Source organism: Pseudomonas sp. MB-090624 (assembly GCF_003205245.1).
Taxonomy (GTDB): domain Bacteria; phylum Pseudomonadota; class Gammaproteobacteria; order Pseudomonadales; family Pseudomonadaceae; genus Aquipseudomonas; species Aquipseudomonas juntendi.
On record NZ_QJRK01000049.1, the window covers coordinates 1 to 54,728 of the forward strand.

At 63.3% G+C, this 54,728-nt stretch carries 46 protein-coding genes, 1 tRNA gene and 3 pseudogenes; 28 read left to right on the forward strand and 22 right to left on the reverse strand.

From position 1 onward, the window contains the following. Positions 1-345: 345 nt before the first annotated feature. A complete protein-coding gene (tusA, locus tag DMX12_RS23300; protein ID WP_009686255.1) occupies positions 346-588 on the forward strand; it encodes a sulfurtransferase TusA in 243 nt (80 codons plus the stop codon). Positions 589-648: 60 nt separating this feature from the next. Further along, positions 649-1,791, forward strand: coding sequence for a 4-phosphoerythronate dehydrogenase PdxB (gene pdxB / locus DMX12_RS23305; protein WP_110679564.1), 1,143 nt, complete (start codon positions 649-651; stop codon positions 1,789-1,791). Positions 1,792-1,923: 132 nt separating this feature from the next. Here pdxB and DMX12_RS29545 read toward each other — a convergent pair whose 3' ends face one another. After that, positions 1,924-2,097 carry a PA1571 family protein gene (locus DMX12_RS29545; protein ID WP_009686257.1) on the reverse strand — a complete coding sequence of 58 codons (174 nt, stop codon included), beginning with the start codon at positions 2,095-2,097 and terminating at the stop codon, positions 1,924-1,926. Positions 2,098-2,306: 209 nt separating this feature from the next. On the opposite strand from DMX12_RS29545, the gene DMX12_RS23310 reads away from it, so the two are divergent. Further along, on the forward strand, positions 2,307-4,070 hold the full coding sequence (locus tag DMX12_RS23310) for an ABC transporter transmembrane domain-containing protein (RefSeq protein WP_110679565.1): 1,764 nt from the start codon (positions 2,307-2,309) through the stop codon (positions 4,068-4,070). Between the two features lie 108 nt (positions 4,071-4,178). Here the strand turns inward: DMX12_RS23310 and DMX12_RS23315 are convergent. Both DMX12_RS23315 and DMX12_RS23320 read right to left on the reverse strand, forming a co-directional pair. Beyond that, positions 4,179-4,255: transfer RNA gene (locus DMX12_RS23315), tRNA-Pro, on the reverse strand. 80 nt (positions 4,256-4,335) lie between these two features. Further along, positions 4,336-4,557: a YgdI/YgdR family lipoprotein gene (locus tag DMX12_RS23320; RefSeq protein ID WP_009686259.1), complete on the reverse strand. Its 222-nt coding sequence runs from the start codon at positions 4,555-4,557 to the stop codon at positions 4,336-4,338. Positions 4,558-4,743: 186 nt separating this feature from the next. Between DMX12_RS23320 and moaB the strand changes: the two genes are divergently transcribed. Together moaB and glp are read left to right on the forward strand one after the other, a co-directional pair. Next, entirely contained in the window at positions 4,744-5,283 is a 540-nt protein-coding gene (moaB, locus tag DMX12_RS23325) for a molybdenum cofactor biosynthesis protein B (protein ID WP_009686260.1), read from the forward strand. Further along, on the forward strand, positions 5,267-6,493 hold the full coding sequence (gene glp / locus DMX12_RS23330) for a gephyrin-like molybdotransferase Glp (RefSeq protein ID WP_110679566.1): 1,227 nt from the start codon (positions 5,267-5,269) through the stop codon (positions 6,491-6,493). Before moaB ends, glp begins: the two co-directional genes overlap by 17 nt. Here the strand turns inward: glp and DMX12_RS23335 are convergent. Then, complete coding sequence (locus DMX12_RS23335; protein ID WP_110679567.1) at positions 6,482-7,726, reverse strand: glycosyltransferase family 4 protein; 1,245 nt, start codon at positions 7,724-7,726, stop codon at positions 6,482-6,484. The genes glp and DMX12_RS23335 overlap by 12 nt on opposite strands. Positions 7,727-8,090: 364 nt before the next feature. Between DMX12_RS23335 and yegS the strand changes: the two genes are divergently transcribed. Beyond that, positions 8,091-8,978, forward strand: coding sequence for a lipid kinase YegS (yegS, locus tag DMX12_RS23340; protein ID WP_110679568.1), 888 nt, complete (start codon positions 8,091-8,093; stop codon positions 8,976-8,978). Here yegS and DMX12_RS23345 read toward each other — a convergent pair. The 3 genes from DMX12_RS23345 to DMX12_RS23355 all read right to left on the reverse strand — a co-directional run bounded on the left by DMX12_RS23345 (position 8,962) and on the right by DMX12_RS23355 (position 11,382). Continuing rightward, complete coding sequence (locus DMX12_RS23345; RefSeq protein ID WP_029887253.1) at positions 8,962-9,621, reverse strand: response regulator transcription factor; 660 nt, start codon at positions 9,619-9,621, stop codon at positions 8,962-8,964. The two genes, yegS and DMX12_RS23345, sit on opposite strands and share 17 nt — an antisense overlap. Further along, positions 9,611-10,507, reverse strand: coding sequence for a sensor histidine kinase (locus DMX12_RS23350; protein WP_110679569.1), 897 nt, complete (start codon positions 10,505-10,507; stop codon positions 9,611-9,613). The genes DMX12_RS23345 and DMX12_RS23350 overlap by 11 nt, the downstream gene beginning before the upstream one ends. Before the next feature lie 365 nt (positions 10,508-10,872). After that, the gene (locus DMX12_RS23355) at positions 10,873-11,382 is read right to left on the reverse strand and encodes a hypothetical protein (protein ID WP_009686268.1); all 510 of its coding nucleotides are present in this window, start codon (positions 11,380-11,382) and stop codon (positions 10,873-10,875) included. Between the two features lie 326 nt (positions 11,383-11,708). Between DMX12_RS23355 and DMX12_RS23360 the strand changes: the two genes are divergently transcribed. Continuing rightward, positions 11,709-12,644, forward strand: a complete 936-nt coding sequence (locus DMX12_RS23360) for a chemotaxis protein CheV (protein WP_110679570.1) — start codon at positions 11,709-11,711, stop codon at positions 12,642-12,644. Between the two features lie 55 nt (positions 12,645-12,699). After that, positions 12,700-13,503, forward strand: a pseudogene (locus DMX12_RS23365) (MOSC domain-containing protein). A gap of 66 nt (positions 13,504-13,569) precedes the next feature. Here the strand turns inward: DMX12_RS23365 and DMX12_RS23370 are convergent. After that, complete coding sequence (locus tag DMX12_RS23370; protein WP_110679571.1) at positions 13,570-15,495, reverse strand: transglycosylase SLT domain-containing protein; 1,926 nt, start codon at positions 15,493-15,495, stop codon at positions 13,570-13,572. Between the two features lie 222 nt (positions 15,496-15,717). On the opposite strand from DMX12_RS23370, the gene DMX12_RS23375 reads away from it, so the two are divergent. Next, entirely contained in the window at positions 15,718-17,646 is a 1,929-nt protein-coding gene (locus tag DMX12_RS23375; RefSeq protein WP_110679572.1) for an ATP-binding cassette domain-containing protein, read from the forward strand. Between the two features lie 125 nt (positions 17,647-17,771). Here the strand turns inward: DMX12_RS23375 and DMX12_RS23380 are convergent, their stop codons facing one another. After that, positions 17,772-18,212: a universal stress protein gene (locus DMX12_RS23380; RefSeq protein ID WP_009686273.1), complete on the reverse strand. Its 441-nt coding sequence runs from the start codon at positions 18,210-18,212 to the stop codon at positions 17,772-17,774. Between the two features lie 110 nt (positions 18,213-18,322). On the opposite strand from DMX12_RS23380, the gene DMX12_RS23385 reads away from it, so the two are divergent. The 7 genes and pseudogenes from DMX12_RS23385 to DMX12_RS23415 all read left to right on the forward strand — a co-directional run bounded on the left by DMX12_RS23385 (position 18,323) and on the right by DMX12_RS23415 (position 26,819). Then, positions 18,323-18,760, forward strand: coding sequence for a hypothetical protein (locus DMX12_RS23385; protein ID WP_110679573.1), 438 nt, complete (start codon positions 18,323-18,325; stop codon positions 18,758-18,760). A 777-nt stretch (positions 18,761-19,537) separates the two neighbouring features. Further along, positions 19,538-21,685 (forward strand): fatty acid oxidation complex subunit alpha FadB, encoded by a 2,148-nt coding sequence (gene fadB, locus DMX12_RS23390; RefSeq protein WP_029887012.1) that lies wholly within the window; start codon positions 19,538-19,540, stop codon positions 21,683-21,685. A gap of 31 nt (positions 21,686-21,716) precedes the next feature. Beyond that, positions 21,717-22,892: an acetyl-CoA C-acyltransferase FadA gene (fadA, locus tag DMX12_RS23395; RefSeq protein ID WP_009686276.1), complete on the forward strand. Its 1,176-nt coding sequence runs from the start codon at positions 21,717-21,719 to the stop codon at positions 22,890-22,892. 76 nt (positions 22,893-22,968) lie between these two features. Beyond that, positions 22,969-23,219 (forward strand): annotated as a pseudogene (locus DMX12_RS23400) (DUF1653 domain-containing protein). 101 nt (positions 23,220-23,320) lie between these two features. Further along, the gene (gene topA / locus DMX12_RS23405; protein ID WP_009686278.1) at positions 23,321-25,930 is read left to right on the forward strand and encodes a type I DNA topoisomerase; all 2,610 of its coding nucleotides are present in this window, start codon (positions 23,321-23,323) and stop codon (positions 25,928-25,930) included. Positions 25,931-26,019: 89 nt separating this feature from the next. Then, the gene (locus tag DMX12_RS23410) at positions 26,020-26,535 is read left to right on the forward strand and encodes a DUF6586 family protein (RefSeq protein WP_009686279.1); all 516 of its coding nucleotides are present in this window, start codon (positions 26,020-26,022) and stop codon (positions 26,533-26,535) included. Between the two features lie 50 nt (positions 26,536-26,585). Next, positions 26,586-26,819 carry a hypothetical protein gene (locus DMX12_RS23415; protein ID WP_009686280.1) on the forward strand — a complete coding sequence of 78 codons (234 nt, stop codon included), beginning with the start codon at positions 26,586-26,588 and terminating at the stop codon, positions 26,817-26,819. Between the two features lie 56 nt (positions 26,820-26,875). Here DMX12_RS23415 and sulA read toward each other — a convergent pair whose 3' ends face one another. Then, the gene (sulA, locus tag DMX12_RS23420) at positions 26,876-27,352 is read right to left on the reverse strand and encodes an SOS-induced cell division inhibitor SulA (protein ID WP_009686281.1); all 477 of its coding nucleotides are present in this window, start codon (positions 27,350-27,352) and stop codon (positions 26,876-26,878) included. Positions 27,353-27,365: 13 nt separating this feature from the next. Further along, positions 27,366-27,974 (reverse strand): transcriptional repressor LexA, encoded by a 609-nt coding sequence (lexA, locus tag DMX12_RS23425; protein WP_029887015.1) that lies wholly within the window; start codon positions 27,972-27,974, stop codon positions 27,366-27,368. Positions 27,975-28,191: 217 nt separating this feature from the next. On the opposite strand from lexA, the gene DMX12_RS23430 reads away from it, so the two are divergent. Together DMX12_RS23430 and nagZ are read left to right on the forward strand one after the other, a co-directional pair. After that, the gene (locus tag DMX12_RS23430) at positions 28,192-28,899 is read left to right on the forward strand and encodes a TetR/AcrR family transcriptional regulator (RefSeq protein ID WP_009686283.1); all 708 of its coding nucleotides are present in this window, start codon (positions 28,192-28,194) and stop codon (positions 28,897-28,899) included. Between the two features lie 83 nt (positions 28,900-28,982). Beyond that, complete coding sequence (gene nagZ, locus DMX12_RS23435; protein ID WP_174824169.1) at positions 28,983-29,981, forward strand: beta-N-acetylhexosaminidase; 999 nt, start codon at positions 28,983-28,985, stop codon at positions 29,979-29,981. Between the two features lie 100 nt (positions 29,982-30,081). On the opposite strand, the gene DMX12_RS23440 is transcribed toward nagZ, so the two are convergent. Genes DMX12_RS23440 through mfd form a run of 3 tightly spaced genes read right to left on the reverse strand, consistent with a single transcriptional unit; the run spans position 30,082 to position 37,435 of the window. After that, entirely contained in the window at positions 30,082-33,399 is a 3,318-nt protein-coding gene (locus DMX12_RS23440) for a DEAD/DEAH box helicase (protein WP_110679576.1), read from the reverse strand. A 4-nt stretch (positions 33,400-33,403) separates the two neighbouring features. Beyond that, the gene (locus tag DMX12_RS23445; protein WP_110679577.1) at positions 33,404-33,976 is read right to left on the reverse strand and encodes a CsiV family protein; all 573 of its coding nucleotides are present in this window, start codon (positions 33,974-33,976) and stop codon (positions 33,404-33,406) included. A gap of 9 nt (positions 33,977-33,985) precedes the next feature. Next, positions 33,986-37,435: a transcription-repair coupling factor gene (mfd, locus tag DMX12_RS23450; protein ID WP_009686288.1), complete on the reverse strand. Its 3,450-nt coding sequence runs from the start codon at positions 37,433-37,435 to the stop codon at positions 33,986-33,988. A gap of 167 nt (positions 37,436-37,602) precedes the next feature. Here mfd and DMX12_RS23455 point away from each other — a divergent pair, with 167 nt between their 5' ends. Then, positions 37,603-39,066: a glyceraldehyde-3-phosphate dehydrogenase gene (locus DMX12_RS23455; protein WP_009686289.1), complete on the forward strand. Its 1,464-nt coding sequence runs from the start codon at positions 37,603-37,605 to the stop codon at positions 39,064-39,066. Positions 39,067-39,559: 493 nt separating this feature from the next. Continuing rightward, the gene (gene sthA, locus DMX12_RS23465; RefSeq protein ID WP_009686290.1) at positions 39,560-40,954 is read left to right on the forward strand and encodes a Si-specific NAD(P)(+) transhydrogenase; all 1,395 of its coding nucleotides are present in this window, start codon (positions 39,560-39,562) and stop codon (positions 40,952-40,954) included. A 42-nt stretch (positions 40,955-40,996) separates the two neighbouring features. Here sthA and DMX12_RS23470 read toward each other — a convergent pair whose 3' ends face one another. Continuing rightward, a complete protein-coding gene (locus DMX12_RS23470) occupies positions 40,997-41,719 on the reverse strand; it encodes a glycerophosphodiester phosphodiesterase (protein ID WP_009686291.1) in 723 nt (240 codons plus the stop codon). Positions 41,720-41,749: 30 nt separating this feature from the next. Further along, the gene (locus DMX12_RS23475; RefSeq protein WP_029887019.1) at positions 41,750-42,334 is read right to left on the reverse strand and encodes a PilZ domain-containing protein; all 585 of its coding nucleotides are present in this window, start codon (positions 42,332-42,334) and stop codon (positions 41,750-41,752) included. 93 nt (positions 42,335-42,427) lie between these two features. On the opposite strand from DMX12_RS23475, the gene DMX12_RS23480 reads away from it, so the two are divergent. The 3 genes from DMX12_RS23480 to DMX12_RS23490 all read left to right on the forward strand — a co-directional run bounded on the left by DMX12_RS23480 (position 42,428) and on the right by DMX12_RS23490 (position 45,672). Continuing rightward, complete coding sequence (locus DMX12_RS23480) at positions 42,428-43,678, forward strand: lipoprotein-releasing ABC transporter permease subunit (RefSeq protein WP_110679578.1); 1,251 nt, start codon at positions 42,428-42,430, stop codon at positions 43,676-43,678. Between the two features lie 7 nt (positions 43,679-43,685). Next, positions 43,686-44,369, forward strand: coding sequence for a lipoprotein-releasing ABC transporter ATP-binding protein LolD (gene lolD, locus DMX12_RS23485; protein WP_172828393.1), 684 nt, complete (start codon positions 43,686-43,688; stop codon positions 44,367-44,369). Between the two features lie 61 nt (positions 44,370-44,430). Continuing rightward, positions 44,431-45,672, forward strand: coding sequence for a lipoprotein-releasing ABC transporter permease subunit (locus DMX12_RS23490; protein ID WP_009686295.1), 1,242 nt, complete (start codon positions 44,431-44,433; stop codon positions 45,670-45,672). Between the two features lie 53 nt (positions 45,673-45,725). On the opposite strand, the gene DMX12_RS23495 is transcribed toward DMX12_RS23490, so the two are convergent. Together DMX12_RS23495 and cinR are read right to left on the reverse strand one after the other, a co-directional pair. Next, entirely contained in the window at positions 45,726-47,069 is a 1,344-nt protein-coding gene (locus tag DMX12_RS23495; protein ID WP_110679579.1) for a heavy metal sensor histidine kinase, read from the reverse strand. After that, positions 47,066-47,746, reverse strand: a complete 681-nt coding sequence (gene cinR, locus DMX12_RS23500; RefSeq protein WP_009686297.1) for a two-component system response regulator CinR — start codon at positions 47,744-47,746, stop codon at positions 47,066-47,068. The genes DMX12_RS23495 and cinR overlap by 4 nt, the downstream gene beginning before the upstream one ends. A 199-nt stretch (positions 47,747-47,945) precedes the next feature. Here cinR and DMX12_RS23505 point away from each other — a divergent pair, with 199 nt between their 5' ends. Together DMX12_RS23505 and queF are read left to right on the forward strand one after the other, a co-directional pair. Beyond that, entirely contained in the window at positions 47,946-48,491 is a 546-nt protein-coding gene (locus tag DMX12_RS23505) for a plastocyanin/azurin family copper-binding protein (protein ID WP_110679580.1), read from the forward strand. A 68-nt stretch (positions 48,492-48,559) separates the two neighbouring features. Continuing rightward, complete coding sequence (gene queF, locus DMX12_RS23510; RefSeq protein WP_110679581.1) at positions 48,560-49,390, forward strand: NADPH-dependent 7-cyano-7-deazaguanine reductase QueF; 831 nt, start codon at positions 48,560-48,562, stop codon at positions 49,388-49,390. Positions 49,391-49,433: 43 nt separating this feature from the next. On the opposite strand, the gene DMX12_RS23515 is transcribed toward queF, so the two are convergent. Beyond that, positions 49,434-49,697 carry a DUF4404 family protein gene (locus tag DMX12_RS23515; RefSeq protein WP_009686300.1) on the reverse strand — a complete coding sequence of 88 codons (264 nt, stop codon included), beginning with the start codon at positions 49,695-49,697 and terminating at the stop codon, positions 49,434-49,436. 122 nt (positions 49,698-49,819) lie between these two features. Further along, positions 49,820-50,383 carry a phosphonoacetaldehyde phosphonohydrolase-related protein gene (locus DMX12_RS23520; protein WP_110679582.1) on the reverse strand — a complete coding sequence of 188 codons (564 nt, stop codon included), beginning with the start codon at positions 50,381-50,383 and terminating at the stop codon, positions 49,820-49,822. A 199-nt stretch (positions 50,384-50,582) separates the two neighbouring features. Between DMX12_RS23520 and DMX12_RS23525 the strand changes: the two genes are divergently transcribed. Next, positions 50,583-51,290, forward strand: coding sequence for a VacJ family lipoprotein (locus tag DMX12_RS23525; protein ID WP_054904171.1), 708 nt, complete (start codon positions 50,583-50,585; stop codon positions 51,288-51,290). Between the two features lie 60 nt (positions 51,291-51,350). On the opposite strand, the gene DMX12_RS23530 is transcribed toward DMX12_RS23525, so the two are convergent. After that, positions 51,351-51,650, reverse strand: coding sequence for a PilZ domain-containing protein (locus DMX12_RS23530; RefSeq protein ID WP_009686303.1), 300 nt, complete (start codon positions 51,648-51,650; stop codon positions 51,351-51,353). Positions 51,651-51,930: 280 nt separating this feature from the next. On the opposite strand from DMX12_RS23530, the gene rssB reads away from it, so the two are divergent. Then, positions 51,931-53,112: a two-component system response regulator RssB gene (rssB, locus tag DMX12_RS23535; protein ID WP_054911660.1), complete on the forward strand. Its 1,182-nt coding sequence runs from the start codon at positions 51,931-51,933 to the stop codon at positions 53,110-53,112. Further along, positions 53,109-53,591: an anti-sigma factor antagonist RssC gene (gene rssC, locus DMX12_RS23540; RefSeq protein ID WP_110679583.1), complete on the forward strand. Its 483-nt coding sequence runs from the start codon at positions 53,109-53,111 to the stop codon at positions 53,589-53,591. The genes rssB and rssC overlap by 4 nt, the downstream gene beginning before the upstream one ends. Before the next feature lie 82 nt (positions 53,592-53,673). Here the strand turns inward: rssC and DMX12_RS23545 are convergent. Further along, positions 53,674-54,600, reverse strand: a pseudogene (locus tag DMX12_RS23545) (alkaline phosphatase family protein); the annotation flags it as partial. Between the last annotated feature and the right edge of the window lie 128 nt (positions 54,601-54,728).

Genomic DNA, 54,728 nt, shown 5'->3' on the forward strand with positions numbered 1-54,728 from the left:
CCCCTGCGCTGCGCTCCGGGGTTCCCTCGCTACGGGCATGCTCCCGGGAGTACGCGCTGCAGGCCCCATCCCTGGGGCCTCAGCGCTTGACGGGCATCCATGCCCGTCACCTCCCTCCGCATGCCCTTCGCTCGGCCTCCTGAAGTCGCGAAGATCAAGATCAAGATCAAGATCAACAGCCAGATCAGAAGCCGTGCGGGGGGGTGGTAGGCGGCGCGAAGCCTCTGACCCGCCGTAGGGGCGCAAAGGGCCTTGGCAACGCCCGTCCGGACGTATGGCCTGCAAAGCCGCGCTTGGACCCCGCCGCGTGATGCGCGACAATAGCGATCATTTTCGGAGCCCCCCATGACCGATTTCACCCCCGACGCCATCCTCGATGCCACCGGCCTGAACTGCCCGGAGCCGGTGATGATGCTGCACCAGCACGTACGCAACCTGGCCGCCGGCGGCCTGCTCAAGGTCATCGCCACCGACCCGTCCACCCGCCGCGACATTCCCAAGTTCTGCAACTTCCTCGGCCACGAACTCGTGCAACAGCAGGAAGACGCCGGCACCTTCCTTTACTGGATTCGCAAAAAAGCCGACTGAAACCCTGTGCAACCCACCCGGCGATGCGCCTACACTGCGCTCCCCAGACAGGAGAGCGCCATGCTGATAGTTGCCGACGAAAACATCCCGCTGCTCGATGCCTTCTTCCAAGGCTTCGGGGAAATTCGCCGCTACCCCGGCCGAAGCCTCGATGCCGCCAGCGTCAAGGACGCCGATATCCTGCTGGTACGCTCGGTGACCAAGGTTGACCGCACATTGCTCGAAGGCAGCCGGGTACGCTTCGTCGGTACCTGCACCATCGGTACCGATCACCTCGACCTGGACTATTTCGCCGAAGCCGGCATTCGCTGGAGCAGCGCGCCAGGCTGCAATGCCCGCGGCGTGGTCGATTACGTGCTGGGCAGCCTGCTGACCCTGGCCGAACTGGATGGCGTTGCGCTGCCCGAACGGGTCTACGGCGTGGTCGGTGCAGGTGAGGTCGGGGGGCGGCTGGTACGTGTGCTGCGCGGCCTGGGCTGGAAGGTGCTGGTGTGCGACCCGCTGCGCGAGGCCGCTGAAGGCGGTGACTACGTCAGCCTGGAAACCATTGTCCAGCAGTGTGATGTGATCAGCCTGCATACCCCGTTGCAGCGTAGCGGCGGCTACCCCACCTGGCACTTGCTGGGCCAGGCGCAATTGGCACAATTGCGCCCGGGTGCCTGGCTGGTCAACGCCAGCCGTGGGCCGGTGGTGGACAACGCCGCCCTGCGCGAGCTGCTGCTGCAGCGCGACGACATCCATGCCGTGCTGGATGTATGGGAAGGCGAGCCGCAAGTCGACCTGCAACTGGCCGACCTGTGTACCCTGGCGTCACCGCATATTGCCGGTTACAGCCTCGACGGCCGCCAGCGTGGCACCGCGCAGATCTACCAGGCCCTGTGCCGCTTCCTCGGGGTGGATGAGCAGGTTCAACTGGCCGACCTGCTGCCGCGCCCGCCGCTGGCGCAAATCGAGCTGGATGCCAGCGCCGACCCGGCCTGGGCCCTGGCCACCCTGTGCCGCGCCGTGTACGACCCGCGCCGTGACGATGCCGACTTCCGCCGCAGCCTGAGCGCCGACCCACAACAACAGCGTGCCGCGTTCGACCAGTTGCGCAAGCAGTACCCAGCGCGACGCGAAATCGAGGGGCTGGCGGTGCGCCTGCGGGGCGAGGCGCCGCAGTTGGCGCAACTGGTCAGTGCGCTGGGTGGCGTATTGGTCTGACGGCGTGCCGGCCGCTGCACGGGCATTCGCCCGGATGAGAGCGCCCAGCCGGGCCTGGCCGCATGAGGCCAGTGCAGAACTCAGGGCAAATAAAAACCCGGCGCAGGCGCCGGGTTGCAAAAAATTCGCCGCTCAACCTTTGCGCACGCGCTCGACCCGGCTCTGTTCCAGGGCCTTGCAAGCCTGCTGGATCATCTGCTCGGTGATGGGTACTTCGCGCCCCTGGGCATCAATGATCGAACCGCATACCTGGGGTTGCTGGTTCGGCCGGGGCTGCTGGTTGTCGCTGGTAGGCTGCAAGCTCATGCATGGTCTCCTCATCAGGTGAACACTCAGGGTAGTCCTGCACCGTGACTGGCCTGTGACGACAGGCTCGTCACGGCAATACCAGTCCAACAGAAACGCTGGCAAAGCTCCATACCCTGGTTAGATCGATAGGCTATAGCCACCTGCCCGCGTTCCCCAGCCCTGATGAGTGGTAGTCTGGGCCTTCGCCACACATAGTGATCGTCGCCATGTCCGAATCGGTTTCCCCGCAACCACGCCGGGCATTGCGCCTGGCCTGGCAGTTCGTTCGCCCCTATCGCCGGCAGGTTCTGCTGGCCTTGCTGGCACTGGTGGTCACTGCGGGCATCACCTTGTCGATGGGCCAAGGCATCCGGCTGCTGGTCGACCAGGGTTTCATGACCCGTTCCGCGCACCAGCTCAACCAGACCATCGGGCTGTTCCTGCTGCTGGTATTGGCCCTGGCGGTGGGTACGTTCAGCCGTTTCTACCTGGTGTCCTGGATTGGCGAGCGCTGCGTGGCCGACATGCGGCGGGCCGTGTTCAACCACCTGATCGGCCTGCACCCCGGCTTTTTCGAGGATAACCGCAGCGCCGAGATCCAGTCGCGGCTGACAGCAGACACCACGCTGCTGCAATCGGTCATCGGTTCGTCGCTGTCGATGTTCCTGCGCAATGCATTGATGGTGCTGGGCGGTGTGGTGCTGCTGTTCATTACCAACCCCAAGCTCACCAGCATCGTGGTGGTGACCCTGCCGCTGGTGTTGGCGCCCATCCTGCTGTTTGGTCGCCGCGTACGCAGGCTGTCGCGGCAGAGCCAGGACCGGGTCGCCGATGTAGGCAGCTACGTGGCCGAGACGCTGGGGCAGATCAAGACTGTGCAGGCCTACAACCATCAGGCACATGACCGCGCACTTTTTGCCGACACGGTCGAGGCGGCATTCACCGTGGCGCGCAAGCGCATTGCCCAGCGGGCCTGGCTGATCACTCTGGTGATCGTCTTGGTGCTGGGGGCGGTTGGGGTGATGCTGTGGGTGGGCGGCATGGATGTGATCGCCGGGCGCATATCCGCCGGCGAACTGGCCGCCTTCGTGTTCTACAGCCTGATCGTCGGCAGCGCCTTCGGCACCCTCAGTGAAGTGATCGGCGAACTGCAGCGCGCTGCCGGTGCTGGCGAGCGCATCGCCGAACTGCTGGCCGCACGCAGCGCAATCCTGCCGGGCTGTGCCGCCTCGGGCCTGCCGGGGCAGAGGGCCCGCGGGCACATCGAGTTGCAGGAACTGGTGTTCGCCTACCCGTCACGGCCCACCGTGGCAGCGGTAGCTGGCCTGAGCCTGGTCATCGAGCCTGGCCAGACCGTGGCCCTGGTCGGCCCATCAGGGGCCGGCAAGTCGACCTTGTTCGATCTGTTGCTACGGTTTTACGACCCCCAGCAAGGGCGCATCCTGCTCGACGGCCAGCCGCTGACAGAATTCGACCCTGACCAGCTGCGACGGCAGTTTGCCCTGGTTGCACAGAACCCTTCGCTGTTCCGTGGCACGGTGGAAGCCAATATCCGCTATGGCCGCCCCGAGGCGAGCCAGGCCGAGGTCGAAGCCGCAGCCCGCGGCGCCCATGCCGATGAATTCATTCGGCAGTTACCTCAGGGCTACCAGACACCGCTGGGGGAGGGTGGCATCGGGCTTTCCGGCGGCCAGCGCCAGCGCCTGGCGATTGCCCGGGCGCTACTGGTGGACGCGCCGATCCTGTTGCTGGACGAAGCCACCAGCGCCCTCGACGCGCAAAGCGAACACCTGATCCAGCAAGCACTGCCCCGCCTGATGGCCGGGCGTACCACGCTGGTCATCGCCCATCGGCTGGCCACGGTCCAGCACGCCGAGCGCATCGCGGTCATCGACCAGGGGCGCTTGGTGGCGGTGGGCACTCATCGCCAATTGATCGAGCAAAGCCCGCTGTATGCCCGGCTGGCGGCCTTGCAGTTCACCAGTGCCTGACACAGGGGTGACGGGGGCAGTGCAGGGGTGGCTATCGGCTTTCAACGCCACCGTTGGTGGCAGTTTCCAGGCACAAAAAAGCCCGCATCAGCGGGCTTCTGGAGGATCTGGTCGGAGAGACAGGATTCGAACCTGCGGCCTTCTCGTCCCGAACGAGACGCGCTACCTGGCTGCGCTACACTCCGATGAACAAAATCCTACTGCATCGTGTTTTTGCTCGCAAGCCCCTGTTGTGCAAAGGGGGTTTGCTGAAAACGCGGCGCGGTTACAGCTCTTTCACGGTGCGGATCTGGTCTTTGTTCAGGCGGGTGCGCTTGCCGTCCAGCTGCTCGAATTCGTAGAAGCCGGAGTCTTCGTCGTAGGACGGTTTATCCGTCGCCTGGATTTCTCGGCCATCGTTCAGGGTGATAACGGTTGGGGTGGAGCAGCCGGCAAGGGTGCCCAGGCCCAAAGCGAGCAGGAAGGCGGGTAGGGTCCGTTTGATCATCGTGGTTCTCCAAGTGCGATGGTGCTAGATGACATTTATGACGCAGGACTTTAGTGCAAGTTCACTGCAAGTGCATCATAGCGATAAATCTGCGCGGTTGATCCAGGGCAAGTTTGTTGGGCGCAACCCGGTAAAAGTGCGCTGTGATATAACTGCGGCCAACCTATCCTGTTGTGACGGACCCCCATGAAAGCCAAGGCAGATACCCCCTTTGTGCCGCTGAATATCGCGGTGCTCACCGTTAGCGACACCCGCACGCCCGACACCGATACCTCTGGCCAGATGTTCGTCGACCGGTTGAGCGAGGCCGGCCATCACCTGGCAGAGCGGGTATTGCTCAAGGACGACCTGTACAAGATCCGCGCACAGGTTGCCACCTGGATCGCCGACGAACGCGTGCAGGTGGTGCTGATTACCGGCGGCACTGGCTTTACCGGCCGCGACAGCACGCCGGAGGCGGTGGCCTGTCTGCTGGACAAGCAGGTCGATGGCTTTGGCGAGTTGTTCCGGCAGATCTCCGTGCCGGATATCGGTACGTCCACGGTGCAGTCGCGGGCCTTGGCCGGCCTGGCCAATGGCACCCTGGTGTGCTGCCTGCCGGGCTCGACCAATGCCGTGCGCACCGGTTGGGACGGCATTCTTGCCGAGCAACTCGACGCCCGCCATCGGCCATGCAACTTTGTCCCGCACCTGAAGCAGGCAATGGCCTGTGACAGCCGTGGCTGAGGTCAGTCAGCCACGGCCGCTGATGCCGGTAGAGCAAGCCCTGGAACAATTGCTGGCATTGGCCGAGGCGGCACCGATTCAGGAGACTGAAAACCTGCCCCTGGCCGAGGCGGAGGGCAGGGTACTGGCGACCGACCTGGTGGCCTCGCTCGACCTGCCGCCCTGGCCGAACAGTGCCATGGACGGCTACGCCCTGCGCCTGGCCGACTGGCAGGGCCAGCCGTTGCCCGTCAGCCAGCGCATCTTCGCCGGCCATGCGCCACAGCCTCTGCAGCCGGGCACCTGTGCCCGGATCTTTACCGGCGCCCCGGTGCCGGCAGGTGCCGATTGCGTCGAGATGCAGGAAAACACCCAGGTGCTGGAGGATGGCCAGGTACGTTTCGTCGAGGCGCTGCACGCCGGGCAGAACATTCGCCCGCAGGGCCAGGAAACCCGCAAGGGCGAGCAGGTGATGAACGCCGGCACGCGCCTGGGGCCGATCGAACTGGGTCTGGCGGCGACCCTGGGCCACGCCCGGCTCGAGGTGGTACGCAAGGTCAAAGTGGCGGTGCTGTCCACCGGCGACGAACTGGTCGAGCCCGGGCTGCCGTTGGGGCCCGGGCAAATCTACAACAGCAATCGTCGGCTACTGGTCAGTTGGTTGCAGCGCCTGGGGTGCGAGGTGGTCGATGCCGGCATCCTGCCGGATGACCTGGCGCAGACCCGCGCCTGCCTGGCCGGGCTGGGCCACGTCGACCTGATCCTGTCCACTGGCGGCGTGTCGGTGGGCGAGGCCGATTACCTGGGGGCCGCACTGCGCGAAGCGGGCGAGTTGGCGCTGTGGAAGCTGGCGATCAAGCCGGGCAAACCGCTGACCTTCGGCCATTACCAGGGCGTGCCGGTGATCGGCCTGCCGGGTAATCCGGCCTCGACCCTGGTCACCTTTGGCCTGCTGACCCGGCCCTACCTGCTGCGGCGCCAAGGGGTGGGCAATGTCATGCCGCTGCGCTTCGACATGCCGGCGGGGTTTGACTGGCCCAAACCCGGTAGCCGCCGCGAATACTTGCGTGCGCGCATCGAGGACGGCCAGGTGCGCATCTACAAGAACCAGAGTTCGGGTGTGCTGCGCAGCGCAGCCTGGGCCGACGGGCTGGTGGAGGTGCGCGAAGGCAGCACGCCGAAAACGGGTGACAGCGTGCCATTCATTCCCTTCAGCGAACTACTTGGCTGAACGCCCCAGCCAGGCATCGGCCAGCGGCCCTGGCACCGGTGCTGCCTGGGTCAGGCGCATGTGCACGGTTTCCAGTTGATGAGCCGCCACGCTCCAGTCGTGGCGCTGGCGGGCGAACTGGCGCCCGGCCGCGCTCAACTGGCTCATGCGCCAGGGCTGGTTGAGCAACTGGGTGATCAGCAGGGCCAGTTGATCACTGTCATCGCTGCCCAGGTAATGCTCGCCGTTGTTCACCGCCAGCCCGGAAACGCCCTTGCCGGTACTGATGACCGGCAAGCCGGCAGCCATTGCTTCAAGGATTTTCACCTTCGAGCCACCGGTATAGCGCAGCGGCGCAAAAAACAGGGCTGAGCGGCTTTGCAGCTCACGCAGATCGGGGCGATAGCCGAGCCATTCGATCCGCGGGTCATTCCAGTGCAGCTTCCAGCTGGCCGGCATTGCATGCCCGGCAATCGCCAGGCGCACGGCCGGGTTGCTCAGCCACACCTGCGGCATGATGTCTTCCAGCGCCCACTCGATGGCTTCCAGGTTGGCGCCGTATTCAAAATTGCCGACAAACAGCAGGCGCTGGCTGTGCAGCGCCGGCTGCACCTGCTGGTAGAAATCACATTCCACGCCATTGACCACCACATTCACCGGGCGCCTACTGATCTGCCCGATCAGCTCGGCGTCGTGAGCGCTGACGGCTACCAGCTCGGTGGGCTGGCCCAGCACGCGCTGTTCCCAGCGCCGGTAGCGCCAGCGGTCGAAGGCATTGAGCGGGCGTAGCCATAACGGCAGGCGGTCATGGCAGGCGCTGCCGGTAACCGACTCCAGGTTGTGTTCGCTGAGCATGAAGGGCAGGCCGCGGGCCTGCAGGGCCTTCTCGAACGGCTGGAAGCTATAGCTGTGCTCGATCTGGATCACGTCCCAAGGTTCCTCCAGCAACTGCTCGAAGCGGTGCCGCAACGCTGCGCAAAGGCCGTTGATGATCGCCCGCATGGGGTAGTCGATGATCGGCGATGCCAGCAGGTTCAGCGGGCTATGCAGCGGCCTGCGCGGCAGGACTATCAGCCGTTCGAGGTACGGTTCCAGTGCCTCGCGTGCGGCGTCGCTGAGGGGTATCTTCGATTGCACCAACAAGGTGATGCGGTGGCCGCGCTGGGCCAGTGCCCGGATCAGGTGGTATTGGCGAGTCTTGCAGCCACTGGTGGTCGGCCAAGGCAGGTAAGGCAGTGTCCAGAGAATACGCATGACCGTGGTCCTCGCTGACGGCTGCAGAGGGCAAGACGCACCTGTCGGCCGGTTGCAGGAGAGGGCCGGGAGGTGCGTCCGTGGCGGGCAAGTCAGGGCATTTCACAGTCAAAATGCTGACTCGCCTGTGCTCATTCGCTTGTAGGGTCAAAAACCTGTCAAAAGTGTCTCGACTCAGCATAGCCGGGCATTGTCGGCTGTGGAAAAAATGCCATTATCTTCACTACTAGCCGAGCCGGCGCTGCTGCAGGGAACACCGCCTGCCACGCGCGACACGCCGCTGGCTGTTTTTGAACGCGGCATGCAACGATCCACGCGTGCCCGTGGTCGAGATAGGGTTGGTCAACCTCAGGGAGATGCGCCTATGCAAGCGCGCAAGGCAATGCTGGTCCTGCACGGCAAGCAGGCGATGAACGACGAACTGCGCGATGCCGTGCACGACATGCGCGACAGTGGCTGGGTGCTGGATGTGCGGGTCACCTGGGAGGCGGGCGATGCCCAGCGCCTGGTGACCGAGGCGCTGGCGGCAGGTTACAGCCACATTGTCGCCGGTGGCGGCGACGGGACCCTGCGCGATGTGGCCGAGGCCATGGGGCAGGCCGGGACCGATGCCAGCCTGGTATTGCTGCCGTTGGGCACCGCCAACGATTTTGCCAAGGCTGCCGGCATTCCGCTGGAGCCTGCCGCTGCGCTGGCCTTGTTGAACGTGGCGGCACAGCCCATAGACCTGGGCCAGGCCGGCGACCAGCTGTTCCTCAACATGGCCACCGGCGGGTTCGGTAGCCAGGTCACGGCCAATACGTCCGAAGACCTGAAGAAGGTCCTGGGCGCCGCGGCCTATCTGTTCACCGGCCTCACACGCTTCAGCGAACTGCAGGCGGCTTCGGTCGAGCTGCAAGGGCCGGATTTCCACTGGCAAGGGGACCTGCTGGCACTGGGCATCGGCAATGGCCGCCAGGCGGGAGGCGGGCAGGAGCTGTGCCCGGATGCGGTAGTCGATGATGGCTTGCTCGATATCGCCGTGTTGCCTGCCCCACAGGAAATGCTGGGCACGTTGCGTGACCTGCTGGCCGGTGATGGCCTGTTCGTCCGTGCCAGGTTGCCCTGGGTCGAGATCAAGAGCGCCCAGGGCCTGGACCTCAACCTCGATGGCGAGCCCTTGCAGACTACCAATTTGCGTTTCGAAGCCCGGCCCGCAGCGTTGCGCCTGCACCTGCCTGCCGGGTCGCCGCTGCTCAGTCGTCTAGGCTGATGATCTTTTCGCGCACGGCAAACAGTACCAGGCCAGCCACGTCATGAATTTGCAGGCGCTTCATGATTTGCGAGCGGTGGGTTTCCACGGTCTTGATCGACAGGCCAAGGCCAGTGGCAATTTCCCGGGTCGACTTGCCTCGCACGATCAGGCGCAGGATCTCCAGTTGGCGCGCCGTGAGGTTGTGCCGGTCGCTGCCGCCCTGTGCGCCCGGCCTGTTGCGCTGCAGCGCCTGGTTGATGACGGTGTGGGCAATGGCCGGGCTCAGGTAACGCTCGCCGTGGCGTACTGCCTCCAGGGCCTGCTCCAGCTCGGTGGCACTGGTGTCCTTGAGCAAGTAACCGTGGGCACCGCTTTCCAGGGCACGCATGATCAGGTCCGGATCGGTGTGCATCGACAGGATCAGCACCTTGCAGGTGCTGCCGCAGGCCCGCAATTGGGTCAGGGCGTCCAGGCCGCTGGTCGAGCGCATGGAAATGTCCAGCAGGACGATGTCCGGCGCCAGTGCGCGCACCTGCTCAAGCAACTGGCTGCCATCGTCGGCCTCACCGACCACGCTGTAGCCGGGAATGTCGCAAACCAGCGCACGTACGCCGGCGCGGATCAGCGAGTGGTCGTCGACCAGCAGCAATCTACAGGTCATGGGCAACAGTACTCCTGGCGCGTTGCTGGGTGCGCGGTGGCCACGGGAACATCGCTTCTATCCGTGTACCCTGGCCAGGCTGGCTGGTGATCTGCAGGCTGCCCTGCAAGGGCGTTACCCGCTCCTGCATGCCGGCCAGGCCGCGCTGGCCGGCCTCGGCCGGGTGCCGGGCGGGGACGAAGCCGCGGCCATCGTCGTGAATCGACAACGCCAGCCCGGCAGGGGTGCGTTGCAGGCGCACAACCAGGTTGCGTGCCTGGGCATGGCGCAGCATGTTGGTGACTGCTTCCTGGGTGATGCGGAACACTGCCATGGCCACTGCATCGTCAATGCCGCCCAGACGTTGGTTGCACGCCAGGCTCCAGTGTACGCTGCTGCTGCCCAGCGTGCGGACCAAGTGCGCGCGCAAGCTGGCTTCCAACCCAAGACTCGCCAATTGCCTGGGATTGAGCAGGCTCGACACGTTGCGTACCGTGCCCAGGGTGTCATCCAGGGTGCTGTGCAGCGCATCGCAGTGGCCCTGCAACTCGGCCGGCATGCGCCGTTTCAGCCACTGCAGTTGCAGTTTGGCGGCAGTCAGCAATTGGCCAATGTCGTCGTGCAACTCCCGGCTCAGGTGTTGCCGCTCGTCTTCCTGCACCTTCAGCATGCGCTCGGCCAGTTCAGCCGGCCGCAGGCTGATCGACCTCGCCCCCAACCCCAACTGCAGGGTGGCGGCCAGCGTTGCGGCCAACTGCAAAAGCAGCAGGCCAGCCGGGATAGCCAGGTTGGCCAGGTACAGCATCAGGTTGGTGACCAGCGAGGCCACACACAGCCCGACCGTCAGCCAGCGCAGCAGGGCAACGCGGCAGCAGCTACGCATGTAGAATTTCAAGCGTGGGAGCATAAATAGGGAAGCCACTGAAGTATTGCTGATAGAGGCCTTGCACAATGCGGGTCAGAGGCTTTGGCGCAGTACTTCCGCTGTTTGGTCGAGCACCTGATGTGCAAACTTTTTTGTGATTGCAAGTGTTTGTGGGGGCGCATATTACCACTTCGTACGGTGTCGGTCGCGGCTGGGTGACGCTCCGAAACGCTTGTTGGCAGGGCGGTGCCGGGTAGCAAAGTGCCACCCGCGGATCCCGCTGCTCGCACCCGCGCTGCAACTAAGGCGGTAATGATTCAACTTGGCCTTCCTGAAACTTTGCGAACTTTGCAAGTTCGACCAGCGCAGGGCTTGAGTGCATGTAGTTAGTTGCACTTCTGGTCAGGTTAATGCGCGCGGTACGACCGGCTGCCATGGCTGCCGGAGCGCATGACATCATGCGGGTGATCGCACGTTTTGCCTGCTTCATCGCAAGACGCGCAAGCAGGGGCAAGGGGTTGCTGCACGACCTTGGCCAGCTCGCCCAGCAGCACCAGTTGCTCGCCGATATCCAGGTTCAACCGCCCGGTTCGGCTGTCGAGCAACTCCAGTTGCCAGGCCAGCAGGGTCAGGCACGCCTCGATCGCAGGCAATGCCTCTGGCTGCAGGCAGCCGCTGTAGCAGGCCGGGGCCAGCAACTGATGAAGCGCGGTGGCGTAATGGGCAACTTCGCGCGCGCCCAGGCGGGTGGCCTGCCCGGCGAGGCTGGCCAAGGTGCTGTCCAGGCAGCGGCAGGCGTCTGGATCGTTGTCGATCAATTCCAGATGCTGCAGGCATTCCTGGGCCTGGGTCAGCAGTACCTGGGCATCCAGCAGGAAGCCCTGCAGTGCGTTATCGAACGCTAAGGCAGTGTCCATGATCAGGTCCCCGCGCGTGGGGTAGGCGCAGGTGACGGGCACGCCGCAACGATAGCTAGCAAAAGCCTGACTCCATTCATGCAATGAGAATGGCGTCACATTAATGGCTAAAGGATATCGCGAATATCAGGTTTCACCTGACTGCCCCTAGGGGTTTCCCTGATGCGGGCTGCCGAATTCGAGCGGGGTGCCGGCAGTAAAGCATGATGGTAAAGTGATATCAATTGCCGGGTCGGCATTTTCCCGCAAGGGTCAAGGTGTGCGGGAAGCCGCCGATACAGGGTAGATCAATTCACCTTTTTCGACTCAAGCCTGGGGGCTTTCCAATGGCTGGCATTCTCGACACGGTAGACCAACGCACGCAACTGGTAGGTGAGAACCGCCTGGAAATCCTGATGTTCCGCCTGGCGGGCCGCCAATTGTTCGCGATCAACGTGTTCAAGGTCCAGGAAGTGCTGCAACTGCCCAAGCTCACCCTGATGCCCCAGCGTCATGCGTTCGTCTGCGGTGTGGTCAACCTGCGTGGGCAGACGTTGCCGGTGATCGACCTGTCCCAGGCCATTGGCATGCGCCCGCTGCAACCCACGCCCGACAGCACCATCATCGTCACCGAATACAACCGCTCGGTGCAGGCTTTCCTGGTAGGAGGGGTCGACCGCATCGTCAACATGAACTGGGAGTCGATCATGCCGCCGCCGTCCAGCGCCGGGCGCCAGCATTACCTGACTGCCATCACCAAGGTCGATGAGCAACTGGTCGAGGTCATCGACGTGGAAAAGGTGCTGGCTGAAATCGTGCCTTACAACGCCCGGGTTTCCGGCGACAAACTGGCCGACCCCGTGCTGGCACGGGCGCGAGGCCGCGAGGTGCTGCTGGTGGACGACTCCAGTGTGGCCCTGGCGCAGTTGCGCGACACCTTGTCCCAGTTGGGCATGAAACTGCATGTGGCCAGTGATGGCCTGAAGGCACTGCGCATGCTCAAGGGTTGGGCCGATGCCGGCGAGGACGTGTGTGAAAAGCTGCTGATGGTGTTCACCGACGCCGAAATGCCGGAAATGGACGGTTACCGCCTGACCACCGAGATTCGTGGCGATGCGCGGCTGCGCCAACTCTATGTGGTGCTGCACACATCGCTGTCGGGCAGTTTCAATGAATCCATGGTCAAGAAAGTGGGTTGCGACAACTTCCTTTCCAAGTTCCAGCCCGATCGCCTGGTCGACGTGGTCAAGCAGCGCCTGCTGCTGGATACGGCCACCGCGTGATCGCCACGCCTGCCCGGTATAAGCTTGGCATTTGCCAAGACGCGAGGCGGCAGGGATGTTTCTGAGTGAGTTGTACCGATACCCGGTGAAGTCGTGCCAGGCGCAGAGCCTGCGCGCTTCGCCGGTGGGGCTGCTGGGCCTGCAGGGTGACCGGCGCTGGATGGTGGTCGAGGCAGAAAACGGACGCTTCCTGACCCAACGTGCCTGGCCACGCCTTGGCCAGATCGCGGCGCACGATGACGGCTGCGGCCAGCTGCTGTTGCAGGCGCCTGGGCGCGCCTCGCTGAGGGTGGCAGTGCCACCTGCCGATGAGGGCCTGCGTGGCGTGACGATCTGGCGCGATACCTTGCGCGTGCCAGACGCCGGCGATGGCGCGGCGGCCTGGCTGAGCGAGTGGCTGGGCAAGGCTGTGCGCCTGGTGCATTGCCCGGAGCAGCGTGCCCGTTATTTGCCCAACGGTTATGGCTTCAACAGCGATCGCGCGGCTTTTCCGGATGGTTTCCCCTTGTTGCTGATCGGCCAGGGCTCGCTGGACGAGCTTGACCGCCGCGTGGGGCGGCCCATGGAGATGCTGCGTTTTCGGCCGAACCTGGTAGTGCAGGGCGCCGAGCCTTTCGCCGAGGATGGCTGGTAGCGGATCCGCATTGGCACCCTCGAATTCCGGGTGCTCAAACCGAGTGTGAGGTGCATCTTTACCACTATCGACCCCGCCACCGGCGAGCGCAGTGAAGACCGTGAACCGATGGCCACGCTCAGGACCTTCCGCGAAAAGGAAGGCGATATCCTGTTCGGGCAGAACCTGGCGGTGGATGGCAGCGGGTGGCTTGAGGTCGGGATGGGCGTGGAAATCCTGGAATAGCTGTGTGCTGGCACCGGCCTGTTCACAGGTTTGCCCGTGAACAGGCCGGCAAGGGCTCAGCGAACCTTACATGTCATCGAAATACCGCTCATGCCAATCCACCAGCGGCTGCGGTGCATTCAGTTTCTGCCCGTAGATCACCGAATACGACAGCACGTTCTGCACGTATTGGCGGGTTTCGTCGAACGGGATCGACTCCACCCACACATCGAAACTCAGGTGCTTGGCGCCCCTCAGCCACTGGCGCACGCGCCCGGGCCCGGCATTGTAGGCTGCCGAGGCCAGGACCCGGTTGCCGTTGAACTGGCTGTGCACCTGGCTCAGGTAGGCGGCGCCCAGCTGGATGTTCTTGTCCGGGTTGAGCACTTGTGCCGGTGAGGCAAGCGGAATGCTGAACTTGCGGGCCGTTTCCTTGGCGGTAGCCGGCATCAGTTGCATCAGGCCGCTGGCGCCGACCGGGGAGCGTGCGTCTTCCATGAACGCGCTTTCCTGGCGGGTAATGGCGAATACCCAGCTCGAATGCAGGCCGCGCACATTGGCTTCGCGCACCAGGGTGTCGCGGTGGGCCATCGGGAAGCGGATGTCCAGGTCGTCCCAGTACTGGGCCTGGCTGATGGTGCGGATGGCCGGGAAGTACCAGCGTAATTCATAACCCAGGCGCGCCTGCGCCACCATTTCATCGCGGTTGAAGTGCCGGCTGACGTGGTACCACTCGCGGCGGCCTTCGACGATCTGGCCGCGGGCATGGAATTCCAGCGCCCGCTGGATGCCGGGTGTATTGCGTACTTTCTTCACCAGTTGCGGGCTCAGCAACAGGGGTTTGTTGTTCAGCTGGTACGGTGTCTTGGCCCGGTCGGCGGCGAGGAAACCATAGAAGTCACGCTCGCGCGCCACGGTCTTGTACAGTAGAGGGATCTGTGGGTTGTTCGGCTGTGCCAGCTCCAGGCTGCGCGCTTGCCAGTACTTCCAGCGGCTGCTGCTGGCCAGGTCCTGAGGCAGGCGCCGGGTCAGCTCGTAGGCGTCTTCCCAGCGGCCCAGGCGCAGCAGCAGGCGCAGGCGCCATTCACTGACGGTGTTGTCGCGCAGCTCAGGGTCGTAGCGGGTCATCAGGTCGAGCGCACGCGGGTCGTAGCGGCGGGCCAGGGTCAGGCCGATTTCGCGGGCGATGGCCACCTTTTCGTCGCGGGAAAAATGCATGCGCTGGGCGTAGTCGTCCAGCAGCGCCATGGCCCGCTCCGGGTCCTGGCGCGCCAGGCGGCGCAGGCCCAGGCTGACCACATCGGCCATCGCCTCGTTGGCCGGGGCAAAGCGTGATGGCTGGTTTAGCAGCTCAGGCTTCTGTGCCACGTCGACCAGCAGCCGGCCTTGTGCGCCGAGGGTGGTCAGGCCGTTGACCAGGCTGTTGGCCAGGCTGTAATTGCGCGCCTGGGCTGCCAGCTTGGTGCGCTGCCAGCGCTTGCTCTCGGTGAGCTGGCCTTCAGCGGCCCACATGCCGAACAGTGTGTCGCACGCGGCAGGTTGCGACTTGCCCACGTTCCACAGCTTTTCGGCGGTGGCGTTGCCTTCGGCGCGCAGGCCATGGCTGAGCTGGTACTGGCCGTTGAGGCAATCGAGCTCGGTGAAGTTGAGCTTGGGGTCGTAGTACTTGACGAAGGTGTCCCACTCACCGCGTTCGGCCAGCCAGCGCAACCAGCGCAGCTTCATCCAGTTGGCCTGGGGCAGGTCGCCATGCTTGGCGAGGAACGCCTCGATTTCCTGGTTGCTGGCGCTTTTCAGGCGGGCGGTGAGCTCGTCGTAGGCCAGGTAAGGGGTCAGCGGGTAGTCGCTCAGGGCCTGGGCATAGCGCAGGTAGGGGCCTTTGTCGCCTTTGGCCAGCGCGCGTTTGGCCTCGTCGTAGTACTGGCGCTGGAGGGTGAGGTCGGTGGCCTGTGCCGCGCTGGTGGCAGCGGTTAGCAGCAGGCAGGAAGCAATTTGTAACAGGCGGCTGCGCATGATACGTCCGGGCAGTTGAACCATGGGGAAGTGACGGCGGAGCCAGCACTGTTGGTAGCTATTGCCTTAGCTTAGCCGTTTGCCGGCAGCAGGTGAAAGCACTGTGCTTGTATCGGCATATTAACGTCGACCGGATGTCGCCACGGGTGCATCGATTGGCCTGGCAGCTGCCGTCGGGGGCCCAACTCAGGTAGAATGCGCGCCCGATTTATGGAGACCAACATGACCCTGCTCAAATTCAGCGATGTGTCCCTCGCATTCGGCGCCATGCCGCTGCTGGACAAAGTGTCCTGGCAGATCGCTCGTGGCGAGCGGGTGTGCATCATCGGCCGCAACGGCACCGGCAAGTCGAGCATGCTGCGCCTGGTCAAGGGCGAGCAAAAGGGCGACGACGGGGAAATCTGGCGTGCGCCGGGCCTGAAGATCGGCGAACTGCCGCAGGAACTGCCGGTGGCCGATGAGCGCACGGTGTTCGACGTGGTCGCGGCCGGCCTCGACGGCGTGGGTGAACTGCTGGCGCAGTTCCACCACCTGAGCATGAACATCCAGGGCGACGATGACCTGGAAAAGCTCATGCATGTTCAGCACGAACTGGAAGCCCGCGACGGCTGGCGCCTGCAGCAGGTGGTGGAAAGCACCCTCAGCCGCCTGCAACTGCCTGCCGACAAGACCCTGGCCGAGCTGTCCGGTGGCTGGCGCCGCCGTGTGCTGCTGGCCCAGGCGCTGGTGTCGGAGCCCGACCTGCTGCTGCTCGACGAGCCGACCAACCACCTGGACATCGGCGCCATTGCCTGGCTCGAAGAGGCCCTGCGCGGCTTCAACGGCGCGGTGCTGTTCATTACCCACGACCGGTCGTTCCTGCAGAACCTGGCCACCCGCATCCTTGAACTGGACCGTGGCGGCCTGATCGACTGGAACGGCGACTACGCCAGCTTCCTGGTGCACAAGGAGGCCGCACTGGCCGCCGAAGAAACCGCCAACGCGCTGTTCGACAAGCGCCTGGCCCAGGAAGAAGTGTGGATTCGCCAGGGCATCAAGGCCCGCCGTACCCGCAACGAAGGTCGCGTGCGTGCCTTGAAGGCCCTGCGGGTAGAGCGTGGCGAGCGCCGCGAACGCCAGGGCAAGGCCAATATCCAGATCGAGGCGGCGGAAAAGTCCGGCAAGCAGGTCATGGTGCTGGAAAACGTGAGTTTCCATCATCCCGAAGGGCCGATGCTGGTCAAGGACTTCTCCATGGTCCTGCAGCGCGAAGACCGTATCGGCCTGCTGGGTGCCAACGGTACCGGCAAGACCACCTTGCTGAAGTTGATGCTCGGTGACCTGGAGCCCACTTCAGGCAAGGTCGAGCGCGGCACCAAGCTGGAAGTGGCCTATTTCGACCAGATGCGCCACCAGCTCGAGCTGGAAAAGACGGTGATCGACAACCTCGCCGAAGGCCGTGACTTCATCGAGATCGATGGGCAGAACCGCCATGTGCTCAGTTACCTGGGCGACTTCCTGTTCAGCCCCCAGCGTGCGCGCACGCCGGTCAAGGCGCTGTCGGGGGGTGAGCGTGCCCGGCTGCTGCTGGCCAAGCTGTTCAGCAAGCCGGCCAACCTGCTGGTGCTCGACGAACCGACCAACGACCTGGACGTGGAAACCCTCGAACTGCTCGAAGAGGTGCTGTCCAACTACAAGGGCACCGTGCTGATCGTCAGCCACGACCGGGCCTTCCTCGACAACGTCGTCACCAGCACCCTGGTGTTCGAAGGCGAGGGCAAGGTGCGCGAGTATGTAGGGGGTTATGAGGACTGGATTCGCCAGGGCGGCTCGCCGAAGCTGCTGGGCGTGACCGAGAGCAAGGGCGGCAAGTCGGCCCTCAACAGCGCGGTGGTGGAGAAGGTCGAGGCCAAGCCTGCGCCTGTTGCTGCGCCGGTGGTGGAGGAGGCATCGAAGAAAAAGCTCAGCTACAAGCTGCAGCGTGAGCTGGAGATGCTGCCGGGGCAGATCGACGCGCTGGAGCAGCGCATGGCTGAAGCCCAGGAAGAAGTGAATGCGGTGGGCTTCTATCAGCGGCCGATTGCGGAAACTTCGGCGGTGCTGGCCAGGATCGAGAAGCTGCAGGGTGAGCTGGATGTACTGGTAGAGCGCTGGGCTGAGCTGGAAGGCTGATAGTTGTTAGCCTGGTCCGGCCCTATCGCCGGCAAGCCAGCTCCCACAGGGACACCATAAGGCTTGAAATCCATGGTGCCTCTGTGGGAGCTGGCTTGCCGGCGATAGGGCCGGACCAGGTCGGATCAGTCTTTCTTCTGCAAGCGTACCGCCAGCACGTCACATGGCGCACCGTGCAGCACGTCATTGGCCGTGGAACCCAACAGCAACGCCAGGCCGTGGCGGCCATGGCTGCCGACCACGATCAGGTCGCAGTGTTGTTCCTTGGCAAGCTGGTGAATTTCCTGGCGAGGTTGGCCGTAGGTCAGGTGCGAGTCGCCCCGATTAATGTCCGGGTACTTGTTGAACAACCGGTCCATGCGCTCTTTGGCCTGGTCGAACTGCTGTTGTTGCAGTTGCGACAGGTCCATCGGCACATCGCCGCCAAATGCCATGGCCATTGGCTCGACGATATGCACCAGCGATACCTTGGCGTTCGATGGGGCAGCCAAGGCCATGGCGCGCTTGATTACCGGGTCGCATTCTTCGGTCAGGTCGACCGCGACCAACAAATGTTCGTAGGGCATGAGCAGTACTCCTGACAATCGCGATAAAGGAAGTATGGTCGCTTTCGGGCGGGTCTTCCGTGAAAAATGGCTAACCAGCTCATTTGCAACGCTTTATGGAATCTACTGATATGACGGTATTGCTGGTGGTGTCAATCCTTGCGCTGATTCTCAGCCCGTTTTCCTGGTTGCGCAGTTCGCGCAAGCAGAGCGAGCAGATGAAGCTGCGCTTGGAGGCCCGACGTATGGGGTTGGCCATGCAGCTGGCGCCGCAGCAGTGGCCGCACTGGCTGGAGAAGGAGCCGCCAAGTCCTTGCCCGCAGTACCACCGGGCGCGCCGCCGTGGGCACCAGAACAGCTTCAGCTACTGGCAGGTCAGCCCGGGGGTGTGGTGGAACCAGTACCGCGAACCCTGCGAAGACCCGCGTCACGTGGAGGCGCTGGCGCGCTTGCCGGCGAGCGTTTACAAGGTAGAGGCCGATGCCCGGATGATCGCGTTGTACTGGACTGAACGGGGCGATATGGCTGTATTGCGGGATGTTGCCTACGTCCTCGAAACCCTCGCCTGAGTTCAGCTAAACACGATCCCTTTAGGGGCAACTCTCTTTCTCAAAATTTGAAAAGCCTGCGCGATTCATTGTGGGAGCGGGCAAGCCCGCGAAGCAGGCGACGCGGTGTCTGGCACCGGCTTTGCCGGTGTTCGCGGGCATGCCCGCTCCCACAGGGGGGCTGCGCTGGCTTGGAGTTGCCGCCGTACTAGCAGGAGCAACTGTCTTTCTCAAATTTTGAAAAGCCTGCGCGATTCACCTGTAGGAGCGGTGAATGACCAGGTCTAATCCCCTCTCAAGACACAATGCCGCTCCTACAACGACAAAGCGGCGGCTTGGCATACCCCTGAAGGGGTGGGGTGCCAAGTCGCCGCTTTGCGTTCTGCTTTCGCAGAAAAGGCCAGGCAGGCCGGGTATTCATTCACGCAAGTGGCAGTGTAGCCATACCCGCTCGGCGCGCAAGCGAAAATGTGCAGCGCCTGTGCAATCGCGGGGGTCGATCGCTGGCATGAATGACCGGTGATCACTGTCATCATGGTTTGCTGCGCGCACGCTACAAAATGACCGGAAAGTCGCGTTTTCTTCGTGCTCGTGAGCATTTGACAACGCAGATCTTTTCGGAGAATGTGTGCACACCCAAATCAAACGGGCGTATGAATTGAGCGTTTGTATGTCACCACGCCAAGCCATACTTCCGACTAGCGCGCTGACGGGTGTGCCTGGGCGGGGCAGCTAGGCCTGCTTCCGCTGCAGCGATCGGCGTGTACAGTTCAGCTTCCATATCGTGGAGATCAGTTGATGATTTACGAAGGTAAAGCCATCACGGTTAAGGCTCTTGAAAGTGGCATCGTCGAGCTCAAGTTCGACCTCAAGGGTGAGTCCGTCAACAAGTTCAACCGCCTGACCCTGAACGAGCTGCGCGAGGCCGTAGGCGCCATCCAGGCCGACGCCTCGGTCAAGGGCGTCATCGTCAGCAGTGGCAAGGACGTGTTCATCGTCGGCGCCGACATCACCGAGTTCGTCGACAACTTCAAGCTGCCCGAAGCCGAACTGGTCGCCGGCAACCTGGAAGCCAACCGCATCTTCAACGCCTTCGAAGACCTCGAAGTGCCGACCGTCGCGGCCATCAATGGCATCGCCCTGGGTGGCGGCCTGGAAATGTGCCTTGCCGCCGATTACCGTGTCATGTCCAGCAGCGCCAAGATCGGCCTGCCGGAAGTCAAGCTGGGCATCTACCCGGGCTTTGGCGGCACCGTGCGCCTGCCGCGCCTGATCGGTTCGGACAACGCCATCGAGTGGATCGCTGCCGGCAAGGAAAACCGCGCCGAAGACGCCCTCAAAGTCGGCGCCGTCGATGCCGTGGTTGCGCCCGAGCTGCTGCAGGCTGGCGCCATCGACCTGATCAAGCGCGCCATCAGCGGCGAGCTCGACTACAAGGCCAAACGCCAACCCAAGCTGGAAAAACTCAAGCTCAACGCCATCGAACAGATGATGGCGTTCGAAACTGCCAAGGGCTTCGTTGCCGGGCAGGCCGGGCCGAACTACCCGGCCCCGGTCGAAGCCATCAAGAGCATCCAGAAGGCCGCCAACTTCGGCCGCGACAAGGCGCTGGAAGTCGAAGCGGCCGGGTTTGCCAAACTGGCCAAGACCTCGGTTGCCGAGAGCCTGATCGGCCTGTTCCTGAACGACCAGGAGCTCAAGCGTAAGGCCAAGGCGCACGACGAAATTGCCCACGACGTGAAGCAGGCTGCCGTGCTTGGCGCCGGTATCATGGGTGGCGGCATCGCCTACCAGTCCGCGGTCAAGGGCACCCCGATCCTGATGAAGGACATCCGCGAGGAAGCCATCCAGCTGGGCTTGAACGAGGCCTCCAAGCTGCTTGGCAACCGCGTTGAAAAGGGCCGCCTGACCCCGGCCAAGATGGCCGAGGCGCTCAATGCCATCCGCCCGACCCTGTCCTATGGCGACTTTGCCAATGTCGACATCGTGGTCGAGGCCGTGGTCGAGAACCCGAAAGTCAAACAGGCGGTGCTGGCGGAAGTGGAAGGGCAGGTCAAGGACGATGCGATCCTTGCCTCCAACACTTCGACCATCTCCATCAACCTGCTGGCCAAGGCGCTCAAGCGCCCGGAAAACTTCGTCGGCATGCACTTCTTCAACCCGGTGCACATGATGCCACTGGTGGAAGTGATCCGTGGCGAGAAGTCCAGTGAAGTGGCTGTGGCCACCACCGTGGCCTATGCCAAGAAAATGGGCAAGAACCCGATCGTGGTCAACGACTGCCCGGGCTTCCTGGTCAACCGCGTGCTGTTCCCGTACTTCGGCGGCTTTGCCAAGCTGGTCAGCGCCGGTGTCGACTTCGTGCGCATCGACAAGGTCATGGAAAAGTTCGGCTGGCCAATGGGCCCGGCCTACCTGATGGACGTGGTAGGCATCGACACCGGCCACCACGGCCGTGACGTGATGGCCGAAGGTTTCCCTGACCGCATGAAGGACGAGCGCCGCTCGGCGGTGGATGCCCTGTACGAGGCCAACCGCCTGGGGCAGAAGAATGGCAAGGGTTTCTACGCCTACGAAACCGACAAGCGTGGCAAGCCGAAGAAAGTGTTCGACGCTACCGTGCTCGACGTGCTCAAGCCGATCGTGTTCGAGCAGCGTGAAGTCACCGATGAAGACATCGTCAACTGGATGATGGTGCCGCTGTGCCTGGAGACCGTGCGCTGCCTGGAAGACGGCATCGTCGAGACCGCTGCCGAAGCCGACATGGGGCTGGTCTACGGCATTGGTTTCCCTCCCTTCCGCGGTGGTGCGCTGCGCTACATCGACTCGATCGGTGTCGCCGAATTCGTTGCCCTGGCCGATCGCTATGCCGACCTGGGGCCGCTGTACCACCCGACCGCCAAGCTGCGCGAAATGGCCAAGAATGGCCAGCGCTTCTTCAACTGAGCGGTCAACGAGCTAGAGCGAGAGATTTGATATGAGCCTGAATCCAAGAGACGTGGTGATTGTCGACTTCGGTCGCACGCCGATGGGCCGCTCCAAGGGTGGCATGCACCGCAACACCCGCGCCGAAGACATGTCGGCGCACCTGATCAGCAAGCTGCTGGAGCGCAACGGCAAGGTCGACCCCAAAGAGGTCGAGGACGTGATCTGGGGCTGCGTCAACCAGACCCTGGAGCAGGGCTGGAACATCGCCCGCATGGCTTCGCTGATGACGCAGATCCCGCACACTTCCGCTGCGCAAACCGTCAGCCGCCTGTGCGGCTCGTCGATGAGCGCGCTGCACACCGCCGCCCAGGCCATCATGACCGGCAACGGCGATGTGTTCGTGGTCGGCGGCGTGGAGCACATGGGCCATGTCAGCATGATGCACGGCGTGGACCCTAACCCGCACCTGTCCTTGCATGCCGCCAAGGCTTCCGGGATGATGGGCCTCACTGCAGAAATGCTCGGCAAGATGCATGGCATCACCCGTGAGCAGCAGGACCTGTTTGGCTTGCGTTCGCACCAGTTGGCCCACAAGGCTACGGTCGAAGGCAAGTTCAAGGATGAAATCATCCCGATGCAGGGCTACGACGAGAACGGCTTCCTGAAGGTGTTCGATTACGACGAAACCATTCGCCCGGAAACCACCCTCGAAGGCCTGGCGTCGCTCAAGCCGGCATTCAACCCTAAAGGGGGCACGGTCACGGCCGGTACTTCGTCGCAGATCACCGACGGCGCGTCGTGCATGATCGTCATGTCTGGCCAGCGCGCCATGGACCTGGGTATCCAGCCGTTGGCGGTAATCCGCTCGATGGCGGTGGCAGGTGTGGACCCGGCGATCATGGGCTACGGCCCGGTGCCATCGACCCAGAAAGCCCTCAAGCGTGCCGGGCTGACCATGGCAGACATCGACTTCATCGAGCTCAACGAAGCCTTCGCTGCACAGGCCTTGCCAGTGCTGAAAGATTTGAAAGTGCTCGACAAGATGGATGAGAAGGTTAACCTGCACGGCGGCGCCATCGCTTTGGGGCACCCGTTCGGTTGCTCTGGGGCACGTATTTCCGGCACCCTGCTCAATGTCATGAAGCAAAATGGCGGTACCCTCGGGGTGGCGACCATGTGCGTCGGCCTCGGCCAAGGTATCACCACTGTCTTCGAACGCGTCTGATCGCGCCGCTGGACAGCAACCGGGGCCTTGTGCCCCGGTTTTGTTTTTTCAGGTTTTATTCAGGAGGGTGTGCAACATGCAGATACAGCCAGGCGTCTACCGGCATTACAAAGGGCCTGAGTACCGTGTCTTCAGCGTTGCGCGGCACTCCGAGAGCGAAGAGTGGATGGTTTTCTACCAGTGCCTGTATGGTGACTACAGCTTCTGGGTGAGGCCACTTTCGATGTTCCAGGAGTCCGTCGAGGTTGACGGCGAGCAGGTGCCACGCTTTGCTTTGGTCAAGGCCGAAGAGGGGTGCCCGGGTTGCTGGGCAAGTCGCACGCATGATCGTTCGAACTTGACCTCACACTTTTGCCACTATATATAGCGGTGCCGCGTGTCGGCACCTGACGCGTTTTTCATCTTCAGATTCAGGAATACTCCGATCCATGGGCAAATCGCTGGTCATTGTGGAATCCCCGGCCAAGGCCAAGACCATCAACAAGTACCTGGGCAACCAGTACGTGGTGAAGTCGAGTATCGGCCATATCCGAGACCTCCCCACCAGCGGTTCGGCCAGCGCAAGCAAAGAGCCGGCCGCCAAGCGTGGTAAGGCTGCGGGTGAGGCCCCGGCGCTTTCACCCAAGGAAAAGGCCCGTCGCCAGCTGGTGTCGCGCATGGGTGTCGACCCCGACCACGGCTGGAAAGCCAAGTACGAGATCCTGCCTGGCAAGGAAAAGGTGATCGAAGAGCTGCGCCGCCTGGCCAAGGATGCCGACACCATCTATCTCGCAACCGACTTGGACCGCGAAGGGGAAGCCATTGCCTGGCACCTGCGCGAGGCCATCGGTGGTGACGACGCCCGCTACAAGCGCGTGGTGTTCAACGAAATTACCAAGAAGGCGATTCAGGAAGCCTTCTCGCAACCGGGCGAGCTGGACATCGACCGGGTCAACGCCCAGCAGGCTCGGCGTTTCCTTGACCGTGTGGTGGGCTACATGGTGTCGCCGCTGTTGTGGGCCAAGATTGCCCGTGGCCTGTCCGCCGGTCGCGTGCAGTCGGTAGCGGTCAAGCTGGTGGTAGAGCGCGAGCGTGAAATTCGCGCGTTCATCCCGGAAGAATACTGGGAAATCCACGCCGACCTCGGCACCGCGAAAAACGCCAAGGTGCGTTTCGAAGTGGCGCGCGAAAATGGCGAGGCGTTCAAGCCGCTGAACGAAGCCCAGGCCATGGCCGCGCTGGAGAAGCTCAAGGCTTCCAGCTACAGCGTGGTCAAGCGCGAAGACCGCCCGACCAGCAGCAAGCCGTCGGCGCCGTTCATTACCTCCACCCTGCAGCAGGCCGCCAGCAACCGCCTGGGCTTCGGCGTGAAGAAGACCATGATGATGGCCCAGCGCTTGTACGAAGCTGGCTACATCACGTACATGCGTACCGACTCGACCAACCTGTCGGCCGATGCCCTGGACATGGCCCGCAGCTACATCGAGCGTGAGTTCGGCAAGCAGTACCTGCCGGATGCGCCGCTGGTCTACGGCAGCAAAGAAGGCGCCCAGGAAGCGCACGAAGCGATTCGCCCGTCGGACGTGAATACACACCCGACCAAGCTCAGTGGCATGGAGCGCGACGCCGAGCGCCTGTACGAGTTGATCTGGCGCCAGTTCCTGGCTTGCCAGATGCCGCCGGCGCAGTACCTGTCTACCAGTGTTACCGTGGCTGCCGGCGATTTCGAGCTGCGCGCCAAGGGCCGTATCCTGAAGTTCGACGGTTATACCCGCGTGCTGCCACAGCAGAGCAAGCCGGGTGAAGACGACGTACTGCCGGAAATGGTCCAGGGCGAAGCACTGAAGTTGCTGCAGATCGACCCGAGCCAGCACTTCACCAAGCCGCCGGCACGCTTCACCGAAGCCAGCCTGGTCAAGGAAATGGAAAAGCGCGGCATCGGTCGCCCGTCGACCTACGCGGCGATCATTTCCACCATCCAGGATCGTGGTTATGTGACCCTGCACAACCGCCGCTTCTATTCCGAGAAAATGGGCGACATCGTCACCGAGCGCCTGTCGGAAAGCTTCTCCAACCTGATGGACTACGGCTTTACCGCCGACATGGAGGAGAACCTCGACGACGTGGCCCAGGGCGAGCGTGACTGGAAGAACGTGCTCGACGAGTTCTATGGCGACTTCAGCAAGAAGCTGCAGACGGCCGAGTCGAGCGAAGACGGCATGCGCGCCAACCAGCCGACCATGACCAACATTCCGTGCAAGGAATGTGGCCGGCCAATGATGATTCGTACTGCTTCCACTGGGGTATTCCTTGGCTGCTCTGGCTACAGCCTGCCGCCGAAAGAACGCTGCAAGGCGACCGTCAACCTGGTGCCCGGCGATGAGATCGCTGCGGACGACGAGGGCGAGTCCGAGTCGCGGGTGCTGTTGGGCAAGCACCGTTGCCCGATCTGCGCCACGGCGATGGATGCCTACTTGCTGGATGAGAAGCACAAGCTGCACATCTGCGGTAACAACCCGGACTGCCCTGGCTACGAAATCGAAGAAGGCAACTACCGCATCAAGGGTTACGAAGGGCCAAGCCTGGAATGCGACAAGTGCGGTAGCGAGATGCAACTGAAGACCGGCCGGTTCGGCAAGTTCTTCGGCTGCACCAACCCGGCTTGCAAGAACACCCGCAAACTGCTGAAAAGCGGTGAGGCAGCGCCACCGAAGATGGACAAGGTGGACATGCCTGAGCTCAAGTGCGAGAAGGTGGACGACACCTACGTACTGCGCGATGGCGCCTCGGGGTTGTTCCTGGCGGCCAGCCAGTTCCCCAAGAACCGCGAAACCCGGGCACCACTGGTCATGGAAATCGTGCCGCACAAGCACGAGATCGACCCGAAGTACCACTTCCTGTGCGATGCGCCGCAGAAGGACCCGGACGGCCGCCCTGCAGTGATCCGCTACAGCCGCAAGACCAAGGAGCAGTACGTGCAGTCCGAGGTCGATGGCAAGCCTACCGGCTGGAAGGCGTTCTACGACGGTGGCGCGTGGAAGGTAGAAGACAAGCGCTGAGCCTTCAGTGCTGTAATTGGGGCCGCTTAGCGGCCCCAATCATTTATGATGCAGAAACTTGCCTTGCAGCCTGAAGGGAGGGCACAGAAATGGCCCAGGAAACCTACACCCGCACCAACCAGAAACTGTTCTTTGCCGGCCTCGCCCTCGAGGCCATGGCCAAGGCCGAGCAAAGCCAGGCCATGAATGCCCAGGGCCTGGTACAGGCCGAGCGCGAGTCGGCGCTGTTTCACCTGTACGGCGCGCTACTGGGCATGTGCCATGAAATTGGTGCTTTCTACCGCCTGCCGGTGGTGGCAACTGTGGAGCAGGCGCTGGCCGACGACAGCCTGAACGGTATTGCCATCCCCGAGGTGGCCGAGCTGCTGGAGCTGGCGCGCCAGCGTGAAACCTGGCTGGCGCAAATGCTCAGTGCTTATGCCGATTTGTTCCGACCACCTGTCGCCAGGAAAGCGCCAAAAACCGATGTTACTCAGCCGCTGATCCAAGCCGTGAACCTTGACGAGCCCGAGCAACCAGCGTTGTCCCGCGCCGAGCTGGAAAGCTGGCGCAATAACCTCAAAGGCCTGGTCAGGCGTTTTCGCGACGCGTTGAGTGAGTGCTGATCGCGGCAACGGCTGATACAATACTGGCCTTTCGCGGAGAACTGCCATTTATGTCTACGTCTTTTCTGGAAATTGTCGAGTTGCCTGATGGCCGCATCGAACTGCGTCGCGCCGAGGATGAAGGCTCACTGGTAACCTTGGATTTCTCGGAAGACGCCAAGGTATTCCTGCAGGGTCAGCATGTTGAAGTGGCCAAGGCCATGCTCAGCGTGGGTGTGCAGATGGCCGGTCGCCTGATGGAAGGTGAGGCTGAGCGTGATGAAGGGCCGCGGGTGCTGCACTGAACCCTGAGGGTGCAGCAGGTGGCTGGCGTTTTGAAGTAACAGGCAAAGCCTGAATATCAGCCGAGGCGGATGTTCAGGCTTTGTGCATTTCCGGTAGTGGCTGCCCGTAGCAGTTGCTGGCGGGCAGTGGCATTCACGCTACCCAGCCAGCTGACCACTGTGTGGCTAAGGCCCAGGCGCAGGGCTTCGCAGGCCAGCTGCAATGGGCTCTGATTGCTACGGGGTTGCAGCAGCAGGATCCGTTCACGGTTGAGGCCTGCGTCGCGCAGCCAGGCCTGGGTCAGGCTCGACGGCGGCGCGATCAGGGTCAGCCAGCGGGTTTCGTCTTCTTCGCTCAGCTCACGCAGTACGGGTGCCAGCAGGTTTTGGCAGTGCCCTTGGGCGCCACGCAGCGACAGTTCGCTGAAAAGCTCGGGGTCGCTGTGCTTGCGTGCCAGTTCGCTGGCCTTTAAGCCAGGAAGTACGGGTTGGGCAAGGAATGCTTCGAACAACGGCAACTGGGCTTGCTCGGGTACGTGAATGAACTGCTGCATGACGCCTCCTGGATCAGCGGCGAATGACGCCGACGCTCAAGCCCTCGATCACCAGTTCCTGTTCTTTCAGGTCGACTTCGATGGGGGCGAATTCGGGGTTTTCGGCCAGCAGCCAGACTTTGCTGCCTTCGCGCTTGAAGCGCTTGACGGTCACTTCGTCGCCGATGCGGGCCACCACGATCTGGCCGTTGCGTGCTTCACGGCAGGTGTGTACTGCCAGCAGGTCACCGTCCAGGATACCGACGTCCTTCATGCTCATGCCGTGCACGCGCAGTAAATAGTCGGCCTGGGGGTGGAAGAACGCGGGGTTGATGTTGCACGATTGCTCGATGTGCTGCTCGGCAAGGATCGGTGCACCGGCAGCCACACGGCCGATGATGGGCAGGCCGCTTTCTTCGGCCTTGGCTTCGAAGCCCGGGATGCGGATGCCGCGGGATGCACCTGGGGTCATTTCGATGGCACCCTTGCGGGCGAGGGCCTTGAGGTGTTCTTCGGCAGCGTTGGGCGATTTGAAGCCCAGTTCCTGAGCGATCTCGGCACGTGTGGGCGGGAAACCGTTGTCTTCCAGGCAACGCTTGATGAACGCGAGAATTTCGGCTTGGCGTGGCGTCAGTTTCAGCATGTTGGGCGCTCTGGCTTTTTGTACAGTGACTGGGATTATATACAGTACTGGATAAGCTTCAAGCCACACGTTGCAAGAAAAGTCGAACGCCCCCTCCCGGAGGCACGACGCGCGCTGTTTTCCAACGGCGACCGCCCGGTCACCGAGCCTTGACAGATGCAGGGCTGAAACGTATGTTTCAAACAACTGTTTGTCTGGCGGAGTAGTCGGAGTAGTCATGGCCCAATCGGAAACCGTTGAACGCATTCTCGATGCTGCCGAGCAGCTGTTCGCGGAAAGGGGGTTCGCTGAAACCTCGCTGCGGCTGATTACCAGCAAGGCTGGGGTCAACCTGGCGGCGGTCAACTATCACTTCGGTTCCAAAAAAGCGCTTATCCAGGCTGTGTTCTCGCGCTTCCTGGGCCCGTTCTGCGCCAGCCTCGAGCGTGAACTGGAACGCCGCCAGGCCAAGCCCGAGCACAAGCCAAGCCTGGAAGAGCTGCTGGAAATGCTGGTGGAGCAGGCATTGGCCGTGCAGCCGCGCAGCAACAACGACCTGTCGATCTTCATGCGGCTGCTGGGCCTTGCCTTCAGCCAGAGCCAAGGGCACTTGCGGCGCTACCTGGAAGACATGTACGGCAAGGTGTTCCGCCGCTACATGCTGTTGGTCAACGAGGCGGCTCCCCGTATTCCGCCGCTGGAGCTGTTCTGGCGCGTGCACTTCATGCTGGGGGCGGCCGCGTTCAGCATGTCCGGCATCAAGGCCCTGCGGGCCATCGCCGAAACCGACTTCGGTATCAATACGTCCATCGAACAGGTCATGCGCCTGATGGTGCCGTTCCTGGCGGCCGGCATGCGGGCGGACAGTGGCGTCACCGACCCGGCCATGGCCACTGCACAGCTGCGCCCACGCACCAAGAGCAGCGCCGCCACGGCCAAGGCCTGAAGGCTGGGCGCGGCGGGGCGCTTGGGCTAAGCTAGCGCCGCTTCTGTTCAGTCTTCAATTAAGGAATACCCATGACCGTCAGTCTGCAAGGCTCCCTGATGGTGGACATCGCCGGTAAATGGCTGACCGCCGAAGACCGTCACCTGCTGCGCCAGCCTGAAGTGGCCGGCCTGATCATCTTCGCCCGCAATATCGACAGCCCGCGCCAGGTGCGTGAGCTATGCGCATCCATCCGCGCCATACGCCCCGATCTGATTCTGGCGGTGGACCAGGAGGGCGGCCGTGTGCAGCGCCTGCGCCAGGGCTTTGTGCGCCTGCCCGCCATGCGCGCGCTGGCCGACAACGACAACGCTGAATACCTGGCCGAGCAGTGTGGCTGGCTGATGGCGACCGAAGTGCTGGCAGTGGGCCTGGACCTGAGCTTCGCTCCGGTGCTTGACCTTGATCACCAGCGCAGTGCCGTGGTGGGCAGCCGCGCCTTCGAGGGCGACCCGCTGCGTGCGACACAGTTGGCCGGGGCGTTCATCCGCGGCATGAATGCCGCCGGCATGGCGGCCTGCGGCAAGCACTTCCCGGGGCATGGCTGGGCCGAGGCCGATTCGCACGTGGCCATTCCCACCGATGAGCGCAGCCTTGCGCAACTGCGCCAGGCCGACCTTGTACCGTTCAGCCGCCTGAGCGGGCAATTGGCGGCGGTGATGCCGGCGCATGTCATCTACCCGCAGGTGGACAACCAGCCGGCCGGCTTCTCGCGCCGCTGGCTGCAGGACATTCTGCGTGGCGAGCTGGGCTTTGACGGGGTGATCTTCAGTGATGACCTGTCGATGGCCGGTGCCCATGTGGTGGGCGATGCGGCCAGCCGTATCGAGGCGGCATTGTCTGCCGGCTGCGACATGGGCCTGGTTTGCAATGACCGCGCGGCGGCAGAGCTGGCACTGAGCGCAGCGCAGCGCATGCAGGTCAGGCCCTCGCCGCGTATCGCCCGGATGCGCGGGCAGGGCTTTGCACGTACCGACTATCGCCAGCAGCCACGCTGGCTGGCGGCGTTGGGCGCGTTGAAAGAGGCGCAGCTGGTCGACTGACCTGTCGCCGCTGTAGCGGGTTTCTGGTTGCCAGTGAGATCGCCGCCGGCGCGGCGCTCGGCCTCACTGCCAGCCAACCCTCACGGCCGACCCGAGGGCATCAGCGCCCACGCTTGCCCGGCAACGGTGCAAACAGGGCATCGATCTCTTCATCCCCCAGCCGCCACTGCCCAGCCTGGCCGCCATCGAGCAGGCTCGCCGCCAGCGCGGCCTTCTCCTGCTGCAGTGCCTGTATTTTCTCTTCCACCGTGCCGCGGGTAATCAGCTTGAACACGAACACCGGTTTGTCCTGGCCTATACGGTAGGCGCGGTCGGTGGCCTGGTTTTCGCTGGCCGGGTTCCACCAGGGGTCGAAGTGGATCACCGTGTCTGCCGCCGTCAGGTTCAGGCCCACGCCGCCGGCCTTCAGGCTGATCAGGAACACCTCGCTGTCACCCTGCTGGAACTGCTGCACCGGCGTACGCCGGTCGCGGGTATCGCCGGTGAGCAGGCTGTAGCGGATCTGGCGCTTTTGCAGTTCCTGCTCGATCAGTGCAAGCATCGACGTGAACTGCGAAAACAGCAGTACCCGGCGGCCTTCGCTGAGCAGCTCATCGAGCATTTGCAGCAGTGCCCCCAGCTTGCCCTTGTCGGCCTGGTTACCCTTGCTCTCCACGCCTTTTACCAGGCGCAGGTCGCAGCACACCTGGCGCAGCTTGAGCAGCGCGTCGAGGATCACGATCTGGCTGCGCGCGGCACCGTTGCGGGCAATTTCATCGCGGACTTTCTTGTCCATGGCCACGCGTACCGCTTCGTAGGTGTCGCGCTGGGCGTCGCTGAGCTCGACCCAGTGCACCATCTCGGTTTTGGCCGGCAGCTCGGTGGCCACCTGCTCCTTGGTGCGGCGCAACAGGAAGGGCCGGACGCGGTTGGCCAGGTGGGCCATGCGCTCGCTGTCACCGTGGCGCTCGATCGGCGTGCGGTAGTCCTGGTTGAAGCGCTTCAGTTCACCCAGCCAGCCGGGCATCAGGAAGTGGAAGATCGACCACAGTTCGCCCAGGTTGTTTTCCATCGGCGTGCCGGTCAGGCACAGACGCTGGGTGGCCTGCAGTTCGCAGGCGGCCAGGGCCGCCTTGCTGGTACTGCTTTTGATGTTCTGTGCCTCGTCCAGCACCAGCACGTGCCACGCGTGCGCGCGCAGGTGCTGCAGGTCGCGCGGCAGCAGCGCATAGGTGGTGAGGACCAGGTCGTAGTCGCCCAGCTTGGCAAAATGCTTGCTGCGCCCTGGCCCGTGCAGGGGCAGTACACGCAGGTCGGGGGCGAAGCGTGCGGCTTCGTCCAGCCAGTTGGGGATCAGGCTGGTCGGCATCACGACCAAGGCTGGGCTGACGAGGCGCCCGCTTTCCTTTTCCAGCAGCAGGTGAGCCAAGGCCTGCAGGGTCTTGCCCAAGCCCATGTCGTCGCCCAGAATGCCGCCGGTACCCATTTCGCGCAGGGCCTGCAGCCAGTTCAGGCCTTGCTGCTGGTAGGCGCGCAAGCTGGCCCGCAGCGCGACTGGCGGTGCGACCTGCAGGTCACGCGCGTCACGCAGGCGGCGCCCCAGGTCGCGCACATGCTCGCCACCTTCCCAATGCAGCGGCATGCCTTCGATCTGGTTCAGGCGCGCGGCGTCGGCGCGGTCCAGGCGCAGGGCCGGGCCTACGCTGCCTTCGTGCAGGTACAGCTCGCCCAGGGTGCCCATCACCGCCTTGATACGGCCATAGGGCAGGGCGACGCGCAGGGCCGGGGCATCCAGGCGGCCGCGGTTCAGGTCAATCAGCAGGTGCTCGTCGTCACTGCGCCGGGCCAGTTCGCTGGGGCGTAACAGCTCTGGGCTGCTGCGCAGCAATTGCAGCACGATCGGCAACAGGCTGTGGCGCTGGCCATCGACCACAATGCCCAGTTCCAGGTCGAACCATTCATGCCCCGGCGCTTCGTCGATGGTCGCGTACCAGTCTTCCACCTCTTGCAGGTTGAAGGCGAAATCGCGGTGGGTGTCGATGGCCCAGCCGGCTTCGCGCAGGCGTGGCAGGCCTTCGCGGGCAAAGTGCAGCCAGGCTTCGTCGTCGGGCAGTTGATACATTTCCCCGGCACTGTCGGGCAATGCCTTGCTCTGCCGGGTTGCAGGCCTGAAGCCGAAGTCCCGCAGCACTTTGCGCAGGGCTTGTTCAGCCTGGGGCTGGCGGCGGATGCGCTGGCTGGTGTTACCTGCAAGGCGGGTCAGCGGCTTGTCGTCGCTACCGCTGGCTTGCAGGCCGTCATAGTCGAACGCCAATGCGGCGCGATGTTGCATCTGCCGTTGCATGCGCCCGGTTTTCGGCATGTAGGCGGTGTACTCGAGGCTGCCGAGGGCCAGAAGGGCCTGTGGCTGGATGTCCTCGATCACTTGCTCTCGCACGGGGGCAGGGGTCGGCACCTTGTGGCTCAGGGCATTGAGTTTGTGGCTCAGGGGCACGACCAGGTGTTCCGGCACATCGGGGGCGATGGTCAGCTGCACGGCCACATGCGGGTCAAGGGTGTGTTCGACCTTGCCCACCTCTTGCGCCTGCACATCGAAGTAGTACAGCGGCAGCAGCGGGATGACGCAGCGCAGCGGTTCCTCACCGCTGTACCACAGCCCGCGGTAGTTGCCATTGCCCTGGCGTACCCAGCGGAACTCGGCTGGGCGCGTCGGGCCTTCGTGCAGCAGGGGCATGTTGACGTCGAACAGCATGCGCCCGGTTTCCAGTGCGCGCTGGAACAGTTCGCCGCCTTCCTGGCCTTTGAGTTGGTAGCCGCGATCCTGGCCGGCCCCCTGGTTCAATGCCGCAAGCAGGCGCAGGATACGCGTGTCCTGGTCGGTGACGAAGCGCGGCGGCTCGTAGAGAAAATCGTAAAGCGACTGCACCCGGCTGAAGCGGATGCCGTCCTCGCTGCGTGTGCCTTTGCGCACCAGCAGCGAGCAGCCGGCAGCATCGGTCAGTTGCAGCTGGTAGCAGACCATGCGCCCGCGTTTGTCATCCGCTGCGCCGGTCTGGGCCGGCGGCTGCTCCAGGCCACTGAGCCAGTGCTGAAGTTCGGCCGACAGCGTACCCGGCGGGCTTTGCACAGGCTCGGTACTGATGGTGGGGCCGCTGAGGGTGAACAGTACCGCAGCGCAATGCTTGCAGTTTTGCCGTACCGGGCAGTCACACTCACCCTCGACGTGGCAGCGGCCGCCTGCAATGTGCAGTTCGATGGTTTGCTGGTAGACATTGTCGCCGCTGCCTTCGCACCGGGCGGTGATGGTCTGGCGATAGATAGCGTCCAGTTCTACCCGGCCTTCATCGGCATAGCGTTCTGCGCGCTGCAGGGTGGCCTTGCTGAACGACTGGGTCCAGTTCGGGTATTGATTCACCAACTCGGCGGCATCTGGCTTCATGCGCTTACTGCTCCATCATCTCCGGGTCCATGGCCGGCATTCTCGGCGTGCCCGGTGGCGTGATCTTCAGCAGCACCGCCAGGTGCCCACCGTCGAGGAAGGTCAGCTGCCCACCTTTGACGTTACTGTTGCTTTGCTTGAACTGCTCGCTTTGCAGCACGCTGCCGTTGCCATCCAGCTGGTTGACCCAGAAGTTGGCCTCCACCGCGATAAAGCGCCCTTGGGCAATGCTCAGGTTGCCTTCGATAGGGAAATGGCCGAATTGCTCGGTGCCTTCGCCCAAGGCGATGCGGCTGGGTTGGTCGCCCACCTGTTGCCGCCAGGCCTTGTGCATCAGCACGGTGTAGTCTGCGGTCGCTTCCAGGCGGGTGGCTTCGTCTTCCAGCGCCGGGCGTTGCTCGGCGTCTTTGTGCAGGCGCGCAGCACCGCCGCTCCAGTCTTCCGGTGCGAACGGGCTGGTAAAGGCGGGCACGCTGTTCTGCCGCACCAGAATCATTTCTACCTGATACAGGCCTTCGGCGAAGGCGGCTGGCGCGAACAGCGCCAGCAGCAGGGTCAGGCAACGGATGGCACGCATGGATCTTCCTTAGGCAGGCTGTGGGGTCAGGCGCTCGAACAGCGCCTCCAAGGTGTTGAAGCGTTCGTCCGGGCGCTCCATTGGCACCAGGAAGCGGAACTGGGTCGCGCCTTCGAACTTGTAGCGTTTGGGCTGGCCCTGAATCAATTTGATCAAGGTCAGCGGGTCTACCGGGGTTTCGGCCTCGAACTCGAGCTTGCCGCCATTGGGGCCGGCATCGACTTTCTTGATGCCGAGCTTTTCCGCCTGCAGCTTGAGCGACGTCAGGCGCATGAGGTTCTTGGTGGGTTCCGGTAGCAGGCCGAAGCGGTCGATCATTTCGACCTGCAGGTCCTTGAGGCCCTCTTCGTCGGCCGCCGAGGCAATGCGTTTGTACAGGATCAGCCTGGCATGCACATCGGGCAGGTAGTCTTCGGGGATCAGCGCCGGCAGGCGCAGGTTGATCTCCGGGCCGCCGCCCAGTGGCTGTTCCAGGTTGGGCTGGGTGCCTTTGCGAATGGCCTTGACTGCGCGCTCGAGCATTTCCATGTACAGGGTGAAGCCAACGGCCTGGATCTGCCCACTCTGGCCTTCGCCCAGCAGCTCGCCGGCACCGCGGATTTCCAGGTCGTTGGTCGCCAGCACGAAGCCGGCGCCAAGGTCCTGGGTGTTGGCGATCGCTTCCAGGCGCTTTTCGGCGTCGGCGCTGACCTTCTGCCGGGTGGGCGTGAGCAGGTAGGCGTAAGCCTGGTGGTGGCTGCGGCCAACCCGGCCGCGCAACTGGTGCAGCTGGGCCAGGCCGAACTTGTCGGCGCGTTCGATGACGATGGTGTTGGCGCTGGGCACGTCGATACCGGTTTCGATGATGGTCGACGCCACCAGCACGTTGAAGCGCTTGTGGTAGAAATCGCTCATCACCTGTTCCAGTTCACGCTCGCGCATTTGCCCATGGCCGATGCCGATGCGTGCCTCGGGTACCAGTTCGGCGAGGTCGGCTGCGCATTTCTCGATGGTTTTCACATCGTTGTGCAGGTAATACACCTGGCCGCCGCGCAGCAGTTCGCGCAGCAGCGCCTCTTTGACGGTGCTCTTGTTCTGCTCCATCACGAAGGTGCGCACTGACAGGCGGCGCGCCGGCGGCGTGGCGATGATGGACAGGTCGCGCATGCCCGCCACCGCCATGTTGAGCGTGCGCGGGATGGGGGTGGCGGTGAGGGTGAGGATGTCGACTTCGCTGCGCAGGGCCTTGAGCTGCTCCTTCTGGCGTACGCCAAAACGGTGCTCTTCGTCGATGATTGCCAGGCCCAGGTCCTTGAAGCGTACGTCGTCCTGCAGCAGCTTGTGGGTGCCGATCAGGATGTCGATCTTGCCCTCGGCCAGGTCTGCGGCGGCGGCGGCGACTTCCTTGGCGGACTTGAAACGGCTCATCACTTCCACGGTCACCGGCCAGTCGGCGAAGCGGTCGCGGAAGCTGTTGTAGTGCTGTTGGGCGAGCAGGGTGGTCGGCACCAGTACCGCCACCTGGCGGCCGCTGTGCACGGCAATGAACGCCGCGCGCATGGCCACTTCGGTCTTGCCGAAGCCCACGTCGCCACAGACCAGGCGGTCCATCGGCTTGGGCGCGAGCATGTCGGCGCGCACGGCTTCGATGGCGGCCTGCTGGTCGGGGGTTTCCTCGAACGGGAAGCCGGCGCTGAACGTGGCGTAGTCGGCGGACGGGTCGGCGAAGGCGTAGCCTTTGCGTGCGGCACGCCGGGCGTAGATGTCGAGCAGTTCGGCGGCCACGTCGCGGACTTGTTCGGCAGCCTTGCGCTTGGCCTTTTGCCAGGCTTCCGAACCCAGCCGGTGCAGCGGTGCCAGGGCGTCGTCGCTGCCGGTGTAGCGGGCGATCAGGTGCAGGTTGGCGACCGGCACATAAAGCTTGGCGTTTTCGGCATATTCCAGGGTCAGGAACTCTGCAGCCTGGCCGTCGATTTCCAGCGTGGCCAGGCCCAGGTAGCGGCCTACGCCGTGGTCAATGTGCACCACCGGTGCGCCTTCGCGCAGTTCGGTAAGGTTCTTGATTACCGCGTCATTGGCGGTTTCGCCACGTTTGTCACGGCGCCGGCGCTGCATGACGCGCTGGCCGAACAGCGGGCTTTCGGCGACCAGGGCAATGGCCGGGTCGTCCAGTAGCAGGCCTTCGTCCAGTGGGGCGATGGTGATGGCCAGGCGCTCGGCACCGGTGATGAAATCGTGCCAGCCATCAACGGTGTGCGGGCGCAGCTTCAGCCGTTCGAGCAGCTCCAGCAATACCTCGCGACGGCCCGCCGACTCAGCGGTGAACAGCACGCGGCCTGGGAACTGGTCGAGGAAGCTGGCCAGCTCGGCCAGTGGCTGGTTGGCCTTGGCCTCGATCGCCAGGTTGGGCAGGGCGCGCGCCGGGAAGCGCTCGCGCCCTGCGCCGGCTTCCAGGTCGTCGCTGCTGACCACCACCCGCGGCCACTGCTTGAGCCGGGCGAAGCAGTCTTCCACCGGCAGGAACAGCTCGGCCGGTGGCAGCAGTGGTCGGCTGAGGTCGCCACGGCGGTCTTCATAGCGCCCGCGCACGTCGTTCCAGAAGTGTTCGGCGGCCTGTTCCACCCCCGGCAGCGAAAACACCTGGGTGTCCGCCGGCAGGTAGTCGAACAGGGTGGAGGTTTCTTCGAAGAACAGGGGCAGGTAGTACTCGATACCGGCGGGGATGATGCCGCTGGCCAGGTCCTGGAAGATCGCGCTGCGGCGGAAGTCGACGTCGAAGCGTTCGCGAAAGCGTGCCTTGAAGCGGGTCACTTCGTCCTTTTGCATGGGGAATTCGCGCGCAGGCAGCAGGCGCACGGAATCCACCTTGTCTATCGAGCGCTGGGTCTCGGGGTCGAAGGTACGCAGGGTCTCGATCTCGTCATCGAACAGGTCGATGCGGTAGGGCAGCTTGCTGCCCATGGGGAACAGGTCGATCAGTGCACCGCGCACGGCGAACTCGCCATGCTCATAGACCGTGTCGACGCAGCGGTAGCCGGTGGCTTCCAGCCGCGTGCGCATCTGCTCCACGTCGAGGGTCTGGCCCACGTCCAGCACCAGGCTGCTGCCCAGCAGAAAGCGCGTGGGTGCCAGGCGGTGCAGGGCAGTGGTCACCGGCACCACGAGGATGCCGTGGCTCAGCTCAGGCAAGCGGTAAAGGCTGGCGATGCGCTGGGAGATGATGTCCTGGTGCGGCGAGAACAGGTCGTAGGGCAGGGTTTCCCAATCGGGAAACGGCAGCACCGGCAGGTCGGGTGCGAAGAAACGCAGCTCCTGTTCCAGGCGGTCGGCGGCCTGGCTGTCGGCCGTCAATAACAGGGTGAAGCGGCCAGCGCTGCTGGCGGCCTCGGCGATGGCAAGGCTGAGGGCGGCACCGGGCAGGTTGCCCCAGGTTTGTTTGCCGGCCGTGGCCGACATTTGCGGTAGGCGCAGAACTGACACGGGAGATTGCACTCCAAGCGTTGCGGCAAAGAGACCGATTGTACCGGTGACGGTGCCGGCTGTCAGGCTCCAAAGGGCATGAATGCTGGCTTGGCTCACTGCGACAGGCGCTCATTGCCGGTTCTGTGTTGGGGCGTCATAATGTAGCCCCTTTTTTCTGTCCCTACATGTGGAAGGTTCCCGTGACTCAGAAGCCCGACCAGTGTCTTGGTGAGTGGATCGATCGTGAAGCCCTGGCTGAAGCGATGATCCCGCTTATCGGTCAGCTCTACCGCAACAACAATGTGGTGAGCTCGATTTATGGCCGCAGCCTGATCAACCGTTCGGTTATCTCGATCCTCAAGGCGCACCGCTTTGCGCGTCATCGCCAAACCGACGAAACCGAACTGTCCGTCCACGAGACATTCCCCCTGCTCAAAGCCATGAGCGAGCTGAAACTGGGCGCCGCTTCGGTCGACCTGGGCAAGCTGGCCAACAAGTTCAAGCAGGAAGGCAATGGCCGCACTGCCGAGCAGTTCGTCCGTGAAGAGCTGGCCGACGTGGTTGGCCAGCAGAACGCTTCGGCGCGCAAAGGCACTGACGTGGTGCTGTACGGCTTCGGCCGCATCGGCCGCCTGCTGGCGCGCATCCTGATCGAGAAGACCGGTGGTGGCGACGGCCTGCGCCTGCGCGCCATCGTTGTGCGCAAGGGCGCCGAAAACGACCTGGTCAAGCGTGCCAGCCTGCTGCGCCGTGACTCGGTACATGGCCCGTTCGATGGCACCATCACCATCGATGAAGCCAACAACACCATCACTGCCAACGGCAACCTGATCCAGGTTATCTACGCCAAGAACCCAAGCGAAGTCGACTATACCCAGTACGGTATCGAAAACGCGCTGATCGTCGACAACACCGGTGTATGGCGTGATGCCGACGGCCTGGGCCAGCACCTGGCCTGCCCGGGCGCTGCCCGCGTGATCCTCACCGCACCTGGCAAGGGCGCGCTGAAGAACATCGTGCATGGCATCAACCACGGCGATATCACGGCCGATGACAAGATCATCTCGGCAGCTTCCTGCACCACCAACGCCATCGTGCCGGTGCTCAAGGCCATCAACGACCAGTACGGCATCGTCAACGGCCACGTCGAAACCGTTCACTCGTTCACCAACGACCAGAACCTGATCGACAACTTCCACAAGGGCAGCCGCCGTGGCCGCGCCGCGCCGCTGAACATGGTCATCACCGAAACCGGTGCCGCCACCGCTGCTGCCAAGGCACTGCCAGTGCTCAAGGGCAAGCTGACCGGCAACGCCATCCGCGTGCCTACGCCGAACGTTTCGATGGCCATCCTCAACCTGAACCTGGAAAAGGCCACTACTCGCGACGAAATCAACGAGTACCTGCGCCAGACCGCAATGCACTCGGAGCTGCACAAGCAGATCGACTACGTTGCCTCGCAGGAAGTGGTTTCGACCGACTTCGTTGGCTCGCGCCACGCCGGTGTGGTGGACGCTGAAGCGACCATCGCCAATGACAACCGTGTTGTTCTGTACGTGTGGTACGACAACGAATTCGGTTACAGCTGCCAGGTGGTTCGCGTGATGGAAGACATGGCCGGTGTGAACCCGCCTGCATTCCCACGCTGATTCGCGGGTAAGGCAATGAAGAAACGGGAACCTTCGGGTTCCCGTTTTTTTTGCCTGCTTTTCATGTTGCTGCGGCCTTTGCAGGTGCGTACGCCCGGTAAATCACTTGGGCTCGGATGACGAGCGGCACTATTTCGAGGACAATGGCCGGCGCTATTGGCACCCCCTTTCGATGCCCGTGTCCGGCGCCCGGTGCGCATGCCCGTGCCGCCGTTCGGGTGACTCGGGCCGGGGGTGGCTGCGTCTCCCGAGCTACGCCCGCGTTTGCGCAGGCGGTGAAAGGCGAGTGAAAGCGCAAGCAGGGATGATTGCCGCCAGGGATCGGTAAAGCATATGTAGTGCGGGCGAAATTGGCCTACGACGCGACCAAGGGTTAATGTGCGCGGCGTTCACGCTTGATTAGACTGCACCCGAATTTTCTCATGGCGCCCCGGCGGCATGATCGCGTCCCGCGAGCGACCGTGGCTTGCGGGCCAGTTCTGAAGGAGTACGCATGGCTGTCTACAACTACGACGTAGTGGTGCTGGGTTCCGGCCCGGCCGGTGAAGGCGCGGCAATGAATGCCGCCAAAGCAGGGCGCAAGGTTGCGATGGTCGATGACCGTCGCCAGGTCGGTGGTAACTGCACCCACCTGGGCACCATCCCGTCCAAGGCACTGCGTCACTCGGTGCGGCAGATCATGCAGTTCAACACCAACCCCATGTTCCGTGCCATTGGCGAGCCGCGTTGGTTTTCGTTCCCGGACGTGCTGAAAAGCGCCGAGAAGGTCATCGCCAAGCAGGTGGCTTCGCGCACGGGCTACTACGCCCGCAACCGGGTTGACGTGTTCGTCGGTACTGGCAGTTTTGCCGACGAGCAGACCGTGGAAGTGGTGTGCTCGAACGGCGTGGTGGAAAAGCTCAATGCCAAGCACATCATCATCGCGACCGGTTCACGCCCCTACCGCCCGGCCGACATCGACTTCCACCACCCGCGCGTCTACGACAGCGATACTATCCTCAGCCTCAGCCACACCCCTCGCAAGCTGATCGTTTACGGCGCCGGCGTTATCGGTTGCGAATATGCTTCGATCTTCAGTGGCCTGGGTGTGCTGGTAGAGCTGGTGGACAACCGCGGCCAGTTGCTGAGCTTCCTCGACTCGGAAATTTCCCAGGCGCTGAGCTACCACTTCAGCAACAACAACATCACCGTGCGCCACAACGAAGATTATGAGCGCGTCGAAGGCCTGGACAACGGTGTGATCCTGCACCTGAAGTCGGGCAAGAAGATCAAGGCCGACGCCTTGCTGTGGTGCAACGGCCGTACCGGCAACACCGACAAGCTGGGCCTGGAGAACATTGGCATCAAGGTCAACAGCCGGGGCCAGATCGAGGTCGACGAGGCGTATCGTACCAGCGTGCCGAACATCTACGGCGCCGGTGACGTGATCGGCTGGCCAAGCTTGGCCAGTGCCGCCCATGACCAGGGCCGCTCGGCCGCTGGCAGCATCGTGGACAACGGCAGCTGGCGTTTCGTCAATGACGTGCCGACCGGCATCTACACCATTCCGGAAATCAGCTCGATCGGCAAGAACGAGCAGGAGCTGACCCAGGCCAAGGTGCCGTACGAAGTGGGCAAGGCGTTCTTCAAGAGCATGGCGCGGGCGCAGATTGCCGGCGAGCCGCAAGGCATGCTGAAGATCCTGTTCCACCGCGAAACCCTGGAAATCCTGGGTGTTCACTGCTTCGGCTACCAGGCCTCGGAGATTGTCCACATCGGCCAGGCGATCATGAACCAGCCAGGTGAGCAGAACAACCTGAAGTATTTCGTCAACACCACGTTCAACTACCCGACCATGGCCGAAGCCTACCGGGTAGCTGCCTACGACGGCCTGAACCGGCTTTTTTGAGCGGCTCCGACCGGTGGCCTGAGCCGGTCGGAGAGACCGATTTCAACCCTGCCCGAGGGTGGTCTTGGCCAAACCGGGAAAGTCTGTAATCAGGCTGTCCACGCCAAAGTCAGCCAGCCGGCGCATCAGTGCCGGCTCGTTGACCGTCCACACCGACACGTGCAAACCCTGGGCCTGTGCTTTGAGCAGGCGTTCAGGGGTGCATAGCGTCCAGTTCAGGGCCAGCAAGTCGCAGCCGTAGTTCTGGGCGACCTTCAACGGGTCGAGCCACGCGTACTCCGCCACCAGCCCACGTTTCACATCTGGCACCAGCTCCTGGGCTGCACCCAGTACTTCGCGCGAGCTGGAGGTGATGGTGACCTTGTCCAGCAAGTTGTACTGCTGGGCCAGCTCGCGGATGGCCAGAACGGTGGTGGCAGCGCGCGTGCGCGAGGCGCTTTTCACTTCCAGTTGCCAGTGCTCGAACGGGCATTTCTGGAACAGCTCTTCCAGCGTGGGGATCGGGCAGGGCTGCACGTGGCCTGGTCCACCCTTGCGGGCATCGACCTTGACCAGGTCGGCGGCCGGGTGTTCGACCACCTTGCCGCGCCGGCCGGTGGTGCGCTTGAGGGTGGCGTCGTGGATCACCATCAGCTGGTTGTCGGCTGACAGGTGCAGGTCCAGTTCGCAGCGGGTCACGCCATGAGCCAGGCACTGCTGGAAGCTGGTCAGGGTATTTTCGGGTGCTTCGCCCTTGGCGCCGCGATGGCCGTAGATCAGGGTCACGTTCGTTCCTTCAGATCAGAGAAAACAGGTTCAGGATGCAGGGCTGTTCTGTTCCAGTTGCTGGCGCCGTTGCTGCTGTTGGCGCTGCAGGATGTAACGGGCCAGCAGTTGCCGTTGGGCGTCGGTCATGTCGATGAACTCGGTGCCGACGTCGTAACCGCCCCCGGTGCGCTGGTCGCAGTGGGTGACTTTACCGCGCAGCAGCAAGCCGTGGGCACGAGGCATCAGCACCATTTTCACCTTGACCCGGGTGCCGGGGGCAAGCGGGTTGTGCTGGGTGAATTCGATACCGCCTTCGGAAATGACCACTGGCTGGGGTTGCCCCACTTCGCCGAGCAGGGTCTGGGCGACCACTGCACTGAGCAGGTCGAGGCGTTTGTTCTGCGCGCGCAGGAAGGCGGCCAGGGTGCGGTCCTTGTCGCTCAGCTGGCGCAGCAGGTGCTGCGCCTCGAAGTCTGACAGGTGCAGCTCGCTGAGCAGGTTGAACAGTGGGGAATCATCTTGCAATACATCTGGGTCAAGGGCTTCGGCCGCGCTTAGGGGGCTTATTTGAAGTGCGATCCGATCGTCGATGCGGTAGTATTCGCGGCGATCTTCTTCGTCTAATGTCGTCATGGCGAACCCAAGGTAGCGGCGGTGGTCCGAGTGTAAAGCCGCCGTAGGCGCCTCGCCACAAGGACGTTCCCTTTCATCCGAACAAGCCCCGACATGTTCAGACCTCTTTTCGCATTTATCGGTACGCGTTATACCCGTGCCAAACGTCGCAATCACTTCGTCTCGTTCATTTCCCTGACCTCGATGATCGGCCTCGCCCTGGGCGTGGTGGTGATGATCGTGGTGCTGTCGGTGATGAACGGTTTCGACCACGAGATGCGTACCCGCGTGCTGGGCATGATCCCGCATGCCACGCTGGAGAGCGGCCAACCCATTGCCGATTGGCAGGCCCTTGCCCAACAAGTAAAGCAGAATCCGCAGGTGGTGGCGGTTGCGCCGTTCACCCAGATGCAAGGCCTGCTGACCCACGATGGCAAGGTGCAGAAAGCGCTGCTCAATGGCATCGACCCGGCCCGCGAGCGCGAGGTGTCGATCATCGACAACTTTGTCTTGCAGGGGCGCCTGGACCAGTTGGCGCCGGGCGAGTGGGGGATCATGATCGGTGACAAGGCGGCGGCCAAGCTGGGTGTGGCCATTGGCGACAAGCTCACCTTCGTCGCCCCCGAGGTCAGCGTGACCCCGGCCGGCATGTTCCCGCGCATGAAGCGCTTCACCGTGGTCGGCACCTTCCACGTTGGCGCGGGCGAGATCGACGGCTACTTGGGCTTGACCAACATCAGCGACCTGTCGCGCCTGCACCGCTGGAAGCCCGACCAGGTGCAGGGCCTGCGCCTGAAATTCGACGACCTGTTCCAGGCGCCGCGGGTAGCCTGGAGCATTGCCCAGCAGTTGGGTGACCAGGCGTTCTACAGCCGTGACTGGACCCGTACCCACGGTAACCTGTACCAGGCGATCCGCATGGAAAAAGCCATGATCGGCCTGCTGTTGCTGCTGATCGTGGCGGTGGCCGCGTTCAACATCATTTCCACGCTGGTGATGGTGGTCAACGACAAGCGTGGCGACATCGCCATCTTGCGCACCCTCGGCGCGACGCCCGGGCAAATCATGCTCATCTTCATGGTCCAGGGCACGGTGATCGGGGTGATCGGTACCCTGATCGGCGCCGTGGTCGGCATTCTTGCCGCACTGAATGTCAGTGCCGCCATCGCCGGCATCGAGAAACTGATCGGGCACAAGTTCCTCAATGCCGACGTGTATTTCATCGATTACCTGCCGTCGCAGATCCAGGCCCAGGACGTGTACATGGTCTGTGGCGCGGCGCTGGTCCTGAGTTTCTTCGCCACCTTGTACCCGGCCTGGCGTGCGGCCCGCACCCAGCCTGCCGAGGCGCTACGTTATGAGTGAGTCGCGCATGAGTGATAAAGCCGTTCTGAGTTGCCGCAACCTGGGCAAGTCCTACGACGAGGGCCCGGAGTCGGTACAGGTGCTGTCCGGCCTCAACCTGGAGCTGCACGCCGGTGAGCGCATTGCCATCGTCGGCAGCTCGGGCTCTGGCAAGAGCACCTTGCTGAACCTGTTGGGCGGCCTTGACAGGCCCACCCAGGGCAGCGTCTGGCTGGCGGGCGAAGAGCTGTCGGCGCTGGGTGAGCGTGCCCGTGGCCTGCTGCGCAACCGTGAATTGGGCTTCGTCTACCAGTTTCACCACTTGCTGCCGGAATTCACCGCCATCGAAAACGTGTGCATGCCATTGCTGATCGGCCGCACGCCCATCCCCGAGGCCCGTGAGCGGGCCGAAGCACTGCTCAAGCGCGTAGGCCTGGGCCACCGCCTCAACCACAAGCCGGCCGAGCTGTCGGGTGGCGAGCGCCAGCGTGTGGCCATTGCCCGGGCCCTGGTCAACCGCCCTGGCCTGGTGATGCTCGACGAGCCTACCGGCAACCTCGACCACCATACTGCCCAGGGCATTCAGGAGTTGATGCAGGAGCTGTCCAGTGCTTCGCGCACAGCGTTCCTGGTGGTAACGCACGACCTCAGCCTGGCGCGCCAGATGGACCGTGTATTGAAGCTCGACGACGGCCACCTGGTGGCAATCTGAGCGACTGTACGGGGCAACAGGCGTTGCCCCGTTTTCCTGTTTTCATTGGGTGATTTCGTACATGTTCAGACCCTTGCCCATTTTCATCGGCGCGCGCTACACCCGAGCCAAGCGCCGCAACCACTTCATCTCGTTCATCTCCATGACCTCGATGATCGGCCTGTCGCTGGGCGTGCTGGCGATGATCGTGGTGCTGTCGGTGATGAACGGCTTCCAGCGCGAAATGAGCTCGCGCATCCTGGGCCTGGTGCCGCATGCCGCCATCCTCGGGGTGCAGCCACTGGACGACTGGCACAAGGTTGCCGATGCGGCGCTGCAGAACCCGGCAGTGATGGCCGCCGCGCCCATTACCGAAATGGAAGGCATGCTCTCGTACAAGGGCGCGATGCAGCCGATTCAGGTGAGCGGTATCGACCCGGCCGAGGAGAGCAAGGTCTCCATCGTCGGCCAGCACATCGTCCAGGGCCGCTTGCAGGACCTGCAGCCCGGTGAGTTCGGCGTGGTCATCGGTGAGCTCACGGCCCGCCGTTTCCGCCTGAATACCGGCGACAAGCTGACCTTGATCGTGCCGGAAATCAGCAAGGAGCCGGGTGGTATCACCCCGCGCATGCAGCGCCTGACCGTGGTCGGCATTTTCAAGGTTGGCGCCGAACTGGATGGCTCGCAGGCCTATATCCATATGGCCGATGCTGGCCAGATGCAGCGCTGGGCGCCGGGCCAGGTGCAAGGCGTGCGCCTGAAGCTGCACGACCTGTACGCCGCGCCGCAGGTGTCCAAGGCCATCGCCGCCGGGCTGGGCGATGCCTACCGTGCCGATGACTGGTCGCACACCCAGGGCAGCCTGTTCAGTGCGATGAAGATGGAAAAGACCATGATCGGCCTGTTGCTGATGATGATCATTGCAGTGGCGGCGTTCAACATCATCGCCACCCTGGTGATGGTGGTGAACGACAAAGGCCCGGACATCGCCATTTTGCGCACCCTGGGCGCCACGCCAGCGCAGATCATGGGTACGTTCATGGTCCAGGGCAGCCTGATCGGTATTGTCGGCACCCTGATTGGCGGGGTGCTGGGCGTGATTGCCGCGCTGAACGTCAGCCAGATCGTCGGCTGGCTGGAGCGGGTGAGCGGGCAGCACATCTTCACCTCGGATGTGTACTTCGTCAGCAGTTTGCCGTCGCAGCTGGAGGGGAGCGATGTGCTGATGATCTGCACCGCCGGGCTGGTGATGAGCTTCTTGGCAACCATCTACCCGGCCTACCGGGCTTCGCAGGTGCAGCCGGCGATTGGCCTGGCCGTTTGAGCCACAGCGAAAGGCTTGCGCAGCGGGCTGCAAGGCAGCCTGTTTCAACGGCCTTACGTGAATTCGATCACGAAGCGCGTCCACCCCTGCGCGCACTCCGCGCGAATGCAGCCGCCATGGGCCTGCACGATCGACCGGGTAATCGCCAGCCCCAGGCCGGCATGCTCGCTACTGCCCTCGCGCCGTGCCGGGTCTACCCGGTAGAAGCGGTCGAACAGCCGTGGCAGGGCCGCGGGCTCGATGGCCACGCCGGTATTGGCCACGCTGATGCTGGGCCCCGCTGCCAGGGCCACCCGTATCTGCCCGCCTGCCGGGGTAAAGCGCAGGGCGTTATCCAGCAGGTTGGACAGGGCCCGGCGCAGCATGTGCCGGTCGCCGTGCAGCATGGCCTCACCTTCGCGCAGCATCTGCACGTCGCCGTCTTCGGCCAGCGGTGCGTAGTATTCCAGCAGCGCATCCACTTCCTCATGCAGTGCCAGTGGCGCTTGCCCAGGCACCAGCAGCCCATGGTCGGCCTTGGCGAGGAACAGCATGTCATTGATCATCTGCGCCATCCATTGCAGCTCCTCCAGGTTGCCATGCAGGGCCTCGCGGTATTCTTCCAGGCTGCGCGGGCGGGTGAGGGTGACCTGGGTGTGGGTCAGCAGGTTGGACAGCGGTGTGCGAAGCTCGTGGGCGATGTCGGCGGAGAATGCCGACAGGCGCTGGAACGCATCGTCCAGGCGCTGCAGCATGGCGTTCATGGTGCTGGCCAGCTCGGCCAGTTCTTCGGGCATCTGGGCCACTGGCAGGCGGGTGGTGAGCGAGCGAGCCGACACCCCAGCGGCCACCTGGCCCATTTGCCGCAACGGCCGCAGACCGCTGCGGGCCGCCCAGGCGCCCAGCAGCGCGGTGGCCAGCGCCGACAGGCCGACGGTCAGCCAGATCAGGCGCTGCATGCCTTGCAGGAAATGCTGGTGGTGCGTGATATCAAGGTACAACACCAGATGTGGCGATGCGTTGCTGCCCGGCGCCAAGGGCGCGGTCAGGCTGCGGTAGTCCGCCCCTTGGGCATGCTGGGTGCCCAGCCCGGTCGGCAGCACTGCCGGCGGCAGGCCGCTGCGGCTGGCGAACCAGGGCGTGCCGTCGGCGCCGCTGATGCGCAAGGCCAGGTCGGCTTGATGGCTCAGCGCTTCGCGCAGGGTGGGCAGGCGCGCCTTCAGCGCTTCGGCGTTATGGATGCCGGCCAGTTGCGTGCGCAGCAGCGACAGCCGTGAGGCGAGTAGTTGTTGATCCAGTTCGATGAAGTGCTGCTCACTGGCCCGGTTGAACAACAGGCCGGCGCCCAGCGAAACCGCGGCGGTGCAGGCGGCGAACAGCAGCGCCAGGCGGCTACCGAGGGATACCCGGCGCATCACGCTGGCCGCTCTTCGAGTACATAGCCCATGCCGCGCACGGTGTGGATCAGCTTGTTGGGGTGCGGGTCGTCGATTTTCAGGCGCAGGCGGCGGATTGCCACTTCGATCACATTGGTGTCGCTGTCGAAGTTCATGTCCCACACCTGTGAGGCAATCAGCGACTTGGGCAGCACCTCGCCCTGCCGGCGCAACAACAGTTCCAGCAGGGAAAATTCCTTGGCGGTCAGGTCGATGCGGCTGCCTGCGCGTTCGGCGCGGCGGCGGATCAGGTCCAGGCGCAGGTCGGCCAGGCTCAGGGTGGTGTCCTGGCTCGGGCTGGCGCCACGGCGCAGCAGGCTGCGCACCCGCGCCAGCAGTTCGGAAAAGGCGAACGGTTTGACCAGGTAATCGTCTGCGCCCAGCTCCAGGCCATGTACCCGGTCCTCGACGGCATCGCGCGCGGTCAGGAACAGCACAGGCGTATCCCGACCGGCCTGGCGCACGGCCTGCAGGATCTGCCAACCGTCGCGACCGGGCAGCATCACATCCAGGATCAGCAGGTCGTGGTCGCCGCTCAGGGCAAGGAACTGGCCGGTTTCCCCGTCGCTGGCCAGTTCGGTGGCGAAGCCGGCCTCGTTCAAGCCCTGGCGCAAGTACTGGCCGGTACGGGCCTGGTCTTCGACGATCAGCAGTTTCATAGAGGTACCAAGGTTTCAGCTGGCTTGCGGTGGCGCTGGAAACGGGCGCGCCCCGTGCGTAAGCCGCAGGGGTGGCTGAAATGATACGTGACGATGTGTCTGCATGCCCAACCTGACAAAGTTGTAATCTTGCTGTCAGCCAGTTGCCAGTCACCGGTGACTAATGTGGCTGCACCCGTCGTGTATTCCCGGAGTCATCATGAAACGCCTGTTCCTCGCCGCCACCCTTGCCATGGCCAGCCTGCCGGCCCTAGCCGGCCAGGCCGGCACCTTTGCCTTCGGCGAGCCAGCCCCGGCGGCCAAGGCCACCCGCACTGTAGAGGTGGTACTCAAGGACATCGCCTTCGAGCCCAAGCGCCTGCAGGTAAAAGCTGGCGAAACCGTACGCTTCGTGCTCGTGAATGAAGGCAAGCTGCCACACGAATTCAACCTGGGCGACAAGGCCATGCACGCCGAACACCAGAAGGAAATGCTTGCCATGCAAGGCAAGCTGTTCAATGAGGGCATGAACCACCAGGGCATGGACCATGGCCAGGCGATGGCCCCTGGGCAAATGATGGGCCATGAACAGATGAGCGATCACGGCGGTGGGCACGCGCACGGCGGCGGCAACACGGTGTTGGTGATGCCTGGCCAGCGCGCCGAACTGACCTGGACCTTCCGCAAGTCGGCGCCTATCGAGTTCGCCTGTAATGTGCCGGGGCACTACCAGGCCGGTATGGTCGGGGCACTGACCATCGAGTGACGGGGCCTGCAAGGCGGGGTGCAAAACCGGTAGACTAGGGGCAATTCCGAACCTCCAGGTCAGTTTACATGCATCCCGCTGCCGAACACTCCCCGCTGGGCAAAGCCAGCGAATACGTCGCTACCTACTCCCCGGAGCAACTGTTCCCGATCCCGCGTACGGCCAAGTGGGCCGAGCTGGGTGTTACCGCCCAGACCTTGCCGTGGCACGGTGTGGATTACTGGAACTGCTTTGAGCTGAGCTGGCTGCTGCCTTCTGGCAAGCCTGTGGTGGCGATTGGTGAGTTCGCCATTCCGGCCGATTCGCCCAACATCATCGAGTCCAAGTCGTTCAAGCTGTACCTCAACTCGCTGAACCAGACAGTCTTCGCCACCCTCGACGAGCTGCAGGCATGCCTGGCGAAGGACCTGTCGGCGGCAGCGGGCAAGCCGGTTGGGGTGAAGGTGCGCACGTTGGCAGAGGTCGAGGCCCAGGGGGTGGTGGCGTTGCCCGGTCTGTGCATCGATGCGTTGGACGTTGCCATCAGCAACTACGCACAGCCGCAGCCAGAGCTGTTGCGCTGCTGCCCTGAGCGGGTGGTTGAAGAAACCGTACACAGCCACCTGCTCAAGTCCAACTGCCCGGTTACCGGGCAGCCGGATTGGGGTAGCGTGGTCGTCGAGTACAAGGGCAGGGCGCTGGACCACGCCAGCTTGCTGACCTACCTGATCAGCTTCCGCCAGCATGCCGACTTCCACGAGCAGTGTGTGGAGCGTATCTACCTGGACTTGAAGCACTTGCTGCAGCCGGAGCACCTGACCGTGTATGCACGGTATGTGCGCCGCGGGGGGCTGGATATCAACCCGTACCGCAGCACCGGTGCTATCAGCCCGGATAACCAGCGGCTGGTTCGCCAGTAAGGGCTGGGAACGCAGGAGGGGTGCAATGCACCCCTTCGTGGTGTCAGATCCCCATGCTGTGCAACGAGTTGGCAATGCTGCGCAGGGTGGCGGTAAGGTCGGGGTGTTCGGCCTCGAAGCGCTCGATCGCCAGGTTCACGCCATCCACCAGGTTGTTGTCCGGGGTGGCTTCCTCCAGTTTCAGCTGTGCCTCGATCTGGCGCGCTTCTTCGTGCAGTGCGGCCAGCTCTTCTTCCGAAAGCGGTACGTTACGGTCCAGTTGCTCGCGCAAGGTGTTCAGGCGCTCTTGCAATTCGCGGGCAGGCATTGGCTTTTCTCCATCAATGGCTTGGCTAGCCATGGACCTCAGCGAAGCGGCAAAGGTTCTGGCCTGCTTTCAGCGTAATCCACCTGCCGCTGCTTTGCATGATCCGCGTCAACATGGCTGTATCAGGGTTTTTCACCTTTGGCACGGCGCCGGGCGATGTCCTGCAGGCAGGTATCCAGCGCTTCCAGGTGGTCGATCACCGAGTGCACGCCCAGGCTGAACAACGCCAGGGTCGCCTTGCCGCGCGCCAGGTCCTGCTCCGCAGGGGGTAGCGCTTGCCATTGGGCGGAACCGGGTTCGCACAGTGGGCTGCAGGCAGCCAGGCCGATCGTCCACAGCCCGGCGTTGAGCCCCGCCTGCAGCAACCGCGGGTCGCCGCTGACCAGTACACAGCCTGCCAGGCGTTGGCTGCCCAGCTGCATCAGTGCTTGCCAGCAGGCATTGGGTGCTGGCAAGCCCGGGTCGGTCACCGTAAGCCCCGGGAGCCAGTCAGGCAGCACCTGGGCCATGCGCTGGCTCGGCGGGTCGGCCAGCTCATCCAGCCAGATACAGGGGACGTGGCGCTGATGCAGGTTGGCGAGGATGGCCAGCGCGCCGGGGGCCGGTGCGGGTGCGCCTTTGGCACTCTGTACCAGGCAACCGCGCAGGCCGAACAGCACAGCGGTGAGGGCGGGTGTAGCGTGCATGGCGGCGTCCCCAAATACGCCGCAGGCTATTGGCTGATTGTTACCGCCCTGTGACAGCGGGGGCTGGTGCAACAGTTGTTCACAAAATATTGAGCAAAAATGTGTAAAGCTGTCTAACAGCCCGTAAGCCTCTATACTGCCGCCTTAACGCCACGCGACCCGTGCGCTGGCGGTCGAGAAACCCGATGGAGAGACATCTATGCGTAGGATCGGTGCCAGTGTGATCGATCGAGTCACCCAGGCCTGTGTCTGTGCCGGCATGCTGCTGGCGCCCGTGGCCGCCACCCAGGCGGCCACCGAGGAAGATCCCTGGGAAGCGGTCAACCGCCCGATCTTCCGTTTCAACGATACGGTCGACACCTATGCCCTCAAGCCGTTGGCCAAGGGCTATGAGGCCGTTACCCCGCAGTTTCTCGAAGACGGTATCCACAACATCTTCCGTAACCTGGGCGATGTGACCAACCTGGCCAACAACATCCTCCAGCTCAAGCCCCACGCAGCCGGCGTGGACACTGCGCGGCTGATCGTCAACACCACCTTTGGCCTGGGTGGGTTTTTCGATGTGGGCACCAAGATGGGCCTGCAGCGCAGCGACGAAGACTTCGGCCAAACCCTGGGCTACTGGGGCGTGCCGAGTGGCCCGTATGTGGTCATCCCGCTGCTGGGCCCGAGCACCGTGCGTGATGGCGTGGCCAGGTACCCGGACACCTATACCAAGCCTTACCGATACATAGACCACGTGCCGACCCGCAACTCGATCTTCGCCCTGGACGTGATCGACACCCGCGCCAGCCTGTTGTCGGCCGAGAAGCTGATCCAAGGCGACAAGTACATCTTCATTCGTAATGCCTACTTGCAGAACCGCGAGTTCAAGGTCAAGGATGGCGAAGTCGAAGACGACTTCTGACCGTTCATGCTGTGCAGGGGCGCCCGGGCTACGCCGCCCCTGCCGGCTTCGGGCGCCGCTTCAATGCATTGCCAGTATCCTCAAGCCGAACTTCTGCTGCCCGCCTGGCTGGTCGGCGATCCACACCACCTCGGTGCTGGCGTGCAGCCCCTTCAAGGCCGGGTGGTCGGAGTCGATCCGCACTTCGAGCTGCTGACCTACCTGAAAATGCTCTGGCGCCTGCACCTGCATGCCGCCGCTGGACAGGTCCAGGCAGCGCGCGGCGATGACCTGGCCTTCGTGCAACAAGCTCACTTCGGCGTCGATGCGCATGCGGATGAAATCGCGTTTCTCGCTGTGGCTGGAGGGCGTGTGGGGCATGCTGCATCCTTCCCATCGGGTTGCGCTGGTCGACTTTCTTATAACTCCCGGCGATTTGCCCTGTAAAGAGCGATGAGGTCGACCCACGCATGCTTGAAACCCCTGGCGGATGGGAGTACCGTCTGCGCCTTACAAGGTTGCTCTCACAGTTGCCGACAGTTGCCGGGCAGGTGTTCTTGTCCTACAACTCAAGTAGAGTATGACCACAAAGAATTCCCGTAGCTGGCCGTCTGCCTTGCCGACACCGCTGCACCAACCTAAATCGGCGCCGTTCGCCCACATGCAGAATACCAGTGCAACGCTGCTGATCATCGATGACGACGACGTGGTCCGTGCGAGCCTCGCCGCGTATCTTGAAGACAGTGGTTTCAGCGTGCTCCAGGCCGGTAATGGCCAGCAGGGGCTTCAGGTCTTCGAAGAGCACCAGCCCGACCTCGTGATCTGCGACCTGCGCATGCCGCAGATGGGCGGGCTCGAACTGATCCGCCAGGTCAGCGAGCGTGCGCCGCAGGTGCCGGTGATCGTGGTGTCCGGTGCCGGCGTCATGAGTGATGCGGTGGAGGCGCTGCGCCTGGGGGCTGCCGACTATCTGATCAAGCCGCTGGAAGACCTGGCCGTACTGGAGCACTCGGTGCGCCGCGCCCTCGACCGCTCGCGCCTGGTGCTGGAAAACCAGCGCTACCGCGACAAGCTCGAAGCCGCCAACCGCGAACTGGAGGCCAGCCTGCACCTGCTGCAGGAAGACCAGACCGCCGGCCGCCAGGTGCAGATGAACATGCTGCCGGAAAGCCCGTGGGGTGCCGGCGAGTTCGCCTTCGAGCATCAGATCATCCCGTCGCTGTACCTGTCGGGTGATTTCGTCGACTACTTCCGCGTCGATGACCGGCGGATCGCCTTTTACCTTGCCGATGTTTCAGGGCATGGCGCGTCGTCGGCCTTTGTCACCGTGCTGTTGAAATTCATGACCACACGCCTCATGTTCGAACTCAAGCGCAACAAGATGCGTGAGTTCAAGCCATCGGAAGTGCTCAGCCACATCAACCGCGGCCTGATCAACAGCAAGCTGGGCAAGCACGTGACCATGGTAGGTGGCGTGATAGACGAGGATTCGGGCCTGCTGACCTACGCCGTTGGCGGCCACTTGCCGCTGCCGGTGCTGTACACCCCAGGCAATGCCCGCTACCTGGAAGGCCGTGGCCTGCCGGTGGGGCTGTTTGACGAGGCCACTTACCAGGACCTGGTCGTGGAGCTGCCGCCACAATTCAGCATCAGCCTCATGTCCGATGGCATTCTGGACCTTTTGCCGGGTGATACGCTCAAAGATAAAGAAGCCGCCTTGCCGGAGATCGTCAAGGCAGCAGGTGGTAGCCTGGATGGGCTGCGTCAACGTTTTGGATTGGCTACGCTTGGGGAGATGCCGGATGATATCGCCCTATTGGTGTTAAGCAGGAACCTTCAATGAGTACCGGTAGAATCCAGTTCGCCGAGCAGAGCGGTACCTTTGTACTGAAATTTGTCGGTGAAGTGCGCCTGACCTTGTGTTCGGCGCTGGATGCAACGATCGAGAAGATTTTCACGGCGCTGAACTTCTCGGCCATTGTCATCGACCTGACCGAAACCGAGAGCATCGACAGCACCACCTTGGGCCTGCTGGCCAAGCTGTCGATCCTGTCGCGCCAGAAGGTAGGCCGGCTGCCGACGGTGGTGACCACCAATCCGGACATCTCCCGGCTGCTGCAATCGATGGGCTTCGATCAGGTGTTCAATATCGTCGATCGGCCAATTCCCTGCCCCGAGTGCCTGACCGACCTGCCGTCGCAGGACCAGAACGAAGACGTGGTGCGTTCCAAGGTGCTAGAGGCGCACAAGATCCTCATGGGCCTGAATGACTCCAACCGCGAAGCGTTCCATGACCTGGTGAATGCGCTGGAGCGCAGCTAGGCACTGTGCCTTGGGGGGCGTGCGCGATTGTAGCGGCGCCACTTCGCAAGAGCCTGGCCCACGCGCTGGCCACGCTGCCTGGCTACGGGCCCCCGATAAACTCGGTTGCCTGCGCGCCACCCGCATCTAGCTGATACACGCGTACCGGCCGCCCCTGCCGATCAAAAAACACCTGCCCCAGCCCCGCGCCGTTCCACAGCCGTTCCCCGGCCTTGCTGTGGCTGGGCGTGCGTGGCACGACCTCCATTTCCCGGCGTTTGGTAAACCAGTTAAGCGGCGAGCGCGGCGAGTACAGCCAGCGGTTGAGGCGGTCCAGCACGTCCAGCAGGCGCCGGGGGAACTCGTTCTTGATGCCGCTGCTGGTCACTTGCCACAAGTGCGGGCTGCGTTGGCGGTGGCGAATCAGCACTTCGTAGACGAACGAATAGTGCACATCGCCCGACAGCACCACGTAGTGCCCGGGTGTGCGCGAGTGGCGGAATATGTTGAGGATGACCTGCGCCGCCCCGCGGTGGGCCATCCAGTTTTCGGCGTCGACCAGCAAGGGGTAGCCCAGCCAGCTGAAGACCTTCTGCACCGTCTCGATCAGTTTCACGCCGAAAATCGGCGCCGGTGAAACGATGACTGCCGATGGGTGATCGAGCAGCGCCTGCTGCAGTTCACTCAACGCTTCCCAGTCCAGCAGGCCGGATGGCCTGGCCAGGTTGCTTTCGCTACGCCAGCGGCGGGTACGGGTGTCCAGCACCAGCAAGGGCGGCTCGGTAGGCAGGCTGAACTGCCAGCCCTGAAAGCGCAGCAGCTCACCGATCACTGCGTCCTGGTTGTCGCCGGTCAGTGCCTGGCACTGGCCGAGCAGCGGCTTGCAGGTGTCCGGGGCATTGCCCCAGGCCTGGCACAACAGGTAGCCGAGCAGGGCATTGCCGATGATCCGTCGTGAAAACGGGTGGCCGTAGGCGGTCTGCTCCCATTGTGCCGACAGGTTCCAGTCGTCGGTGATGTCGTGGGCGTCTCAGTCGGAAGCCTGAGGAGTATGGACAGCAACTGGAAGCTAGAAAATGCAGCGTTTCCGTCGAAATCACAGCTAGTCCATATGGACTAGCTCAAATATGGACATTTTTTACAGAATTGTCCATAGGG

What these genes read in the sequence shown, in the direction of transcription:
- DMX12_RS23440 (WP_110679576.1), bottom strand. Translation starts at nt 33,399, where the DNA reads ATGAAGCCAGATGCCGCCGAGTTGGTGAATCAATACCCGAACTGGACC.
- rssB (WP_054911660.1), top strand. Translation starts at nt 51,931, where the DNA reads ATGCAGAATACCAGTGCAACGCTGCTGATCATCGATGACGACGACGTG.
- DMX12_RS23385 (WP_110679573.1), top strand. Translation starts at nt 18,323, where the DNA reads ATGACGGTATTGCTGGTGGTGTCAATCCTTGCGCTGATTCTCAGCCCG.
- fadB (WP_029887012.1), top strand. Translation starts at nt 19,538, where the DNA reads ATGATTTACGAAGGTAAAGCCATCACGGTTAAGGCTCTTGAAAGTGGC.
- lexA (WP_029887015.1), bottom strand. Translation starts at nt 27,974, where the DNA reads ATGCTGAAACTGACGCCACGCCAAGCCGAAATTCTCGCGTTCATCAAG.
- DMX12_RS23345 (WP_029887253.1), bottom strand. Translation starts at nt 9,621, where the DNA reads ATGACCTGTAGATTGCTGCTGGTCGACGACCACTCGCTGATCCGCGCC.
- DMX12_RS23520 (WP_110679582.1), bottom strand. Translation starts at nt 50,383, where the DNA reads ATGCACGCTACACCCGCCCTCACCGCTGTGCTGTTCGGCCTGCGCGGT.
- DMX12_RS23320 (WP_009686259.1), bottom strand. Translation starts at nt 4,557, where the DNA reads ATGATCAAACGGACCCTACCCGCCTTCCTGCTCGCTTTGGGCCTGGGC.
- DMX12_RS29545 (WP_009686257.1), bottom strand. Translation starts at nt 2,097, where the DNA reads ATGAGCTTGCAGCCTACCAGCGACAACCAGCAGCCCCGGCCGAACCAG.
- topA (WP_009686278.1), top strand. Translation starts at nt 23,321, where the DNA reads ATGGGCAAATCGCTGGTCATTGTGGAATCCCCGGCCAAGGCCAAGACC.
- DMX12_RS23490 (WP_009686295.1), top strand. Translation starts at nt 44,431, where the DNA reads ATGTTCAGACCCTTGCCCATTTTCATCGGCGCGCGCTACACCCGAGCC.
- DMX12_RS23355 (WP_009686268.1), bottom strand. Translation starts at nt 11,382, where the DNA reads ATGGACACTGCCTTAGCGTTCGATAACGCACTGCAGGGCTTCCTGCTG.
- DMX12_RS23530 (WP_009686303.1), bottom strand. Translation starts at nt 51,650, where the DNA reads ATGCCCCACACGCCCTCCAGCCACAGCGAGAAACGCGATTTCATCCGC.
- DMX12_RS23480 (WP_110679578.1), top strand. Translation starts at nt 42,428, where the DNA reads ATGTTCAGACCTCTTTTCGCATTTATCGGTACGCGTTATACCCGTGCC.
- yegS (WP_110679568.1), top strand. Translation starts at nt 8,091, where the DNA reads ATGCAAGCGCGCAAGGCAATGCTGGTCCTGCACGGCAAGCAGGCGATG.
- DMX12_RS23505 (WP_110679580.1), top strand. Translation starts at nt 47,946, where the DNA reads ATGAAACGCCTGTTCCTCGCCGCCACCCTTGCCATGGCCAGCCTGCCG.
- DMX12_RS23525 (WP_054904171.1), top strand. Translation starts at nt 50,583, where the DNA reads ATGCGTAGGATCGGTGCCAGTGTGATCGATCGAGTCACCCAGGCCTGT.
- cinR (WP_009686297.1), bottom strand. Translation starts at nt 47,746, where the DNA reads ATGAAACTGCTGATCGTCGAAGACCAGGCCCGTACCGGCCAGTACTTG.
- sthA (WP_009686290.1), top strand. Translation starts at nt 39,560, where the DNA reads ATGGCTGTCTACAACTACGACGTAGTGGTGCTGGGTTCCGGCCCGGCC.
- DMX12_RS23310 (WP_110679565.1), top strand. Translation starts at nt 2,307, where the DNA reads ATGTCCGAATCGGTTTCCCCGCAACCACGCCGGGCATTGCGCCTGGCC.
- DMX12_RS23410 (WP_009686279.1), top strand. Translation starts at nt 26,020, where the DNA reads ATGGCCCAGGAAACCTACACCCGCACCAACCAGAAACTGTTCTTTGCC.
- DMX12_RS23350 (WP_110679569.1), bottom strand. Translation starts at nt 10,507, where the DNA reads ATGCTCCCACGCTTGAAATTCTACATGCGTAGCTGCTGCCGCGTTGCC.
- DMX12_RS23360 (WP_110679570.1), top strand. Translation starts at nt 11,709, where the DNA reads ATGGCTGGCATTCTCGACACGGTAGACCAACGCACGCAACTGGTAGGT.
- DMX12_RS23430 (WP_009686283.1), top strand. Translation starts at nt 28,192, where the DNA reads ATGGCCCAATCGGAAACCGTTGAACGCATTCTCGATGCTGCCGAGCAG.
- DMX12_RS23375 (WP_110679572.1), top strand. Translation starts at nt 15,718, where the DNA reads ATGACCCTGCTCAAATTCAGCGATGTGTCCCTCGCATTCGGCGCCATG.
- fadA (WP_009686276.1), top strand. Translation starts at nt 21,717, where the DNA reads ATGAGCCTGAATCCAAGAGACGTGGTGATTGTCGACTTCGGTCGCACG.
- pdxB (WP_110679564.1), top strand. Translation starts at nt 649, where the DNA reads ATGCTGATAGTTGCCGACGAAAACATCCCGCTGCTCGATGCCTTCTTC.
- moaB (WP_009686260.1), top strand. Translation starts at nt 4,744, where the DNA reads ATGAAAGCCAAGGCAGATACCCCCTTTGTGCCGCTGAATATCGCGGTG.
- DMX12_RS23515 (WP_009686300.1), bottom strand. Translation starts at nt 49,697, where the DNA reads ATGCCTGCCCGCGAATTGCAAGAGCGCCTGAACACCTTGCGCGAGCAA.
- DMX12_RS23455 (WP_009686289.1), top strand. Translation starts at nt 37,603, where the DNA reads ATGTGGAAGGTTCCCGTGACTCAGAAGCCCGACCAGTGTCTTGGTGAG.
- DMX12_RS23415 (WP_009686280.1), top strand. Translation starts at nt 26,586, where the DNA reads ATGTCTACGTCTTTTCTGGAAATTGTCGAGTTGCCTGATGGCCGCATC.
- lolD (WP_172828393.1), top strand. Translation starts at nt 43,686, where the DNA reads ATGAGTGATAAAGCCGTTCTGAGTTGCCGCAACCTGGGCAAGTCCTAC.
- DMX12_RS23335 (WP_110679567.1), bottom strand. Translation starts at nt 7,726, where the DNA reads ATGCGTATTCTCTGGACACTGCCTTACCTGCCTTGGCCGACCACCAGT.
- rssC (WP_110679583.1), top strand. Translation starts at nt 53,109, where the DNA reads ATGAGTACCGGTAGAATCCAGTTCGCCGAGCAGAGCGGTACCTTTGTA.
- DMX12_RS23370 (WP_110679571.1), bottom strand. Translation starts at nt 15,495, where the DNA reads ATGCGCAGCCGCCTGTTACAAATTGCTTCCTGCCTGCTGCTAACCGCT.
- tusA (WP_009686255.1), top strand. Translation starts at nt 346, where the DNA reads ATGACCGATTTCACCCCCGACGCCATCCTCGATGCCACCGGCCTGAAC.
- DMX12_RS23380 (WP_009686273.1), bottom strand. Translation starts at nt 18,212, where the DNA reads ATGCCCTACGAACATTTGTTGGTCGCGGTCGACCTGACCGAAGAATGC.
- DMX12_RS23475 (WP_029887019.1), bottom strand. Translation starts at nt 42,334, where the DNA reads ATGACGACATTAGACGAAGAAGATCGCCGCGAATACTACCGCATCGAC.
- queF (WP_110679581.1), top strand. Translation starts at nt 48,560, where the DNA reads ATGCATCCCGCTGCCGAACACTCCCCGCTGGGCAAAGCCAGCGAATAC.
- sulA (WP_009686281.1), bottom strand. Translation starts at nt 27,352, where the DNA reads ATGCAGCAGTTCATTCACGTACCCGAGCAAGCCCAGTTGCCGTTGTTC.
- DMX12_RS23445 (WP_110679577.1), bottom strand. Translation starts at nt 33,976, where the DNA reads ATGCGTGCCATCCGTTGCCTGACCCTGCTGCTGGCGCTGTTCGCGCCA.